General features: G+C 67.1%; 48 protein-coding genes (2 of these 48 running past the window's edge). 15 read left to right on the forward strand and 33 right to left on the reverse strand.

From position 1 onward, the window contains the following. Both ABRP28_RS08820 and galU read right to left on the reverse strand, forming a co-directional pair. Positions 1–216, reverse strand: the start of a protein-coding gene (locus tag ABRP28_RS08820; RefSeq protein WP_350001944.1) for a GNAT family protein. Its footprint begins 405 nt before the window's first position; the window shows 216 of its 621 coding nt (coding positions 1–216); it begins with the start codon at positions 214–216; the stop codon falls past the left edge of the window. Positions 217–220: 4 nt separating this feature from the next. Next, positions 221–1,126, reverse strand: coding sequence for a UTP--glucose-1-phosphate uridylyltransferase GalU (gene galU, locus ABRP28_RS08825; protein ID WP_350001945.1), 906 nt, complete (start codon positions 1,124–1,126; stop codon positions 221–223). Between the two features lie 122 nt (positions 1,127–1,248). Here galU and ABRP28_RS08830 point away from each other — a divergent pair, with 122 nt between their 5' ends. From ABRP28_RS08830 to ABRP28_RS08840, 3 genes are all read left to right on the forward strand, one after another. Beyond that, entirely contained in the window at positions 1,249–1,872 is a 624-nt protein-coding gene (locus ABRP28_RS08830) for a 5-formyltetrahydrofolate cyclo-ligase (RefSeq protein ID WP_350001947.1), read from the forward strand. 125 nt (positions 1,873–1,997) lie between these two features. Beyond that, the gene (locus tag ABRP28_RS08835) at positions 1,998–2,267 is read left to right on the forward strand and encodes an FmdB family zinc ribbon protein (protein ID WP_231457014.1); all 270 of its coding nucleotides are present in this window, start codon (positions 1,998–2,000) and stop codon (positions 2,265–2,267) included. 251 nt (positions 2,268–2,518) lie between these two features. Then, complete coding sequence (locus ABRP28_RS08840; protein WP_374152958.1) at positions 2,519–3,133, forward strand: Flp pilus assembly protein CpaB; 615 nt, start codon at positions 2,519–2,521, stop codon at positions 3,131–3,133. Positions 3,134–3,138: 5 nt separating this feature from the next. On the opposite strand, the gene ABRP28_RS08845 is transcribed toward ABRP28_RS08840, so the two are convergent. The 7 genes from ABRP28_RS08845 to ABRP28_RS08875 form a co-directional block, all read right to left on the reverse strand. Next, a complete protein-coding gene (locus ABRP28_RS08845) occupies positions 3,139–7,347 on the reverse strand; it encodes a DUF4011 domain-containing protein (RefSeq protein ID WP_350001951.1) in 4,209 nt (1,402 codons plus the stop codon). A gap of 130 nt (positions 7,348–7,477) precedes the next feature. After that, a complete protein-coding gene (gene guaA / locus ABRP28_RS08850; protein ID WP_350001954.1) occupies positions 7,478–9,067 on the reverse strand; it encodes a glutamine-hydrolyzing GMP synthase in 1,590 nt (529 codons plus the stop codon). A 97-nt stretch (positions 9,068–9,164) separates the two neighbouring features. Continuing rightward, positions 9,165–9,707, reverse strand: coding sequence for a DUF3817 domain-containing protein (locus ABRP28_RS08855; RefSeq protein WP_350001955.1), 543 nt, complete (start codon positions 9,705–9,707; stop codon positions 9,165–9,167). Then, positions 9,704–10,540 carry an SURF1 family protein gene (locus ABRP28_RS08860; protein WP_350001956.1) on the reverse strand — a complete coding sequence of 279 codons (837 nt, stop codon included), beginning with the start codon at positions 10,538–10,540 and terminating at the stop codon, positions 9,704–9,706. Before ABRP28_RS08860 ends, ABRP28_RS08855 begins: the two co-directional genes overlap by 4 nt. A gap of 89 nt (positions 10,541–10,629) precedes the next feature. Next, positions 10,630–11,118 (reverse strand): PTS sugar transporter subunit IIA, encoded by a 489-nt coding sequence (locus ABRP28_RS08865; RefSeq protein WP_066277659.1) that lies wholly within the window; start codon positions 11,116–11,118, stop codon positions 10,630–10,632. Between the two features lie 41 nt (positions 11,119–11,159). Next, complete coding sequence (locus tag ABRP28_RS08870; protein ID WP_350001958.1) at positions 11,160–12,899, reverse strand: glycerol-3-phosphate dehydrogenase/oxidase; 1,740 nt, start codon at positions 12,897–12,899, stop codon at positions 11,160–11,162. A gap of 120 nt (positions 12,900–13,019) precedes the next feature. After that, positions 13,020–14,156, reverse strand: a complete 1,137-nt coding sequence (locus ABRP28_RS08875; protein WP_066277663.1) for a GuaB3 family IMP dehydrogenase-related protein — start codon at positions 14,154–14,156, stop codon at positions 13,020–13,022. A gap of 188 nt (positions 14,157–14,344) precedes the next feature. Here ABRP28_RS08875 and ABRP28_RS08880 point away from each other — a divergent pair, with 188 nt between their 5' ends. Genes ABRP28_RS08880 through ABRP28_RS08895 form a run of 4 tightly spaced genes read left to right on the forward strand, consistent with a single transcriptional unit; the run spans position 14,345 to position 17,230 of the window. After that, a complete protein-coding gene (locus ABRP28_RS08880) occupies positions 14,345–15,250 on the forward strand; it encodes a hypothetical protein (protein ID WP_350001960.1) in 906 nt (301 codons plus the stop codon). A 52-nt stretch (positions 15,251–15,302) separates the two neighbouring features. Next, positions 15,303–15,935, forward strand: a complete 633-nt coding sequence (locus ABRP28_RS08885) for a hypothetical protein (protein ID WP_350001962.1) — start codon at positions 15,303–15,305, stop codon at positions 15,933–15,935. Then, positions 15,932–16,573, forward strand: coding sequence for a hypothetical protein (locus ABRP28_RS08890; protein ID WP_350001963.1), 642 nt, complete (start codon positions 15,932–15,934; stop codon positions 16,571–16,573). The genes ABRP28_RS08885 and ABRP28_RS08890 overlap by 4 nt, the downstream gene beginning before the upstream one ends. 9 nt (positions 16,574–16,582) lie before the next feature. Further along, positions 16,583–17,230 (forward strand): hypothetical protein, encoded by a 648-nt coding sequence (locus tag ABRP28_RS08895; protein WP_350001964.1) that lies wholly within the window; start codon positions 16,583–16,585, stop codon positions 17,228–17,230. Between the two features lie 21 nt (positions 17,231–17,251). On the opposite strand, the gene ABRP28_RS08900 is transcribed toward ABRP28_RS08895, so the two are convergent. From ABRP28_RS08900 to ABRP28_RS08930, 7 genes are all read right to left on the reverse strand, one after another. After that, a complete protein-coding gene (locus ABRP28_RS08900; protein ID WP_350001966.1) occupies positions 17,252–19,111 on the reverse strand; it encodes an ABC transporter ATP-binding protein in 1,860 nt (619 codons plus the stop codon). 82 nt (positions 19,112–19,193) lie between these two features. After that, positions 19,194–20,705 carry an IMP dehydrogenase gene (guaB, locus tag ABRP28_RS08905; protein ID WP_350001968.1) on the reverse strand — a complete coding sequence of 504 codons (1,512 nt, stop codon included), beginning with the start codon at positions 20,703–20,705 and terminating at the stop codon, positions 19,194–19,196. 233 nt (positions 20,706–20,938) lie between these two features. Then, the gene (locus tag ABRP28_RS08910) at positions 20,939–23,047 is read right to left on the reverse strand and encodes an acyltransferase family protein (protein WP_374152959.1); all 2,109 of its coding nucleotides are present in this window, start codon (positions 23,045–23,047) and stop codon (positions 20,939–20,941) included. Positions 23,048–23,152: 105 nt separating this feature from the next. Further along, complete coding sequence (locus ABRP28_RS08915) at positions 23,153–24,259, reverse strand: NAD(P)-binding domain-containing protein (RefSeq protein WP_350001970.1); 1,107 nt, start codon at positions 24,257–24,259, stop codon at positions 23,153–23,155. Continuing rightward, positions 24,256–24,621, reverse strand: a complete 366-nt coding sequence (locus ABRP28_RS08920) for a hypothetical protein (RefSeq protein ID WP_350001971.1) — start codon at positions 24,619–24,621, stop codon at positions 24,256–24,258. Before ABRP28_RS08920 ends, ABRP28_RS08915 begins: the two co-directional genes overlap by 4 nt. 80 nt (positions 24,622–24,701) lie before the next feature. Beyond that, on the reverse strand, positions 24,702–26,354 hold the full coding sequence (locus ABRP28_RS08925; protein WP_350001973.1) for a response regulator transcription factor: 1,653 nt from the start codon (positions 26,352–26,354) through the stop codon (positions 24,702–24,704). 105 nt (positions 26,355–26,459) lie between these two features. Continuing rightward, entirely contained in the window at positions 26,460–27,983 is a 1,524-nt protein-coding gene (locus ABRP28_RS08930) for an ATP-dependent DNA ligase (protein WP_350001975.1), read from the reverse strand. Between the two features lie 68 nt (positions 27,984–28,051). On the opposite strand from ABRP28_RS08930, the gene ABRP28_RS08935 reads away from it, so the two are divergent. Together ABRP28_RS08935 and ABRP28_RS08940 are read left to right on the forward strand one after the other, a co-directional pair. After that, positions 28,052–28,663 (forward strand): dihydrofolate reductase family protein, encoded by a 612-nt coding sequence (locus ABRP28_RS08935; RefSeq protein WP_350001976.1) that lies wholly within the window; start codon positions 28,052–28,054, stop codon positions 28,661–28,663. Then, the gene (locus tag ABRP28_RS08940; protein WP_350001978.1) at positions 28,663–29,262 is read left to right on the forward strand and encodes a dihydrofolate reductase family protein; all 600 of its coding nucleotides are present in this window, start codon (positions 28,663–28,665) and stop codon (positions 29,260–29,262) included. Before ABRP28_RS08935 ends, ABRP28_RS08940 begins: the two co-directional genes overlap by 1 nt. A 100-nt stretch (positions 29,263–29,362) precedes the next feature. Here ABRP28_RS08940 and groL read toward each other — a convergent pair whose 3' ends face one another. Together groL and groES are read right to left on the reverse strand one after the other, a co-directional pair. Beyond that, positions 29,363–30,973 (reverse strand): chaperonin GroEL, encoded by a 1,611-nt coding sequence (gene groL, locus ABRP28_RS08945; RefSeq protein WP_350001979.1) that lies wholly within the window; start codon positions 30,971–30,973, stop codon positions 29,363–29,365. Positions 30,974–31,050: 77 nt separating this feature from the next. Then, the gene (gene groES, locus ABRP28_RS08950; RefSeq protein WP_003805290.1) at positions 31,051–31,344 is read right to left on the reverse strand and encodes a co-chaperone GroES; all 294 of its coding nucleotides are present in this window, start codon (positions 31,342–31,344) and stop codon (positions 31,051–31,053) included. Positions 31,345–31,571: 227 nt separating this feature from the next. On the opposite strand from groES, the gene ABRP28_RS08955 reads away from it, so the two are divergent. After that, positions 31,572–32,510 (forward strand): DMT family transporter, encoded by a 939-nt coding sequence (locus ABRP28_RS08955; protein ID WP_350001982.1) that lies wholly within the window; start codon positions 31,572–31,574, stop codon positions 32,508–32,510. On the opposite strand, the gene ABRP28_RS08960 is transcribed toward ABRP28_RS08955, so the two are convergent. Next, positions 32,432–32,809 (reverse strand): hypothetical protein, encoded by a 378-nt coding sequence (locus ABRP28_RS08960; protein WP_350001984.1) that lies wholly within the window; start codon positions 32,807–32,809, stop codon positions 32,432–32,434. The genes ABRP28_RS08955 and ABRP28_RS08960 overlap by 79 nt on opposite strands. A gap of 53 nt (positions 32,810–32,862) precedes the next feature. Between ABRP28_RS08960 and ABRP28_RS08965 the strand changes: the two genes are divergently transcribed. Continuing rightward, positions 32,863–34,113: a class I SAM-dependent methyltransferase gene (locus ABRP28_RS08965; RefSeq protein ID WP_350001986.1), complete on the forward strand. Its 1,251-nt coding sequence runs from the start codon at positions 32,863–32,865 to the stop codon at positions 34,111–34,113. 2 nt (positions 34,114–34,115) lie between these two features. On the opposite strand, the gene ABRP28_RS08970 is transcribed toward ABRP28_RS08965, so the two are convergent. Both ABRP28_RS08970 and ABRP28_RS08975 read right to left on the reverse strand, forming a co-directional pair. Beyond that, positions 34,116–34,958: a shikimate 5-dehydrogenase gene (locus ABRP28_RS08970; protein WP_350001988.1), complete on the reverse strand. Its 843-nt coding sequence runs from the start codon at positions 34,956–34,958 to the stop codon at positions 34,116–34,118. 89 nt (positions 34,959–35,047) lie between these two features. Beyond that, on the reverse strand, positions 35,048–36,475 hold the full coding sequence (locus ABRP28_RS08975; RefSeq protein ID WP_350002139.1) for a glycoside hydrolase family 3 N-terminal domain-containing protein: 1,428 nt from the start codon (positions 36,473–36,475) through the stop codon (positions 35,048–35,050). A 383-nt stretch (positions 36,476–36,858) separates the two neighbouring features. On the opposite strand from ABRP28_RS08975, the gene ABRP28_RS08980 reads away from it, so the two are divergent. Then, positions 36,859–38,010, forward strand: coding sequence for a glutamate--cysteine ligase (locus tag ABRP28_RS08980; RefSeq protein ID WP_350001989.1), 1,152 nt, complete (start codon positions 36,859–36,861; stop codon positions 38,008–38,010). Between the two features lie 123 nt (positions 38,011–38,133). On the opposite strand, the gene tsaD is transcribed toward ABRP28_RS08980, so the two are convergent. Genes tsaD through ABRP28_RS09010 form a run of 6 tightly spaced genes read right to left on the reverse strand, consistent with a single transcriptional unit; the run spans position 38,134 to position 43,347 of the window. After that, the gene (gene tsaD, locus ABRP28_RS08985) at positions 38,134–39,225 is read right to left on the reverse strand and encodes a tRNA (adenosine(37)-N6)-threonylcarbamoyltransferase complex transferase subunit TsaD (RefSeq protein ID WP_350001990.1); all 1,092 of its coding nucleotides are present in this window, start codon (positions 39,223–39,225) and stop codon (positions 38,134–38,136) included. Then, on the reverse strand, positions 39,222–39,701 hold the full coding sequence (gene rimI / locus ABRP28_RS08990) for a ribosomal protein S18-alanine N-acetyltransferase (RefSeq protein ID WP_350002140.1): 480 nt from the start codon (positions 39,699–39,701) through the stop codon (positions 39,222–39,224). Before rimI ends, tsaD begins: the two co-directional genes overlap by 4 nt. A 44-nt stretch (positions 39,702–39,745) precedes the next feature. Next, positions 39,746–40,417, reverse strand: coding sequence for a tRNA (adenosine(37)-N6)-threonylcarbamoyltransferase complex dimerization subunit type 1 TsaB (gene tsaB / locus ABRP28_RS08995; protein ID WP_350001992.1), 672 nt, complete (start codon positions 40,415–40,417; stop codon positions 39,746–39,748). Beyond that, a complete protein-coding gene (gene tsaE / locus ABRP28_RS09000) occupies positions 40,417–40,998 on the reverse strand; it encodes a tRNA (adenosine(37)-N6)-threonylcarbamoyltransferase complex ATPase subunit type 1 TsaE (RefSeq protein ID WP_350001993.1) in 582 nt (193 codons plus the stop codon). The genes tsaB and tsaE overlap by 1 nt, the downstream gene beginning before the upstream one ends. After that, positions 40,995–42,215: an alanine racemase gene (gene alr, locus ABRP28_RS09005; protein ID WP_350001995.1), complete on the reverse strand. Its 1,221-nt coding sequence runs from the start codon at positions 42,213–42,215 to the stop codon at positions 40,995–40,997. Before alr ends, tsaE begins: the two co-directional genes overlap by 4 nt. A gap of 40 nt (positions 42,216–42,255) precedes the next feature. Beyond that, positions 42,256–43,347 carry a carbohydrate kinase family protein gene (locus tag ABRP28_RS09010; protein ID WP_350001997.1) on the reverse strand — a complete coding sequence of 364 codons (1,092 nt, stop codon included), beginning with the start codon at positions 43,345–43,347 and terminating at the stop codon, positions 42,256–42,258. Positions 43,348–43,416: 69 nt separating this feature from the next. Between ABRP28_RS09010 and ABRP28_RS09015 the strand changes: the two genes are divergently transcribed. The 3 genes from ABRP28_RS09015 to ABRP28_RS09025 all read left to right on the forward strand — a co-directional run bounded on the left by ABRP28_RS09015 (position 43,417) and on the right by ABRP28_RS09025 (position 47,895). Continuing rightward, on the forward strand, positions 43,417–44,832 hold the full coding sequence (locus ABRP28_RS09015; protein ID WP_350001999.1) for a 6-phospho-beta-glucosidase: 1,416 nt from the start codon (positions 43,417–43,419) through the stop codon (positions 44,830–44,832). 75 nt (positions 44,833–44,907) lie between these two features. Further along, positions 44,908–46,173, forward strand: a complete 1,266-nt coding sequence (gene mshA / locus ABRP28_RS09020; RefSeq protein ID WP_350002000.1) for a D-inositol-3-phosphate glycosyltransferase — start codon at positions 44,908–44,910, stop codon at positions 46,171–46,173. 45 nt (positions 46,174–46,218) lie between these two features. After that, positions 46,219–47,895, forward strand: a complete 1,677-nt coding sequence (locus ABRP28_RS09025) for a formate--tetrahydrofolate ligase (protein WP_350002002.1) — start codon at positions 46,219–46,221, stop codon at positions 47,893–47,895. A 555-nt stretch (positions 47,896–48,450) separates the two neighbouring features. On the opposite strand, the gene ABRP28_RS09030 is transcribed toward ABRP28_RS09025, so the two are convergent. The 6 genes from ABRP28_RS09030 to ABRP28_RS09055 all read right to left on the reverse strand — a co-directional run. Beyond that, positions 48,451–49,536 (reverse strand): inositol-3-phosphate synthase, encoded by a 1,086-nt coding sequence (locus ABRP28_RS09030; protein ID WP_174176614.1) that lies wholly within the window; start codon positions 49,534–49,536, stop codon positions 48,451–48,453. Positions 49,537–49,700: 164 nt separating this feature from the next. Next, positions 49,701–50,741: an L-glyceraldehyde 3-phosphate reductase gene (gene mgrA, locus ABRP28_RS09035; protein WP_190609765.1), complete on the reverse strand. Its 1,041-nt coding sequence runs from the start codon at positions 50,739–50,741 to the stop codon at positions 49,701–49,703. A gap of 100 nt (positions 50,742–50,841) precedes the next feature. Then, positions 50,842–52,611: a malto-oligosyltrehalose trehalohydrolase gene (gene treZ, locus ABRP28_RS09040; RefSeq protein ID WP_350002005.1), complete on the reverse strand. Its 1,770-nt coding sequence runs from the start codon at positions 52,609–52,611 to the stop codon at positions 50,842–50,844. Further along, positions 52,608–54,935, reverse strand: a complete 2,328-nt coding sequence (gene treY, locus ABRP28_RS09045) for a malto-oligosyltrehalose synthase (RefSeq protein WP_350002007.1) — start codon at positions 54,933–54,935, stop codon at positions 52,608–52,610. Before treY ends, treZ begins: the two co-directional genes overlap by 4 nt. Further along, positions 54,932–57,187, reverse strand: coding sequence for a glycogen debranching protein GlgX (gene glgX, locus ABRP28_RS09050; protein ID WP_231454733.1), 2,256 nt, complete (start codon positions 57,185–57,187; stop codon positions 54,932–54,934). Before glgX ends, treY begins: the two co-directional genes overlap by 4 nt. A 66-nt stretch (positions 57,188–57,253) precedes the next feature. Then, positions 57,254–57,671: the final stretch of an NAD(P)H-hydrate dehydratase gene (locus ABRP28_RS09055; RefSeq protein WP_350002009.1), read on the reverse strand. The gene runs 1,178 nt beyond the window's last position; only the last 418 of its 1,596 coding nucleotides appear in the window; the start codon falls outside the window, past its right edge; the stop codon is at positions 57,254–57,256.

Consider the following 57,671-nt stretch of genomic DNA (forward strand, 5'->3'; position numbering starts at 1 on the left):
CGTTGCCTGCGCTGCCTGCGACTTCAATGAGCGGACCATCTGCCGGTAGTCCGGGAGGCCGCCCGCAGGATCCGGGTTGGAAGCTTCCCAGGGCGCAAGCCATTGGCTGTTGCGGGACCTGACCTCGGTCCACTCCTTCTTGTCCCGGTACCGGATGGGCCGCAGGATCAAGTCCCCGCATTCCAGCGTTACGGGCCAAATGGGACCAGCGCGCACGGCGCTACTTGGACAGGCCGGCGGTGAAGCCCGGCAGCCACTCCCGCAGGCCCGGCCCAAGGTCCTCGCTGTCGATGGCCAGCTGGACGCAGGCCTTGAGGTAGCTGAGTTTGTCCCCGGTGTCATAGCGGCGCCCGCGGAACACAACGCCGTAGACCCCATATCCCTCGCCTTCGCCGGTTGCCAGCTCCTGCAGCGCATCCGTCAACTGGATTTCATCGCCGCGCCCTGGGGCGGTGCGTTCGAGGACTTCGAAGACGGCAGGGTGGAGGACATAGCGGCCAATCAGCGCGAGGTTGGAGGGCGCCTCGTCAACCTCAGGCTTCTCCACCAGCCGGTTAACGCGCACGTAGGACTCGCCTTCGATCGGCTGGACATCAGCACAGCCGTAGGAACTGATCTCGGACGGTTCCACCTCGATGAGCGCAATAACCGACCCTCCCGTTTCGGCCTGGACGTCGATCATGGTGCCCAGCAGCTCGTCGCGGGCATCGATGAGGTCATCGCCCAGCAGAACGGCAAAGGCTTCATGGCCAACGTGCTGCTTCGCGCGGAGCACGGCGTGGCCCAGTCCGTGCGGATCGCCCTGCCGGACGTAGTGGATATCGCCCAGCTTGCTGGCGGCCTGGACGGACGCGAGTTTTTCGGTGTCCCCCTTGCCCTCAAGGGTGGATTCGAGTGACGGCACCCGGTCAAAGTGGTCTTCCAGTGCCCGCTTGTTGCGCCCGGTAATCATGAGGAGGTCGTGGAGGCCAACGTTTACGGCTTCTTCAACCACGTACTGGATGGCAGGCTTGTCCACGACGGGGAGCATTTCCTTGGGCATCGCCTTTGTTGCCGGCAGGAACCTGGTACCGAGTCCGGCGGCAGGAATGACGGCTTTGCGAACTCTCGGGTTACTGGTAGTCACCGGACTAATCTAACGTCAGCGTCAAGCATTCAGTAACAACCGGGCCCGCGACACCCGCGGACGCCTGACGGATGGACTGCACGAACAACCGGCCGGACATACGGCAGTTATGGAGGAAGCACGTGACGCTTGAGGAAACGAAAGCAGCCAAAGACCAGATCCGCGCGGCCCACCGCCGCCGGCGGGCTGCGATGACATCCCGGGAACGGGAGGACGCCGGCACCGCCCTTGCAAAGCACGGCGCCGCGTGGGCGGCTTCGGTGATCCCCGCTGATGCGGCCACGGTGTGCGTGTACCTGGGCGTCGGAGTGGAACCGCCCACGCTGCCACTGATCGCAGCCCTTCACGACGGCGGCCACAGGATCCTTCTCCCCGTTTGCGAACCAGGGCGTGAGCTGGGATGGGTTTTCTGGACGCCGGGTATCGAGCTCGCACGCAGCAGGTTCGCGCCCATCCTGGAACCGGTAGGGACCCGCCAGGAAATTGAGGTTGCCGGTGAAGCAGCTGCGCTGTTCATCCCTGCCACGGCGGTGGACCTCGCAGGCAGCAGGGTTGGCCAGGGCGGCGGCTACTACGACAAGTTCCTGGGCCATCTTGCGTCCGCCGGGAAGGACATTCCCCTTGCCGCGGTTCTTTATGACGGGGAACTGCTGCCCGCCGGCGCCGTTCCGGTGGAGGAATTCGACCGCCCCGTCCCGGGCGTCGTGCTTCCCTCCGGTTTCCGGGGCCTGGCAAACGCTGCCTGACCGGAAAACCGGGCGCAGGAGAATGATAGAATTGGCACTCAGGCCCTGCGACTGCTAATGGACATCCAGCTGGATCACCAAGCAGCAGTCCGGGACCTCTCGTTTGCCCAAGAGGAGGAGCACCAGTGCCAACGTATGCGTACGCCTGCAAGGATTGCGGCCATGCCTTTGACATCGTCCAGTCGTTCTCGGACAGCTCTTTGACGTCCTGCCCCGAATGCCAGGGCGCCCTGCGCAAGAAGTTCAACAGCGTGGGCGTTGTCTTCAAGGGTTCCGGCTTCTACCGCACGGACTCCCGGGACTCCAAGGGCAGCACGGTTTCGGCCGCTCCCGCAGCAACGCCGGCACCGGCGGCCGCACCGGCCGCCTCGGCATCCGCCGCTGCTGCCAGCTGATCCAAGATCTTCAACTAAGGCTCCCTTTGGCGGCCGCGCAAGGTTTTCCACATACCCGCGAAGGTTACTGACGCAACACTTTGCGGCGACCTTAGCGTAGGCACATGCCTGCATCCCGCCAGTCCAGCCCAAGAACACCAAGCGCGCCGCGTACCGGACTCCTCCGGAAGCCGGTGCGACGCCGCGCCGGCAACCTCCGCGGACCGGAACGGAATGCACGCAGGCGTCCTCCTGCACGCTTCGCGGGCTGGTTGAGCCGGAACCGGCGACTCGCTGTCGCGCTGCTCCTCTGCGCCGCAGCCGCCATCACGGTGCACCAGCTCACCCCCGCCCCGGTGTACACGGTGACTGCGCTGGCCGCCGCAAGGGACATCCCCGCCGGCGCCGCACTCTCGGAGGCTGACCTAGCCGCCGCACAGGTTCCGCCCGGCATGCTGGCCAGCGGATTCCTCAGGGAACCGGGCGAGGCTGCAGGCAAGCAGCTCGCTGCGCCCCTGCGCAAGGGGCAGCTGCTCACGGATGCCCAGCTTCTTGGTCCGGGCCTCCTCACGGGCACCTCCCCGGGATCAGCAGCCGTCCCCCTGCGCATGGCAGACCCGTCATCCATCCAGCTTGTCTCCCCGGGGCAGCTGGTGAACGTGGTGCTCACCTCAGCCAACGGCTTCGACCAGCAGGAACCACCAGAGATTCTGGCCTCCGGCGTTCCCGTGCTGTGGACCTCAGGCCAGGGCGGCCAGACCGGACAGTGGCTGGGCACTGCCGAAACAGAAGGCCTGATAGTGGTGGCTGCCACGGCAGAGCAGGCAGCCCGGCTCGCCGGCGCCTCCACCCAAGGCAAGCTGTTCTTCGTCCTGGTGGGGCCGTAAGCCGCTCAGCCCCAGTGCGGCGGCTTCTGTTCCTTCAGCCAGGCGTCGTGGTCGTCGTCTTCCCGGTCGCCCCAGGCCCGGGGATCGTCCTCGGCCGCTTTGTTGGGCACGGCGGGCTCCGCAGGCAGGGCGGACGTACCGGAGTCAGTGCCGGGTTGGCCGTCCTGGTTGGGACCGCCTGCCGTGTCAGCGGGCTGCCCGGCGTCCGGAGCGTTGTCGTTTTCGTTTTCCTGGGCCATGCTGCCCTCCTCCTTGATGTCCTGGCCCCCGGCCGGCAGGTGGTCGTCGGTGGGCGCTGAAAGCAGGCTTTCAGGGGCCGGCACGAAGCCACCCTGGTCAGTGCCAGCCGCGGCCAGCCGCTCCCGCACGCCCTGGCTCTCGGCGTCGATTCCGTTGAGCGCCTGGTCCACATCGTCGTCCAGGAAGGCGACGGAAGTGGCCGTCCGTCCGGAAAGGGCCATCTTCTCCAGTCCCAGGTATCCGGCGATCCTGTCAGCGCAGGCAGAGGGGTCGGTAAACACTTCGATGGTCCACAGGGGCATGTAGCGCCATCCCAGGCGCTCCAGCAGCTGGGGACGCAACCGGCTCCGTTCCCGCACGCTCATGGTGCGGTACTGCTCCGTGCCGTCCGATTCGATGGCAACAGGCCACGGCAGGTCCCCGTGGTCCTGCCCCATGGTACTGAGGGGATCAGCGGCGGCAACGACGTCGATGGCTCCGTCGTACTGGTGCCACACCCGCGCGCCGCGGGCACGCAGGCGGTCGCCGAGGTCAGCCACCAAGGGATCGGCCCCCAGCGCCTGCTCGCTTGCCGCGGCCCGCGAAGCTGGTGTCCCGAGATCAGTATTTCCAGCAATTTCGCGGTCCAGCAGCGCGTACAGGTCCACGGCGCCGTGGCTCAGCCTGGTGTGGTCCAGGTCCTCCGGCCGGAAACAGGTGAGGACGTGCATGGAACGGCGTGCCCGCGTCATGGCCAGGGCGAATTTCTCCCTGCCGCCCTCGGCGGAAAGCGGCCCGAAGTTGTGCAGGGCGCGTCCGTGCGGGGTGCGGCCGAAACCGGGCGAGAAGATGACGTGGTCGCGCACCAGTCCCTGCGCCCGTTCCAGGTCGACCACCCGGAAGGACTCGGGGCCGGCCCCGAAGAAACCCGCCAGCCCGGGGTAGTTGGGCAGCTGAAGCCGGATGGATTCCCCGATCCGGGCCGCGTGCCGGAGGCTGGCCGTGACCACGGCCAGCGAGGTGCGCGGGCGGAGGCGTGCGTGCTCGAAGACCAGCTGGACAACGCGGTTGACTTCCGCCACCACTGATTCGACGCCCTCGTGGTCGGCGCTTGGCAGCCCGGTGCCGTCCGGAAGGTATTCAACCAGGAGGGACCGATCCAGCCCGGTGGCGGACTGGCCTTCCGGCAGCCGCCGCAGGCCGCCGTCGTAAAAGTTCTTGCTGAGCTGCAGCACAAGGTCCTCGTCCACCGCGCGGTAGACAAAGTTGAGCCGCCACACGGGAAGGACCTGCGACAGTGCCGTGAATGCACTGTCCACGCGGTGGTGCGCCGACTCGCCGGGGGCAAGCCGTTCCACGCCAACCGTGAAGGTCCGGGGGCTGGCGATCCGGGCGTCGCCGAACGCGATGACCTGCCTGGCGCGCGCGATGGACGGCAGCACAGCCTGGAGTGAGGTCGCCTCTGCGTCCAGGATTACCACAGCGTCGAAGTGCTGTTCCGCCGGCAGCAGGCCGGTCATCAGGTACGGGCTCACGGACCAGACCGGGACCAGCGTGCCGATCAATTCGGGCGCCTGGGCCGTCAGCGACGGCAGGGATACGCGTCCGTCCTTGAGCAGGCTCCGGAGGAGCTCCGCCTGCCGGGGATGCGCGGCGAGTGCGCTGCGCCAGCGCTCTGCGAGGTCCCAGCGGAGACGGGCGGCGCCGCTGGCGATGTGCGCGTTGTCCGCCAGGCGGTACTCGGCCTCCAGCCTGCGGAGGGCGTCGCCGTCGGACATTGCCAGGTAGTCGTCGCCGCTGATCATTGCCTCCAGCGCGGACTGCCACCAGGCAAGTTCAAGCTCGGCAGCAACCGAGCCGGCCGGAACTTCCCGCTCCGCGAGGTCGGCCAGGAGCTCGCCCAGGCCGTGCTCACGCATGTTCTCCACCAGCAGGGTGCGTTCCGGCAGCGTCTTCAGGGTGTCGGTGTCCGCCACCAGCCGTTCCAGCCGCTCCATGAGCTCCTCGTAGCGCACGGTAGTCAGCGAGCCGCCGGCCTCCGTGTGCCGGAGGGCGTCGCCAAGGCGGGCAAGGTCGCTGTCCAGCGACCTGTACATGGCGTTCATTTCGGCCAGCCCCGATGGAACGGCCGGATGCCGTTGCGTGGTGGCGTAGCCGGCCCACAGCGCACGCTGCTCCTGGACCAGCAGCAGCGACGTGTGGAGGTCGGCGATGTGGACCCCCGGCCTGACGTACTCCTTCGCCACCCTGCGCAGCCTTGAGCGCTGCATGGACGTCATGTCGATGCCGCGTTCCTTGCGCCAGGACGAGGGGGCCGTTGCGGAAATGAGGTCTGTGACCGGACGGTCGAAGATGTCCGGGGTGAACTTGTCCAGGCTTCCGCGGACCGCCACCAGGAGCTCCAACTGCTCGCCCCACTCGGCGAAGGAGGCACCAAGCCGGATCTCCGCATGCTCGGCAACCGCCTTCATGCGGTCGCGAAGGGCAGGGAGGCTCTTTTCCACGGACCGGACCAGCTCCTGGGCTTCCTCAGTTTCCTTCCGCGTAAGCAGCCGGGCGCCGTGCCAGGGGCTGGTGGTGGACGCCTTGCTGAAGCTGCCCAGTTCCGCTGCGCGGCGGAGCCTGCCTGCGAGCTCGTCACGGTCCCGGATGCTGTCCAGGACGCTCCGCTTCAGCCGCACCGTGGTGGCCGGCGCGGGATGGATGGAGGTCAGTTCGGCCAGGGACTGCATTGCCTGGTACGGCGAGCACCCCCACCGCTGGCGGACGTTATGCAGGGAGGCCACATGGTCCATCAGGGCGTGGCGGTGCTCGGTCAGCGTGTTGTGGAGGTTTCCGAGCTGGGGTTCGAGCGACTTTTCGTTGCGGACAATCGCACGGACCAGCTGGGCCTTCAGCTGCTGGGCGGTGACGTTTCCGGACAGCTGGAACAGGATGGATTCCAGGCCCAGGCCTTCCAGCTGGCCTGAGACTTCGTTCAGGCTTGCGCGGCGGTCCCCCACCACCAGGACGGTCTTTCCGGCATCCACCAGTGCCCCGATGGTGTTGATGGCCGTCTGCGTCTGCCCGGTACCCGGCGGGCTGCTGACTACCAGGGAGTCGCCGGCGCGGGCGGCATCAATGACGTACTGCTGGTCGGTGTCCGCGTCCAGGAGGAGCAGTTCGTCCTTGGGATGCCTGGCGTCCAGGGAAGGGAAGCGGGAAGGGTTGGGCTGCTCCACGTCCACCATTTCCCCACCGCCTGCTGTGGCCAGGGCGGAAATGATCGGGTTGGAGTCGTTGATCCAGGGGTCGTCCAGGTTGCCGGAGAGGTCTGCGAAGGTGGAGACCAGCAGGTTGTGCTGTGCCTCGGCGCCATGGATGGGCCTGATGAGGGTGCCCAGCCGGTCCAGGACGGGCTGCGGATCGAAACGGGCGGTGCTGTAGGCGAGCCGGGTGACGGCGTTGACATCGAAGACAATCCCGTGGATGTTCTTCAGATGCCGTACCAGCGCCGGGTTGATGTGCGCCTGCTCCGTCAGTTGGAGTTCGTAGTCGTCCTCGCCGGGCCGGACCGTCAGTGAGATGGCGGTGAGCATGACCGGGGCCGAGATGCGCTGCGGCTTGCCGCCCACGGCCGATGTCCACACGACCGTGCCGGCAGAGAGATAGCCGGCGTCAATGCCGCGGTCGTTTGCCAGCTCGAAGATCTTGGAACGGATGTTCCGCGAGGCCCTGGCTGCGACGACGTACTGTTGCCGGTCCCGGATCAGGGTGGAGAGGCGCGTCTTGCGGCCGGCCATCAGCTGGGCCAGGCCGGAAGGGTGCGCGTGCGTCAGGTCGATGGAACCTTCAGGCGTCTTGGTGAAGCGCAGCATTGTGTCTGCCCCGGTAACGGGTTTGAGCCCGGACAGCCATTTGCGGAGCTCCTCGGAGCCCTCCGGGTGGCCTTGACCAACTGACACTTCTGCCTTCTTTTCTGCGTTTGCACGTGACGTCCTGGACCATACCGGCATAGGTTCGAGCGTAGCCGCTAAGACGGCAGGACTGAGAGACCGCAACACGTGATGGGCCTAAATTGCGGAGGTTTTTGCCCCGGGAACACCAGTGGCCGGCCCCCTTGACGGAAGCCGGCCACTCAGGATGCTATTCCCACTCGATGGTTCCCGGCGGCTTGCTGGTGACGTCCAGCACCACGCGGTTCACGCCCTCCACCTCGTTGGTGATCCGGTTCGAGATCCTGGCGAGGAGCTCGTACGGGAGCCGTGACCAGTCCGCGGTCATGGCGTCCTCGGAGGAGACCGGACGGAGCACAATCGGGTGGCCGTAGGTGCGGCCGTCACCCATGACGCCCACGCTGCGGACATCCGCCAGCAGGACCACGGGCATCTGCCAGACTTCGTTGTCCAGGCCGGCTGCGGTGAGCTCGGCGCGGGCAATGGCGTCGGCCTTACGGAGCAGGTCCAGCCGCTCCCTGGTGACCTCGCCGACGATGCGGATGCCGAGGCCGGGCCCGGGGAAGGGCTGGCGGCCTACGATTTCCTGCGGCAGGCCAAGCTGGGCTCCGACAGCGCGGACCTCATCCTTGAAGAGTGCGCGCAGGGGTTCGACGAGTTCGAACTGCAGATCCTCGGGGAGGCCGCCCACGTTGTGGTGGCTCTTGATGTTCGCTGCACCCTCGCCGCCGCCGGATTCGACGACGTCCGGGTAGAGGGTGCCCTGGACCAGGAACTTGATTTTCTCGCCGTGGGCGGCAGCCTCGGCGATGATGGCCAGTTCTGCTTCCTCGAAGGCGCGGATGAACTCTCGGCCGATGATCTTGCGCTTGGTTTCGGGATCGCTGACCCCGGCCAGGGCGGACAGGAAGCGTTCCTGTTCGTTGGCGACATACAGCTTCACGCCGGTGGCTGCGACGAAGTCGCGTTCAACCTGCTCGGCTTCGCCCTCGCGCAGCAGGCCGTGGTCCACGAACACACAGGTCAGCTGGTCCCCGACGGCGCGCTGGACGAGCGCTGCCGCTACGGCGGAGTCCACGCCGCCGGAAAGGCCGCAGATGACGCGGGCGTCACCGACCTGCTTCCGGATCCGTTCCACCTGCTCTTCGAGGATGTTGCCCGTGGTCCAGTTGGGTTCGATTTTGGCGCCCTTGAACAGGAAGTTCTCCAGGACCTGCTGGCCATAGGCGGAGTGCTTCACTTCCGGGTGCCACTGCACGCCAAAGAGGCCTTTTTCCTCGTTGGCGAAGGCAGCCACCTCAGCGCCCGCCGTCGTCGCAAGGACTTCGAAGCCCTCCGGGGCCTCGTGGACGGAGTCGCCGTGGCTCATCCAGGTGTTCTGGTGCTGGGGCATGCCTTCGAGCACCGACCGGCCCTCGCCAATGATGGTGGTGGCAGTCGAGCCATACTCCCGCAGCCCGGTCTTGTCCACCTTGCCGCCGAGGGCGTTGGCCATCGCCTGGAAGCCGTAGCAGATGCCGAAGACGGGAACGCCGGCTTCGAAGAGGTCCGCACCGACGCTGGGGGCGCCGTCAGCGTAGACACTCGAGGGGCCGCCCGAAAGGATGATGGCGGCGGGGTCCTTAGCCAGGAGCTGCTCGGTTGTGTAGGTATGCGGAACCACTTCCGAATACACATTCGCTTCCCGGACGCGGCGGGCAATAAGCTGCGCGTACTGGGCACCGTAGTCAACAACCAGCACCGGCTTCTGGGAAGTCTGGGATGCAGTGGGAGTAGTCACCGTACTAGCCTACTGGGCGCCCTTGCACCGGCGCACCTTGAGAAGCAGGGCTGTGACGGAGCGAACTTCCGCCGCAGGCCCTGCCGCGCGCTGCTGGTCAGTAGCGCTGGGGCGCCTGCGGGTGTGCTGCGAGCTCGGCCTCTACTTCGGCGTGGAACTTCTTCTCCACGATGAAGGAAAGGAAAGGGACCACGCCGCCGAGGGCCAGAAGGATCAGCTTGAGGAAGGGCCAGCGCATGAGTGCCCACAGCCGGAAGTTGGACATCAGGTACACCACGTACATCCAGCCATGAACAATCAGCACTGTCACGGAGAGGTTGACACCGCCGAGGACTCCGGGAGGTTCGGCATCCGCGAAGCCGAACCCGAAGGGCTGGCCCGTGACCGCATTGGTTCCGCCGGCAAAGAGGTACTGCCCGAACCCGTAGCGGGCAACCAGCTCGGCGCACAGCAGCAGCAGCATCCCGCCGGTGAGGTAGGCCAGGACCTTGTAGAACTTCAGGGCCGAGCGGATCTGGGATTCGGTTCCGCCGAAACGGCGCTTCTTGCTGCCTGCGTTAGTGCCTGTGTTGGCGGCTGTGTTGGCGGCTGCGTTGGTGCCTGCGGCCGCGGCGGGGTTTGCCGGTTTAGGGTCAATCATGGCTGTACCTTTTGCTGGTTGTGTTCTGGGTGCTGGTTGTCTTCATCGCTGTCCTCAAGGCTTTCCTCAAGGTCGCGGTGGTAGTCGTCCTTGACGAGCCGCCACCAGATGAAGAGGGCAAAGCCGGCGAAGACCACCCACTCGAGGGAGTAGAAGAGGTTGAGCCAGTTGATCTGCTGGGCCGGCGGCTGGGGGCCGATGTCCAGGGCAAGGAGGTCGCCCGGCACCGCCGCGGCGCTGACGTCCACGCCGTCGGCCACTTCGGCGGTGGCAGCCACGAACCCGGGGTAGCTGCTGACCTCCCAGTAGTTGATCAGCTCGGCCACGGACACGGCGGTCGCCTCACCCGGCTTGGGTGCGGTCCCCGGCACGGGCGCCTCGGACGGCAGCAGCCGTCCGGTCAGTTCGAGGGTTCCCGACGGCGGTGCGGGGGCATCGCCGGGTTCCGCCACCCAGCCGCGGGCCACCGGGATCCAGGTCTGCGGCGATGCTGCTGCGCCGGTCAGGGCGGGGGCGCCGTTGACGGCGAAAGCGGACACCACCCAGTAGCCTGTGTTGCCGTCATGCAGCCGCCCCGGGACCAGGAGCTGTTTTGAGGGGTCGTAGGATCCCTGGGCCGAGACCATCTGGTCCGCGTCCGTACCGTGGAAGAACTCGCCCGGCTGGAGGGTCTCGGTCAACGGCTGGACCTGCTCGGTGGCAGGATTCGTGGGCACCTCCGGCTGGGTGGAGCGCCCGAACTGCCACTGACTCAGCAGCACGAAGACCCCGGAAACAGCGATCGCGAAGACAAAACCGGCGATCCATCGGGGCTTAAGGGCAGTTTTCCACACGTCTTAACCGTACTTCGTAGCGCTGTAGAACAACTAAACGCGAGGCCAGGGCCAGGCCCTGCCTCTGCGGGACCACGGCTGCGGTCCGGTCAGTGATCGAAGAACACCAGGCTGGAGTTGATGAGCTCGGCGATCATATCGGGATCGTAGGCCCGGCGCAGCGACTCGCGGAAGGACTCCTTGGACAAGGACCGGGCCAGCGTGGCGAGGACCTCAAGGTGGTCTGAGAAGGAGCTCGCCGGGGTGGCAATCAGCAGGATCACCGTGGCCGGACCATCGGCGGCACCGAAATCGAGGGCATGCCCGTACTTGGTAATCCCGACGGCGATGGAGGTGCGGGAGACAAACTCGCTGCGGGCGTGCGGCAGGCCGATGCCGCCCGGCAGTCCCGTAGCGAGCTGGTGTTCCCGGGCGTTCACATGCTTGAGGAACCCGTCCAGGTCCGAAATCCGCCCGGCGGCGTGCAGCCGCTTGGCAAGCTGGGTGGCGGCGTCGGCCTTGTCCTTAGCCTCCAGCTCCAAGATCACCATGTCGGGCGTGGTGAGCTCGGCGTCGTACCGGTCAAGTGGTTCCGCCAAGGCGTATCCCTTCAGTCAGCGTTGCTGGTGCCGTGAATCCCTCAGCGCAGGGGCACGATGTCTTCCACGCCCAGGCGGGCGGCGTCTGCGGATTCGTCGTCCGGCTGTTGCTGGCTGAGGCGTTCGGCCTCCACCCGTGCAATGTAGTGCCGCACCTCGTTTTCACGCTGGGCGTCACTCCAGCCAAGGACGTCACCCATTAGTTTAGCGACAACAGGCACGGCGGACACGCCGCGGTCCCAGGCCTCGATGGAAATCCGTGTCCTCCGCGTCAGCACGTCATGGACGTGGCGGGCACCCTCATGGGTTGCGGCGTAGACGGCTTCTGCCTGGAGGTAGTCGTCGGCGCCCGGCAGGGGTTCAGCGAGGGCTGGATTTTCCTCGATGATGGCCAGCACCTCGGAGGTCATGGAGCCGTAGCGGTTCAGCAGGTGCTCAATCCGGGCAACGTGCACCCCGGATTCCTCAGCGGTACGGTTGCGGCGGTTCCAGGCTGCCCTGAACCCGCTGGCACCGAGCAGGGGAATGGTTTCCGTGCAGCTGGGCGGAACCCGCTCATCCATGGTGCGGGTGGCTTCATCCACCGCGTCCTTGGCCATGACCCGGTAGGTGGTCCACTTGCCGCCGGCCACCACCACAAGGCCCGGAACGGGGTGGGCCACCACGTGTTCGCGGGACAGTTTGGCGGTGGAGTCGTTTTCCCCGGCCAGCAGCGGACGCAGGCCGGCGTAGACGCCCTCGACGTCCTCGCGGGTCAGCGGACGCTTGAGGACCTTGTTGACGTGTTCCAGGATGTAGTCGATGTCCTTGCTGGAGGCAGCCGGGTGGGCCTTGTCCAGGTTCCAGTCGGTGTCCGTGGTGCCGATGATCCAGTGCCGGCCCCACGGAATGACGAACAGCACCGACTTTTCGGTGCGCAGGATCAGGCCGACAGTGGACTGGAAACGGTCCCGCGGCACCACCAGGTGGATGCCCTTGGAGGCACGGACCTTCAACTGGCCGCGATCGGTCACCATGGCCTGGGTTTCGTCCGTCCACACCCCGGTGGCGTTGATGACCTGCTTGGCGCGGATGTTGAACTGCGTCCCGTCTTCGTGGTTGACCACCTTTGCCCCGACCACCCGCTCACCTTCGCGGAGGAAGTCCACCACCTTCATCTGGTTGACGGCGTGGGCACCGTAGTAGGCGGCGGTACGGACCAGGTTGGCGCAGTACTTCGCGTCATCCACCTGGCCGTCGTAGTACCGGATGGAGCCCACGAACGCATCGTTCTTGAGGCTGGGGGCAGCGCGCAGGGTGCCCCTGCGGCTGAGATGCTTGTGGAACGGCACTCCCCTGCTGTGCCCGCTGGAGACGGACATGGCGTCGTACAGTGCGATGCCGGCTCCCACATACGGCCGCTCGATGAAGGGTTTCGTCAGCGGGTACAGGAAGGGCACGGGCCGGGCCAAGTGGGGCGCGAGTTCGGAGAGCAGCAGCCCGCGCTCCTGCAGCGCCTCCTTCACGAGGCCGAAATCGAGCATCTCCAGGTAGCGGAGGCCGCCGTGGATGAGCTTCGAGGACCGGGAGGACGTGCCGGCAGCCCAGTCGTTCGCTTCGACGATGCCGACGCTGAGGCCGCGGGTGACAGCGTCCAGTGCTGCCCCGGTGCCGACGATGCCGCCGCCAACGATGAGGATGTCCAGTTCCTGGCCGGGGTCCGCCGTGGCGCGGAGCCGTTGGATGGATGCTTCCCTGGCTTCCGGGCCGAGGGCCCCGCCGTTAACAGGAAAATTCTTCATTGAACGCCTCCAGTGCCTCAAGTGCCGGTAGTAAAACCACCCTACTTGCTTGCGGCACGCTTGGGCAGGAGGGCAGCGGCGGGATACCGCCGCCACCCTCCCGGTTCCAAGGGGAGTGCGTCAGTTTCCGGAGTACGGGGAAACCACGACGTCGACCCGCTGGAATTCCTTCAGGTCCGAGTATCCGGTGGTCGCCATGGAGCGGCGCAGCGCGCCAATGAGGTTGGAGGTTCCGTTGGTGTGGTGGCCCGGCCCGAACAGGACTTCCTCCAGCGGTCCCACGGTGCCGACGTTGGCCCGGTCTCCGCGGGGAAGCTCCAGGTGGTGGGCCTCCTGGCCCCAGTGCCAGCCCTTGCCCGGTGCCTCTTCGGCCCGCGCCAGTGCGCTGCCGAGCATGACGGCGTCGGCTCCCATGGCGATCGCCTTGACGATGTCGCCCGAGGTGCCCATGCCGCCGTCGGCAATGACATGCACGTACCGCCCGCCGGACTCGTCCATGTAGTCCCGCCGCGCGGCAGCGACGTCGGAAATTGCGGACGCCATGGGCGAATGGATGCCCAAGGCGCGGCGGGTGGTGGTGGTGGCGCCCCCGCCGAAGCCCACCAGCACGCCGGCGGCGCCGGTGCGCATGAGGTGCAGCGCGGGCGTGTAGCCGGCCGCGCCGCCCACGATGACGGGAACGTCCAGTTCGTAGATGAACTGCTTGAGGTTCAGCGGTTCATGGTCCTTGGAGACGTGCTCGGCGGACACGGTGGTGCCGCGGATCACAAAGATGTCGACGCCGGCGGCCACCACGGTCTTGTAGTGCTCCTGCGTGCGCTGCGGGGTCAGCGATCCTGCCACCGTCACTCCGGCCTCGCGGATCTCGGCCAGGCGGGAGGTGATCAGCTCAGGCTGGATGGGCGCCTTGTACAGCTCCTGCATCCGTCCGGTCACGGCCGGGCTGTTGGTTTCATCCTCCAGGGCGCCGATTTCGTCCAGGATGGGCTGCGGGTCCTCGTACCGGGTCCACAGGCCCTCGAGGTCCAGCACGCCGAGGCCGCCGAGCCGGCCCAGCGCGATAGCCGTCTGTGGGGACATGGCTGAGTCCATGGGCGCCGCAATGACCGGCATGTCGAACTTGTAGGCGTCAATCTGCCAGGAGACGGAGACGTCCTTGGGGTCGCGGGTACGACGGTTAGGGACGATTGCAATGTCATCCAGGGAGTAGGCACGACGCCCACGCTTGCCACGGCCAATCTCGATCTCGTAAGTCACTGCTCTAGGTTATCCCAGCCACGGCACCGTCCAGCGGACCTGCACGGGTCGCTGCCCGCCCCGGCCTCCGGAACAGGTCCGGCAGCAGAATGGGCAGCGGTACCCATGGCAGCGGCCCGCAGAAGCCCGTAGCCTAGGGCCGGGGGGCTTCGGTGACGCTCCCGTGCCCGATCCCAAGGAGAACAACCATGGCCCCTGGCCTTTACGGTGCCGACATTGAGCAGCTGCGGTCCTTGTCCAAATCCATGGGGCAGTCCGGGCAGCACCTGCTGAACACGGAGCGACAGGTCAGCAGCCTGATCTCAAACAGCGCTTGGAAAGGCAACGACGCGGGACAGTTCCGCCGCGAGTGGAGCAGCAACCTGCGCCCGATGCTGAACAAGGCGTCCCAGTCGCTGATCGACGCCTCACGGACCCTCCTGACTCAGGCGGATGAACAAGAGACTGCCAGCACAAGCGGGGGCAGGGCCGGTTCCGGACCGGGAGGCACCACCAGTCCGGCAGGGCCGGGAGCTCCGGAGGCAGCCTCAAATACCGGGCTTGAAGGCATCCTCTCCGTTGCCGGCAGCCCGGAGTGGTGGGCTGCCAACGCCGCCGTAACCGGGGCAGGCCTATATACGGACAGTCTCCTGGCCACGATGGCCAAAGGCGACCTCCTCACGAAACTGACCAACTGGCCCTGGCTGACCGCGCAGTACGCCCAGGTCCCCGGAGTTGGGTATGTCCGTGGAACACAGCTCCTGAACGGCACTTCCATGCTGGGACGCCTTTCCGGTGGCTTGGGCATCGCGACCGGCGCACTCCAAATCGTGCAAGGCGCTGCCACCGGCAACACCGGGATGGCGATTGATGGCGGGATCTCCACGGTCCTGGCGGCGGGAAGCTTCATCCCGGGGGCCGGCCCATTCTTCGCTGTCGCTGGCATCGCCTGGGGCGGTATGGGCCTCCTTGCTTCGAAGCTTGGCTATGGCTCAGCCTCCGAGATGGTCGCAGATGCAGCCAGGAATACCGTCGACGCTGTGTCCGACGCCGCCAGGGAGACCGTCGATGCCGTGGCTGACGGTGCCAAGAAGGTCTGGGGCTGGATCACATGACACCCCGGCTTCCCTAGAATAAAAACCGAGACCTGTCGACCCAAAGGCTGCTGTGACCAATCAAGAAGACGCACCACTGCCCATCACCGAACACGAACTCATCGCCCTGATCGCCCTGGCAGGAACCACCGGGGCGATCAAATGCCAGAGCCTGTTCAGGCTTGACCACGCTGCCGGCGCACCCCTCGAACAGGCCGGTGTGGCGACCCTCCTGGAACGGGGGCTCATGAAAGTTGAAGGGGAATCCCTCCTGCCGGTGGGTCCTGCCGCCGGCGTTGCAGCCGTCCTGGCGGACTCGGATGCCTGGCTGGAGGTCGCCCTGGTGACGCCGAAGGCCGAGCATGTCTACTTCCTGTTCGGATCGGGCAACGGCGCCCTGCTCCTCAGCCTCAGCAAATACGGCGTCCACGAACTGCGTCCCCTGACCGATGCTGACGGCATGTTCACCACCGCCGTCGCGATGGTGGGCTTCTACCTGGATACCGCGCCTGATGGGCGGCCCGCGGCGGGCACGCTGCGGCGGCACGTTGCGGACGGCACCTTCCACTCCGTCCACATCAAGGCCGAAGCGGATGGTTCCCTGGAAATCGTCAACGGCGACAACGACCGGCCTGTCCCTGCTGCGCTGCGGCCGGAGGAGCTGGAAGAGCGCCTGCGCCAGGGTTTGGGCCTCCAGACGGCATGACACATTCCGTTCCTTTCCCCGCGAACCTGCCCGCGTACTCCCTTGAGCACTGGCTTTCCCCGGACCTGGCCCGGGTGAGCCCTCCAAACGCGCCATCCCGGTTACGGCAACTGGCCGATGCCCAGGGCACCTTGGCGGCAGGCTGGAGCAGCGCGATCGCCGGCGGACCCGTCCTGGTCCTGACGGGTTCGTTCTTCTCAGCCGTGTCAGGAAACCCTGCCGCTGTGCTGGTGCTCGGCCCACTGGGTACCGCCCTCATGGTGCTGGGCCTGACCTCGTGGAAGCGGGTCCGCAGCAGGCTTCCCAACACGAACAAGCTGCTTGTCACACGAGGCCCTGGTAACGCCCGGGGCGGCATCGCCATGGTGGCCGGACTGGCCGGCCTCATTGGCGCGGCCATGGTTATGGTACTTCCGACGGCCGCGGAACAAGGCACAACCGTTTCCCTTGTTGGTGTCTACCTGCTTGTTGTGGCTCTCCTGGTGGCCTGCATCGTGGTCCCGTCGGCAGTGCTGGGACGCGCCCGGGAGTCATTCCGGCTGCGGGTCCAGTCCAACCCGGAACTCCGCAGGGCTGTGGAACAGGACCTGGCCGTCTGGCGCGATCCCCACGGCAACGCCGGCTACGGGCCGCTGTGAGGTGACCTGATGGGCAGGCAGTGGATTTTCGACGGGCACATTGCCGGCATCGGCACAGCCTCTGGCCTTCGCGCCGTGGTGGGCATCTGGCAGGAGTCGCCCTTCGGGCCCTTTGCCGACGTCATGGTCCAGCACGCCTCCGGGCACCGGCAGCTCCTGGCCCCGAACCGGGAAGTGGCGGACTTCATCGCCGCCACCTACGCCTTCGACGACGTCACGGAGGTTGAGCTGTCGGCGCGGCTGGGCCACAGGACACTGGAGGTCGACGCCGGTCCCCTGACGATCAGCGCCCGTCTAGGCGGACGGGCCCTCCTGGGCAGGATGCTCAGGGCAGTCCCCCGGCGCGTCGCCGTGCACCCCGGCTGGCTGCATGCCATCAGCCCGGTTGCCGGGGTCCTGAGCAGCGGGTCCCGGACCTCCGGCACCGCGGGCAGCGGCCGGCGCGAATATTACGGGGTGAGCGACCTGCACAACATCACCTCTGCCGTCGTCAGCTGGGACGAGGTCGACGCCGGGGCCTTGGCCCCCATCCGGCCGGCGGTGACATTTGGATTCAGCAGCGTCCCGCCCCGGCCAAGCCTGGCCCGGGTCCGCACCACCGTGGTGGAAAGTGGCGGTGCCGGGGACAAGTCCCCATCGCGGGGGCAGGGAAAGTGAGATGGTTTCAGCAGCAGCTGCCTATACCGGCCCGGCCTCGTCCACGCTGAGCTGGGATTCGAACATCCTGAAGTACCGGCCGCGGAGTGCCACCAGTTCTTTGTGGGTCCCCTGTTCCACGATCCTGCCGTCCTCCAGCATGTACACGATGTCCGCCTTTTCGATGGTGGCGAGCCGGTGGCTGATAGCGATGATGGTGCTGCTGCGGTCGGCGAAGAGGCGGGTGAAGATGCGGTGCTCGGCGAGGGCATCGATGGCCGACGTTGGTTCGTCCATCACCATGAAGGACGCGTCGCGGTAAAAGTTGCGGGCCATGGCCAGCCGCTGCCACTGGCCGCCCGAGAGTCCGCTGCCCTTGCGGCCCCGGGGGTCCTCCATCCAGTTGCTGACGTGGTTGTCCAGGCCGTTGGGGAGTTTGTTGATGAAGTCCAGGGCCTCGGCATCTGCTGCGGCCCTTCGGATCCGTGCGTCGTCACGGGGTGAGTCAACGTCGCCAAAATAGATGTTCTCTGCCGCAGTGGCGAATTCGTATTTCAGGAACTCCTGGCTCAGAACCGCCAGGTGCCGGTGCCAGGAGGTGACGTCCACGGCGGCGAGGTCCACGCCGTCGAGCATTACCTGTCCCGAGTCCGGACGGTACAGCCCGGCGAGGATCCTGATCAGCGTGGACTTGCCGGCGCCGTTCTCCCCCACGATGGCGATGTGCTGGCCTTCACGGATAGTCAGGCTGATCCCCCGGATGACTTCCACGTCGCTGCCCGTGTAGCTGAACCGGATGTCCTGCAGTTCAACGGTTTTTGGCGACTGCAGCAACGGCGGGGCGTGCATTGAATGCACGGGCATGGCCATGAACAGCTCATAGTCCTTGAGGTTGGCCAGGTCCTCGTCGATGGAGCTGAGGGAGGAAACCAGGTTGTTCGCCGTAGACAGTGCCCGGCTGACAATCTGCTGCACGTAGAGGAACTGCCCCACCGGCTGAGCGCGGGCGATGATCTGGCCCACCACCCAGATCAGCGAGACCACTTCCGCACCGTACTGGAGGGCATCCGCGGCAAGCTGTTTGGGGATGTACCGCCGCTGGTAATCAAGGCGGCGGCGCTCGTCCGCGTCACGGAGGCGGGAGCGGAGGTCCATCAGGAAACCCACGATGCCGTAGAGCCGCATCTCGGCGATGTGCTGCGGCCGCAGGAGGTTGGTCTCGATCATCCGGCGCTGGCGGCGTGAATCCACTTGCGTGTTCCAGTGCGCTATCTGCTCCCGGGACAGTTTGAACTGCAGGTAGACGCTCGGCACGATGGCCACCAGGACGATCACCGCAATCCACCAGCTGACCAGCAACAGGGCGCCCACGGCCAGGATCACCGAGACGAGCTGGGTGAAGATCGCAGCGATCCGGTCAAGCACCCGCGCGTAGGAGTCGGAGAACCGCTTGGCGCGGTCATACAGGTCCACGGTTTCTTTGTCGTCGTACCGCCAGAATTCCAGGGCCAGGAACCGCTCGTACATCTGGTCCCCCACGATGGCTCCCACCTTGAAGCTCATCAGCTGCTGGATGTACCTGTCCACGCTGGTGAAGGCGCCCCAGAAGAGTCCTAAAGCGGCGGTGATGATGACATAGACAATGGCTACCTGCCCGGCCGCAGTATCACCTGCGTAGGCTGCAGCCAGCGCCGTGGTGGTGAGGGCAGCAAAGTACGTGGTCACCAGCGGAAGCACGGCCGAGATCAACGAACCGAGGACCTTCATGACCACGGCCCCCGGCGATGCCCGGAAGCTGACCCGCAGGACCTGCGCCACAGCGCGGGTGTAGGGCCGGAGGGCCAGGCGGCGCTGGGGTTCCCTTTTGGGGCTTAATTCGGCCGGATGGCCTGGTGGGGGCATGATTTCAGCCTAGTGGTGAGTACAGACACCGCAGGCCATGGAGCGTGGACTCCATGGCCTGCGGGACTGGCTTGATTTTCGTTTAGCGGGAACCGTAGTTCGGCGCCTCGACGGTCATCTGGATATCGTGCGGGTGCGATTCCTTCAGGCCGGCCGGGGTGATCCGGACGAACTTGCCGCGAGCCTTCAGCTCGGCCACGGTGGGCGCTCCGGTGTAGAACATGGTCTGGCGCAGGCCGCCCACCAGCTGATAGGCCACGGAGGACAGCGGACCGCGGTAGGCCACCCGGCCCTCGATGCCTTCGGGGATGAGCTTGTCATCGCCGGAGACGTCGGCCTGGAAGTAGCGGTCCTTCGAGTAGGACGTGTTCTTGCCGCGGGACTGCATGGCACCCAGGGAGCCCATGCCGCGGTAGGACTTGAACTGCTTGCCGTTGACGAAAATCAGCTCACCCGGCGATTCGTCGCAGCCGGCCAGCAGGGAGCCGAGCATCACGGTGTCGGCACCCGCCACGAGCGCCTTGCCGATGTCGCCGGAGTACTGCAGGCCGCCGTCGGCAATGAGGGGAACACCGGCGGGGATCGCTGCCTTGGCGGATTCGTAGATGGCGGTGATCTGCGGGACGCCCACGCCGGCCACTACACGGGTGGTGCAGATGGAGCCCGGTCCCACGCCCACCTTGATGCCGTCGGCACCGGCGTCGATCAGGGCCTGGGCGCCTTCGCGGGTGGCGGCCTGGCCGCCGATGATGTCCACGTGTGCGGCCACGGGATCGGATTTGAGGCGGCGGATCATGTCCAGCACGCCCTGCGAGTGGCCGTTGGCGGTGTCCACGAACAGGGCGTCGACGCCGGCGTCCACCAGTGCCATGGCGCGGTCCCAGCCGTCCCCGAAGAAGCCGATGGCAGCGCCCACGCGGAGGCGGCCTTCATCGTCCTTGGTTGCCAGCGGGTACTGCTCAGCCTTGGTGAAGTCCTTGGTGGTGATCAGACCCTTGAGCCGGCCCTGCTCGTCCACCAGGGGAAGCTTCTCGATCTTGTTGGTGGCGAGCTTGTGCGAGGCTTCCTCACGGCTGATCCCCACATGTCCCGTGACCAGGGGCATCTTGGTCATGACGTCGCTGACCAGCCGCAGCGGGAAGTCGGACTCGGGGACGAAGCGGGTGTCGCGGTTGGTGACGATGCCGAGCAGGCGCATGTCCTCATCTACCACGGGCAGGCCGGAGACGCGGTACTGCGAGCAGATCTCATCCAGCTCAGCGAGCGTGGCCTGCGGGCCGATGGTCAGCGGGTTGGTGATCATTCCGGACTCGCTGCGCTTGACCCGGTCCACCTGGTCCGCCTGGTCCTGGATGGACAGGTTGCGGTGGATGACGCCCAGGCCGCCCTGGCGTGCCATGGCGATTGCCATCCGGGATTCGGTGACAGTGTCCATGGCGGCGGACAGCAGCGGCGTGTGGACCGAAATACGCTTGGAAATCCGCGAGGACGTGTCGGCGTCGGACGGGATAACGTCCGTGTGGCCCGGCAGGAGCAGCACGTCGTCGTAGGTCAGGCCGATGAAGCCAAAGGGGTTGTGTTCGGGCTCGGTCATGAGTGCGCCTCTTACCTTGGTAGCTGGACGGGTAGGGGTTGCAGCTGATGACCAGCCCGTCATTACGGGACTGGCCTGTGCAGGAAATGTTCCGGGACCGCCGCGGCAGGCGGGGACCCGGAGGCCGGAAGTATTGAGTAAATATTAGAACCTCAGCGCCGATCCCCCTATTCCACGCGTGCAATGTGAGCAACCGCACGCCCGCAGCGCGGGCGGTGCATGGTTCGAGGCTGTCAGCTCCAGCCGGTGGCGGCCAGCAGGCGCTGTTCGAACATGGGAATCATGCTTTCCACGTAGGTCCGCGTGAGGTGGTTGTCGTCCTTGTAGACGTACACGTTGCCCACCACACCGGGACATTTCCCCCGCGCGCAGATGAAGTCGCTGAGGTCCATCAGGTGCAGGCCGGCCAGTTTGCCCCGGTAGCTTTCCAGCGGGGATGGTTCCACCAGGGACTCCGCCAAGGACACGCTGCACTCCGGGGCGTCCGGCCCGTTGCGCTGGATGCATTCAGGCATGTTGAACGTAAAGCGGGGGTTGTCCCGGATGCCGATGATCTCGATTCCGGCATCAGCAAAGGGCCGGACCCCTTCCAGGTACCCCGGGACCTCGGTTTCGAACGGGGCTTCCTCATGGGTCAGTGAGGCCACCGTGAACACTGCGTCCGGCTGGTGCTCCAGGACGTAGGCGGCGCTGGCCCGGTTGTAGGCGTTGCATTCGGCATTCCGTGCTGCCGACTCCGCCCCGAAGCGGCACGCCGGCATCAACAGCGTCACCAGTTCCCAGCCGCGCCCGGCGGCTATCGGCGCCAGCGCACCCAGGTACTGCTGGGAGTGGGAGTCCCCCAGGACCACAATGCGCTTGGTCACCCCACCCTCCGGAACCTCCTGCCGGCACCCTTCGAGGATGGGGTTGCTGGTGGCGTTGGCGCCGGTGCAGGGTGCGTGGATTCCGGCCCAGTCGTTGTCCAGTGCCGAGGGGCCGGGGATGATCCTTGCATCCGGGGCCGGCACCGGGGCGTTCTCCGGGCTGAGGGCGGCGGCCCCCGGCGTGAGTTCCCGCGGCTGTGCCGCCGTCGCGCTTTCCTCTGCGGTGAGCGTGGTCTGCCAGATGGCCACGGGTCCGGCAAGGAGTGCGCCGCAGGCGGCAACAACGACGGCGGTGCGCCAGGCCCGCCGCTGCGGCCAGTGCCAGTCACGCAGGGGTCTTTCAACGAAGCGCGTGGTGAGGACGGCAAGCACGATGGAGGCGCCCACGACACCCAGGCCCTGGGCCAGGTTGGGTGCCTCCACACCGGTGGCCGCAAGGGCGAATACCAGGACCGGCCAGTGCCAGAGGTACAGGGCATAGGAATTGTCTCCCAGCGCCACCAGGGGCCTGCTGCTGAGGAGCCTGTCCACGCCGAAGCGGCTGCCGGATTGTCCCGCGACGATGATGGCCGCGGCCGCCAGCGTGGGCCACAGCGCCACGAAGCCGGGGAACGAGCGGTCCACCGTGAGCAGCAGGCCGCAGGAGACCATTGCCGCCAGGCCTGCCCAGCCCAGCACCACCCGGAGTACCCGGCCGGGCTTGAGGCAGGGCAGGACCAGCGCCAGCAGCGAGCCCAGCGCGAACTCCCAGAGCCGGGTCCTGGTGTCAAAGTAGGCATACGCCTGGTTGCCGGCCGTCTGCTCCACGGAATAGGCCAGCGACACTGCGAAGACCGTACCGAAAACCAGTGCCAGCAGGCCGCGGTAGCTGACCCGGTTGAGCGCGGGGGCCCGGTGCAGCAGCGCCAGCAGCGCGGCGGTGCCCGCGAAGATGAGGGGCCACAGGATGAACACCTGTCCCTGGATGGACAGCGACCAGAAGTGCTGCAGCGGGCTGGCTCCGGCGTGGTCCTGGGCATAGTAGTCAACGGCGGTGTCGGCGAGCAGCCAGTTCTGGCTGTACAGCAGTGACGCCCAGGCCTGGTCCAGCACCTGCGGCCAGCGGCTTTGCGGCAGGATCAGCCACGTCCCTGCGAGGACCCCAAGGATGACCACGACGGCGGCGGGCAGCAGCCGCTTGAACAGGTGCAGCCAATGCGCCAGCAGGCCGAAGGGCCGCCCTGCCTCGGCTTTCCGGACAAAGGAAAGGGTCAGCAGGAACGCGGAGATCAGCAGGAAGATGTCCACTCCCCCGGACACCCGGCCCAGCCACACGTGGTACGCCACGACCATCAGCACGGCGAGCGCGCGGAGCCCCTGGACCTCCGGCCGGAAGGTCGGTTTCCGGCTTTTGGCGGCTGCTTCGGGCACCGGGCGGGACGCAGCCGCGGTTCTCGCTATCGACACAAAAAGACCTTCCAGCGGCGGGCAAAACATCAATCCTACCGAGGCCTGGGGGATTTTCCGGGAAAGGTAACGGGCATCACGGCGCTGTCCGGGCGGCAAAGGAGGCGCCAGCTCAGGCGGCGGCGCCGGCGCGGCTCAGGCGGCTGCCACCGCGGCTCCGTGAGCGGCGGGAGCCGGAATCCTGGCCGCCAGGTAGCGTGCGTCGCGGCCGAGGCCCGGGAGGGTGTCCGATACCTCCGCGTAAAGGAACCGCTGCCCCAGGAAGAACAGCCCTGGCGAATCCAGAGCCACACCGCGCCACTGCCGGGGCATTGCGCCGGCGTCGAGCAAGGCCGGATCGATCCAGCTGAATTCCTCACGGAATCCGGTGCACCAGATCACGGTGGAGACTTCAAGGCGCGTTCCGTCCGCCAGTACAGGCATCCCGTCAGCAACCCCGGTGACCCTCGGCACGACGTGCACGCCGGCGGCCGCGAGGTCCTTCGTCTTCGTCCTGATCAGCGGTTCGGCGTGCGCTTTCATTGCCGGCGCCACCTTGCGGCCAATCGGTGAACCAAGCGTCAACACGTGCAGGCCAAGGAAGCGCACCACCGGGAATGCGTAACGTGCCGCGGCTTCGCCGTGCTTCACCGGGATTTCGCCTGTGGGCTTGCCGGCCACCAGCGCCGGCCGGGTCCTGGAAACCTCGAGGCCGATCTCAGCCCCCGAGTTCCCCAGCCCCACAACCAGGACCGGACCTTCCTTGAGTTGCTGCGGGTTCTTGTACTGGCTGGAATGCAATTGCCGTACGGAAGGCGCCAGTTCAGCCGCAAAGCCTGGCACCTCGGGCGCCTGGGTGGAGCCTGTCGCAACCACAACGTTGCGCGCTTCCCACCGGTGGCCGTTGGCCGCGGCCACGTAGTGGTCTCCTTCCCGCCAAAGGCGCTCCACGCGGACGCCGTGGCTCACGGGCAATTCAAATTTTGCGGCATACCATTCGAGGTAATCCGCCACTTCATCCTTGGTGGGAAAGGACAGCAGGTCCGCCGGGAACGGAGCGCCGGGCAGTCCGTCGTACTTGGCGGGAGTGAACACCCGGAGCGAATCCCACCGCTGCCGCCAGGAATCGCCAGTCCTTTGGCAGGCGTCCAGAATCAGGAACTTCCGTTTGTGGCCTTTCATGAAATAGCCCAGGGCCAGCCCGGCCTGCCCGCCGCCGATGATGATGGTGTCAAGCGTGCCGGCCGCATTGTTGTTGCTCATGACCGTGCTCCTTTTATAGCAAGTGGATTCCTGAGGCTGGACCCTCCAGCTGGGCTGCCGGCCGACGCACTTTCTGTTGGGGTGCTGGCTGCTGTTTCGTGTCCCGTTTCCCTGTAGAGCAGCCACCATGCCAGCATCAGGGCGGATGCCAGGACGTAGGCCAGGTGGAGGACCCAAATGGGACCTGCGGGAAGATTGAAAACGTAGATCGAGTGCACCGCGTTGGCCACGTTGCTCAGCACCAGGTTGCCCAGGCTGTACGACGCAAGGTCCTTGGTGCGTGCAGCCTTCAGAAGCATCGGGAGCATACCGACGGCGAAGAGCACTGTCGACACGGTTCCGGCGAGCACTGGAAGGTTCATGTTTTGAGGCTACGGGCGCGGCCCTCCCCTCCGCGTCGACGGAATCATGTAAACCCTCGCCGCGGGGCAGATGGGTATTTCTATGCAGGCGGCTGCCCGGCCAACCCGTGCTCATAGGCGTAGCTGGTGGCCGCCGCCCTGGAGGACAGGCCAAGCTTGAGGAAGATATTGCTGATGTGGCGTGCCACGGTCTTTTCACTGAGGTAGAGCTCTGCCGCGATGGCGCGGTTCCCTTTCCCCGACGCCACTTGCCGGAGCACTTCGGTTTCCCGGGGGGTCAGCGGTCCGGCGCCTGCTGCTTCGTCGGCGGCTGCGCGCATCAAGGACGCTGCCCAGGCTGCGGCGGGTGCTGCCCCCAGCTCCAGGAATTCCTCATGTGCGGCCTCGAAGTCCATCAGCGCCGAAGGCTCATCCCCAAGCGAGCGGCACGTACAGCCGATCAGGGCTCTGCAGCGGGCAGCCTCGTATGGAACGCCCAGCTTCTGCCACAGTCTCCACGCCCGCCGCAGGGATTGCGACGCTCCGGCAGCGTCGCCTTCGGCGATCCGGACCCCGCCGTCAGCCTGGCTGGCGAAAGCTTGGAGCATGGCTTTGGGCTGCTCCCTGGCAATGATTCCCAGCTCGTCGGCAGCCTGCCGCGCGGCCTCGGGATCGCCCGCAGCCAGTTCGATGTCCACCAGCGCTGGCAGCAGGTGGCAGCGGGTGGCAGCATCGGCAATCCCGGCCGCCCGGCGAATCATTGACTGTGCCTGCCGCGCCTGTCCGCGGGCCAGCAAGAGGAGTGCAAGGCCAGGCTGCGGTTCCCACCCACTTCGTGCGGCCTGCCGGTAGCATTCTTCAGCGGTGTCCAGCTTCCCGGCGAGGCGCTCCACTTCGCCCTGCTGGTAGAAACCGCCGTACAGCGCTTGGGGATCACCCCTGCCGGCAAGACCTTGAGCCACAGCAGCGGCCTTGCGCGCCTCGGCCCATGCGCCGTGCAGCCGGAAGAGCTCGGCACGGTGGGACTGGCATTGACCGCTGAAGGCCACCATGTCGGGCCGGGCACGGCACCAGCGGTCCAGTGCCACTGTCCACTGCAGCGCCCTCTCCAAATCGAACACCAGGTGGCAATTGCCAATTACCGCACAATAGATTATTCCCGAAGGCACCGGTGACAGCTCCCCCGCTGTTACCGCCACCATGACTTCATCGAACTTTCCCAGGCCCTCGTCTGTGCGCCCCAGCATCAGCGTTGCTTGTCCGGTTCCCAGAAGGGCCAGCGCCGTCAGGTCCCTGTCCTGGAACGTCCGCGCAAAAGAGCCCGCTTCGGTGAAAAGCTGCAGCGCGCCTGCGGCGTCGCCGCCGTAGAGTTTGCCCAGCGCGACGGGGAACAGCAGCAAGCCCGCCACCGGACCCGGTTCATCAAGCTCGTCCACCAACGCTTTACCCCTCGCAAACCAGCCCGCACTCCGGGCGGTTTCGCCAAGGTTCAGCAGGTGCATGCCCAGCCACACCGCGCACCGCATCGCGCCTGCGATGTCGCCGATAATCAGGTATTCCTCGTGCGCGCGGGTGAGGGTGTCCAGGCCTGTTGTGATGTCGCCGGTCAGGATTTCGGCCGTTGCCAGACGCTCAAGGTCGGCTGCGGGTAGTCCGCCGCGCCTGTCCGCGTCCGCGTAGCTCCTGGAAGCGTCTGTCCAGCGGTGTTCCCGGAACGCTGACCGCCCTTCGTCAATGCCCGTTTCAGTTGACACTCCGGCCTCCTCGGACACCACCCGTCCAGCCGCACTGATGGGGCCGTGCGCTGGACGCTGAGGTACTTAAGCGCCACGGTACGCCCGCCCTCGAACCGGCACAACCTACGGGCGAAGCAACGCGCGGAGGGTCTGGATGGTGTCCGCTTCCCCAGCGGGCTTGTCATCGCGGTAGCGCTTGACCCGGGCGAACCGGAGCGCAATGCCACCGGGATACCGCGGGGACTGCTGCACGCCGTCAATCGCGATCTCGACGACGGTCACGGGCTCCACCCAGACGGTGCCCGCCGTGCGCCGCACCTCGAGCTCCTGGAAACGTTCGGTCTGCCACTGCAGCAGCGCGTCGGTGAGGCCCTTGAAGGTTTTGCCCACCATGACGTAGCCGCCGGGTTCACCGAACTCCCCGTGCGGGTCCAATGCTCCAAGATGCAGGTTGGAGAGCAGCCCGGTGCGCCGTCCCGACCCCCATTCGCAGGCGAGGACCACCAGGTCGTAGGTAAGCACGGGCTTCACCTTGATCCAGTTGGAGCCGCGGCGGCCGGCGGCGTAGGCAGATTCCACCGCCTTCACCACCACGCCCTCGTGGCCGGCGGCGAGCGCATCGCGGGAGACCCTTTCGGCAACACTTGGGTCTGCCGTGATCTGGCCGGGAATCCGGTGGTCCGGGGCGATGCCCTCAAGAACGCCTATGCGCGTGGACAGCGGCTCGTCCAGGAGGTCGCGCCCGTCGATGTGCAGCACGTCGAAGAACCAGGGATGCAGGAGGGTGGTGCGCGCCGCGTCCGCGCCGAACCGGGACATGGTCTCCTGGAACGGCCGGGGGCCGCCGTCCTCATCGAGGGCCAGGGTCTCGCCGTCAAGGATCACATCCCGCACTGGCAGTGCGCGCACCACCTCCACCACCTCGGGCAGGCGGTGGGTCACCTCGGCCAGGGTGCGTGTGTAGATACGCACGTCTTTGCCGGCGCGGTGCACCTGGATGCGGGCGCCGTCGAGCTTGTATTCCACGGACGCCTCGCCGGTAACCTCCAGGGCGGCGCCGGCGCTGGCCGCCGTGGAAGCGAGCATCGGCTGCACGGGGCGGCCGACGACGAGGCCGACGGCGTCCAGCTGCGCCTCCGTGCCCGTGATGGCCAGCAGGGCGGTTTCGCCGAGGTCGCCGGAGAGCATGACCGCGCGCCGTACGGCGGCGACGGGCCGGTCCGAGGCACGGGCAACGGCATCCGTCAGCACCCCCTCAAGCGCACCGGTGCGCAGCTCCCCCAGCAGCACGCCGGAGATGAAGGCCTGCTCCCTTTCCGTAGCCGCCGCCGTGAGCGTCCGAAGCGTCGCGGCGCGCTCCGCCGCAGACCCGGCCCCCGCGGTGGCGAGCAACCGGTCTAAGGCGGCGTCGAGGTCGGCGAGGGTGAGGGCCGGTTCCTGGGCCGGCTCCCCCATGGCTGCAGACATGCCGCGCCATCCCACCCCCACCCGGCCCTGGCGCGGCCTGGCGGTCAGCAAGCCCACCGCCGTCGCGATTTCCGCTGGTTCCAGCCGGCGCAGCAGGTCCGCCAACGCGTCCACCTTCGCGAGCCGGGAGCGCGTGGCTGCGACCGTATCCGTAGTTTTCACGAGCTCGTCGAGCAGCATGGCATCAGTCTGCCACGCCCGGCCCGTCCACTATGGACAGCTCCGGACGGGAGTTCCAGACTGGACGCATGGGAATCATCGTCGCGAACCTGTTCATAACCCTCGACGGCGTGTACCAGGCGCCCGGCGGCCGCGAAGAGGACACCGAGGGCGGCTTTGCCCACGGGGGCTGGCAGGCTCCCGTGTCCGACGACGAGGCGGAAGCGGCCATCGAGGCCGGCATCAGCAGCATGGACGCCCTGCTTCTGGGCCGCAGGACCTATGACATCTTCGCGGCCTACTGGCCCCACCAGTCCGGCGACATTGGCGCCGCGCTCAACCGGGTGCCAAAGTTCGTAGTCTCCAGCACCCTGTCCGATCCCTGTTGGGCGGGAACGACAGTCCTGCCCAATGCCACGGCCGCGGGCCGGCTGCGTGAAGAGTACGAACAGGTCCACATGTTCGGCAGCGGCGTCCTGATCCGTTCACTGCTGGCGGCAGAGGTGCTTGACCGCCTCCACCTCTGGCTCTATCCCGTTACTTTGGGCCAGGGCAAGCGCCTCTTCGACGCCGGGACCGTTCCCGCCACCTACCGCCTCGCGGAGCCTGCGCGCACCTTTCCGAAGGGGGCGGTGTCGCTGGCCTACGAGCGTGCGGGCGTTGTGGAGACGCAGGATATGCCGGCCACGCAGGGCACGTAATGGCCAAGGTCATCGCAGCAATCACAACGTCGGTTGACGGGTACATCACCGGCCCCGGCGACGGTCCCAGGTACGGCCTGGGCCGGGGCGGAGAACGGCTGCACTACTGGGTGATGGGCGGCCCGTGGACCTACGACGGCGGCCACGACTTTGCGATGCACGGCCCGGACAGGGAATTCTACGAGGAACTCGTTGCGGGGTTGGGTGCGGGGATCGTTGGGCGGGGGATGTATGACGCGGCGGGAGCGTGGGGAGGTACCAACCCGTTCCCCGGGCCGCTGATCGTGCTCACCCACCGTGTAGCGGACCAGCCCGCGGCTTCGTCCGGGTTCACGTTCGTGTCCGGGCTGGAGGAAGCCCTTGCACAGGCCAGCAAAGCGGCCGGCGGCCTGGACGTATCGATTGGCGGCGGCGCGGACGTGATCCGGCAGGCACTGGCCGCCGGGCTGGTGGACGAACTGGCGCTGTCAACGGCACCGGTGGTCCTGGGCGCCGGCAAGCGCCTGTTCGACGGCTTCGAGCATGACATCGACCTGGAGATCCTGAAGGCTGTCAGTTCACCGTTCGCCACCCACGTCCGTTACGCCGTGAAGAAGTAGGCGACTGCGTTTCCCGCACCAAAAAACCGGCCCAGCGGATGCTGGACCGGTTTCTTGTGCGTGCAGGACTGGACCCACGCCGTCAGGGAGACGGTAGGGATCAGTGGCTGTGGCCTGCGTGCTCGTCTTCTTCGGCCGGCTTTTCGACGACAAGGGTCTCGGTGGTGAGAACCAGGGCAGCGATGGAGGCCGCGTTGCGGAGGGCCGCACGGGTGACCTTGACGGGGTCGATCACGCCGGCAGCGATCAGGTCCTCGTACTCGCCCGACTTGGCGTTGAAGCCGTTGTTGGTTTCCAGGTCGGCAACCTTGGAGGTCACAACGTAGCCGTCGAAGCCCGCGTTCTGGGCGATCCAGCGCAGCGGCTGGACCAGGGCGCGGCGGACGATGCCCACAGCAGCGGCGGCGTCCCCTTCGAGTGCCTTGACGGCGGGGTCCTCATCCAGTGCCTTCAGGGCGTGGATCAGGGCCGAACCGCCACCGGCAACGATGCCTTCTTCAAGGGCAGCGCGGGTGGAGGACACAGCGTCCTCGATGCGGTGCTTCTTTTCCTTGAGCTCAACCTCGGTGGCGGCGCCAACCTTGATGACACCGATGCCGCCGGCCAGCTTGGCCAGGCGCTCCTGGAGCTTTTCACGGTCCCAGTCGGAATCGGTGCGGGTCAGCTCGGCGCGGAGCTGGGCTACGCGTGCTGCCACGTCTTCGGCCGAGCCTGCGCCGTCAACGATGGTGGTGTTGTCCTTGGTGACCGTGATGCGGCGGGCGGTACCCAGCACCTCAAGGCCAACGGTGTCCAGGCTCAGGCCCAGTTCCGGGGAAACAACCTGTGCACCGGTGAGGGTGGCGATGTCCTGCAGCATGGCCTTGCGGCGGTCACCGAAGCCCGGAGCCTTGACGGCAACAACGTTCAGGGTGCCGCGGATGCGGTTGACGATCAGCGTGGACAGGGCCTCGCCGTCAACGTCTTCGGCGATGATGAAGAGCGGCTTGGAGCTCTGCAGCGCCTTCTCCAGCAGCGGCAGGAATTCCTGGATGCTGGAGATCTTGCCCTGGTTGATCAGAATGAGGGCGTCCTCGAGGACTGCTTCCTGGCGTTCCGCGTCGGTGACGAAGTACGGGGAAAGGTAGCCCTTGTCGAACTGCATGCCCTCGGTGAGGACCAGTTCGGTCTGCGTGGTGGAGGATTCCTCGATGGTGATCACACCATCCTTGCCAACCTTGCCGAAGGCCTCGGCGAGGAGTTCGCCAACCTCGTCGCTCTGGGCGGAGATCGCTGCAACGTTGGCCACCTGGGTGCCTTCAACGGGGCGGGCGTTCTCGAGCAGGCGGGCGGCAACGGCTTCAACGGAAACCTCGATGCCGCGCTTGATCTGGCCGGGGGCGGCACCTGCCGCTACGTTGCGCAGGCCTTCCTTGACCAGCGCCTGCGCCAGGACGGTTGCCGTGGTGGTGCCGTCACCGGCAACATCGTTGGTCTTGGTGGCTACTTCCTTGGCCAGCTGCGCGCCAAGGTTCTCGTAGGGGTCGTCAAGTTCCACTTCGCGGGCGATGGTGACGCCGTCGTTCGTGATGGTGGGAGCGCCCCACTTCTTGTCCAGGACGACGTTGCGGCCGCGGGGGCCGAGCGTCACCTTGACGGTGTTGGCGAGCTTATCGATGCCGGCTTCAAGAGACCGGCGGGCAGCGTCGTTAAACGCAAGCTGCTTTGCCATGGTTTTGTCCTTTCAAGACAGAACCCCGCGCAGCTGACCAGCAGAAAGCATGACCAGCGGCACGGGGATCCGGAGAGTTACTTTACGACGATCGCCAGGACGTCGCGGGCGGAGAGCACGAGGTACTCGGTGCCGCCGGTCTTGACTTCGGTTCCGCCGTACTTGGAGTAGATAACGACGTCGCCGACGGCTACGTCGACAGGAACGCGGTTGCCGTCTTCAAAGCGGCCGGGGCCAACTGCAACAACTTCGCCTTCCTGCGGCTTCTCCTGTGCGGAGTCCGGGATCACCAGGCCGGAAGCCGTGGTCTGCTCGGCTTCGAGCGGGCGGACAACAATACGATCCTCAAGAGGCTTAATAGAGACCGACACTCGGACCTCTCCTTCTTCGTCAGCAAATTCGTGGACTGGAAAGCTTTCCGCCGTGGCTGGCAAACCGTCGTCGCGGTGCCGGCGGCAGCCTGGCTGGCAGCTCTTCATGTGTTAGCACCCTCCGAGGGAGAGTGCTAATAGAGACTGTATGCAAGGGTTAGCACTCGGTCAAGGCGAGTGCCAGAGTTTCGTCATGGGCGGAACGTGACTGCGTGTAAATTGGCCGGGTGCGAGCCGCCATTTACCTGACTCTTGCCACCCTCTTCTGGGCGGGCAACTTCGTTGTTGGCCAGGCTGCCATGAAAACCATGGAGCCCCTCCAGCTGACGTTCTGGCGGTGGGCCCTGGCCGCCGCGCCGCTGCTGGTCCTGGCGCAGCTGGTGGAAAAGCCGGACTGGCGCGCTGTCCTGCGCCACTGGCCGGCCCTCCTGCTCCTGAGCTGCCTGGGGATGAGCGCTTACACCCTGCTGCTTTACAGCGCCCTGGGCCACACCTCGGCCCTGAACGCTTCCCTTGTAACCGCCGCGAACCCCGCCCTCATCATGGTCCTGGCAGTGGTCCTGCTCCGGGACAGGCCGCGCCCCCTGGGCTGGGCGGGGATTGCGCTGGGCCTGTGCGGCGTCCTTTTGGTCCTCACCGGCGGCGAGCTGGAGCGGCTGCTGACCTTTTCGATCGATGCCGGCGAGTTGCTGATTGTCGCGGCCATCACCGTGTGGGGCTTCTACACGATCACCGCCCGCAGGCTGTCCGTCCCGGCAATCACGTCCACCGCGCTGCAAGTGGCCGTGGCGGCGGTCTTCCTGGTCCCCTTCGCCGCAGCCACGGGGGCGGGGCTGCCGGCAACGGCCGCGGAGGGCTGGTCCTTGGCCTACATCGTCCTGTTCCCCTCGCTGGGTTCCTACCTGCTGTGGAACCTGGCGCTGAAGCGCACCACTGCGGCGAATGCCGGAAACTACCTCAACCTCATTGCCGTGTTTACCGCGGTCATCACGGTGGCGCTGGGCCAGCCCGTCACGGTCCCCCAGGTCCTGGGCGGCATCCTGGTCATCTCAGGGGTCCTGCTGACCAGTGCCGGAGGAAAAGCACCTCAGCGGCCCAGGTCCTCGAAGTCGACGTCCTCCCCGCCGTCGCCCTCATCCTCGCCCGCTGAGTTCCGTCCGCGGTAAAGCAGCACCGCGGCGGCCGCGGCCACCATGAGCGAGGCAACCAGGAAGAAGATGCTTCCAGCGCGGGCTCCGGCGTACAGCCCGCGGATGTCCTGCGCCTCCTGGGTGTCATCCTGGATGCTGTTGCCGCCCACGGAATACACAGTGGCATTGAAAGCGTCCAGGAAGAAGATGATCACAAGCAGCGCGATGCACACCACGGCCACCACTGCACTGGCAATCAGTGCCGGGCGGGCGAACCGCGCCAGGCCCCCCGGGTGGTGCTGATGGGACTGCGGGGAACCTGCACTGTCGTTCATGGCTTCAACACTATCGGCCGCCGGCATGCCGCTCCTCCACTAGGCTGGAACCCATGGCTCAAGCTCCCCAGGACCAGATCGCACCACTGCTCACCCCTGAAGGCTGGGAGCTTCTGGCGTCCCTGGGCCCCTACCAGGAGGAGAAGTCCTTCGAGCTGAACTCGGCCCTGCGCAAGGCCGGCCACTCCCCCGAACTGGTTTCCGCCGTCCTGACCCAGTCCAGGCTCCGCACCAGGGCTGCCGCCAAGTTCGGTGAGTTTGCCCGGAGCATGCTGTTCACCCAGGCCGGACTGGAACAGGCAACCCGGCTCAACGTTGCAGCACGCCACGCCCAGCGGTTCGCGGAGGCAGGAATCCGTCACGTTGCCGACCTTGGCTGCGGGCTGGCCGCTGACTCCCTGGCACTGGCCTCCATGGACATCACTGTCACCGCCGTGGAGATGGATGAGACCACCGCCGCGTGCGCCACCGTCAACCTGATCCCCTTCCCCAACGCCACCGTGGTCCATGCGGATGCCACGGCAGTGCCGCTGGACGGGATCGACGGCGTCTGGCTGGACCCGGCGCGCCGCGTCACCTCCACGTCCGGCACCAAGCGGATCTGGGACCCCGAGGCCTTTTCCCCGCCACTGTCCTTCGTTGAGAACCTGGCGGCCTCCGGCCTGGCCGTGGGCGTCAAGATGGGGCCGGGCATGCCGCACGATTCCGTCCCGGCCGGCTGCGAAGCGCAGTGGGTCTCCGTGGCCGGGGATGTGACGGAGGTTGCGCTGTGGTTCAACGCCGTGCGGCGCCCCGGTGTCCGCCGGGCCGCGCTGGTCCTCGGTGCCCAGGGCGCGGCGGAGCTGACCAGCGGCGAAGACTTCGGCGCCGGCCCCACGGCTTCGGTGGGTCCGGTGGAGGGCTACCTGTACGAACCCGACGGCGCGGTGATCCGCGCCGGGCTGGTGGCCGATGTTGCGCTGCAGCTCGGCGGACACCTGGTGGATGAGCACATCGCCTATGTGTGTGCGCCGGAACTGGTGGACACACCTTTTGCCCGCGCCTATAAGGTCCTGGACGTGATGCCGTACAACGTCAAGGCGCTCAAGGCCTGGGTGAAGGACAACGGCATCGGCGTGCTGGACATCAAGAAGCGCGGCACCGCCGTCACGCCCGAGGAACTCCGCAAGCAGCTCCTCCCAAGCGGGAAGAACACGGGCGGGAAGAACACAGCCGGCAGGAAGTCCGGAAACAAGACAGCCACCCTGGTCCTGACCCGTATTGGGGAGGACCGGGTGGCCATCGTGGTGGAGCCCGTCCAGTAAGGCTACTGTGCGCGCATGAACTCCTCCGCAGCGCGGACCTGCTCCGCGGCGGGCCGCACGCCGGTGTAAAGCACAAACTGTTCAAGGGCCTGGATGGTTGCCACCTCCGCCCCAGTGATCACCGGCTTTCCCGCGGCCCGCGCCGCCCTGACCAGCGGGGTTTCGGCCGGCAGCGCCACAACGTCGAAAACCGTCCGGGCGGCGTCAATGGTTTCCTGGGGGAAGGCGAGCGCGTCGGCTTCCGCCCCGCCCGCCATGCCTCCTGCCATACCTCCTGCCATACCGATGGGCGTGACGTTAATGATCAAGTCCGCCGTCCCGCCGTCGAGCGCTGCCTGCCACCGGAACCCGTACTGCTCTGCCAGCGCGCGGCCGGTCGTTTCGTTCCGGGCGATGACCGTGACATCCGTGAAGCCGGCGTCCCGGAGCGCCGCGACGGTGGCCTTGGCCATGCCGCCCGCTCCCTGGACCAGGACCGAATAGCTGGTGGGCACCTTGTTGGTGGCCAGGAGCTGCTCGATGGCGGTGTAGTCCGTGTTGTAGGCCTTCAAGTGCCCGTCCGTGTTCACGATGGTGTTGACGGAGTCGATGGCCTTCGCGGAAGGATCCATCTCGTCCACCAGCGCGATCACGTCCTCCTTGTAGGGCATGGAGATGGCGCAACCGCGGATGCCCAGGCCGCGGACCCCGGCGATGGCCTGTTCAAGGCTGGTGGGGGCGAAGGCCTTATAGATCCAGTTGAGGTCCAGCTGTTCGTAAAGGTGGTTGTGGAAGCGGGTCCCGTTGTTGCTGGGCCGGGCCGAGAGCGAGATGCAGAGGGTCATGTCTTTATTCAGAATGGGCACCTGACCATTAAACGCGTTCCCTCCCAACTAAGTAGCAGCAGATGTCGGTATCGGGCCCCAAAAGGACATCTGCTGCTACTTAGTTGGGGTCAGGGGCAGCCGGTTCCCGCCGGGAAGTTTCCGACGGCGGCCGGCAGCTTTCCCGGCGCGCCCGCCTTCCCGGCCAGCACAGCGGCGAGGGCATCGAAGGCGCCGTCGCTCCGGCCGTAGAGGGCCACCTTCACCGGCGCGGTGGAGTCCCGCAGCGGCCAGGGGGCGTCCAGGGCCACGGCAATGTCCCCTCCCGCGCCGCGGCCGCCGTAGCCGATGAGGCTGACCAGCGGCCCGGAGCCCAGTGCGAGTCCTGCCCTGGCCGCGGCTGCCTCGAAGCGTGCCCTGTCCGCCGGCGAGCCGCCGTCAACCCGCACCGCACCGGAAACCAGCGGCCCGCTGCAGGGTCCGGAGAGCACGGTGACAGCTGACGCGGAGACGTGGCCGGACAGGGCTCCGCCGCTTCCCGCCGGTGCGCCGGCCGCCGTGGCTGTGCGGCCATGCCAGGCCATCATGGTGGCCACCCGGCGGGCTGCCTCGTCCAGCCGCTCCGGGGGCAGGGTGCCCGAGGCCACGGCCTGGACAATGGCGGCGTGTGCCTGCGCCACGTCGGCGGGCATCAGCAGAAGGTCCGCGCCGGCAGCGAGCGCCATCACCGCGGCGGTGCCGCCCGGGTACTGCTTGGTCACGGCGCCCATGTTCAGGGCGTCCGTTACCGCCACGCCCTTGAAGCCGAGTCCCCGCAGCGCGGCGTAGGAGGGGCCGGAGAGCGACGCCGGGACGCCGGGTTCCAGCGCCGGGACCGCGATGTGCCCGGTCATCACCATCGGCGATCCGGCGTCGATGGCGGCCTTGAAGGGCTTCCAGTCGCGGCCGCTGAGCTCGGCGAGCGTTGAGGGCTGCGCCGGGAGGCTGTGGTGGGAATCGACCGTCACGGAGCCGTGCCCCGGGAAGTGCTTCACGGCCGGCAGTACTCCGGCGGCGAGCATCCCCTGCGAGAAGGCGACGCCGAGGGAGGCGGCAGCATCAGGGTCCGCGGACATGGACCGGGCGCCAATGGTGGGATCGCCGGGCCCGATGGTGACGTCCGTGCCGGGGGCGAAATCGAGGTTGAACCCGAGCGGCACCAGTTCCGCGGCCAGGCCCTGCCCCGCTTCCCTGGCCAGCGGCACGCTGCCCGCGGCGCCGTAACTCATGGGCGTTGGCCATTCGGTCAGGGGCAGGCCGAGCCGGGCAACCTGGCCGCCTTCCTGGTCCACGGCGATGATCCCGGGCCACGGCCGTCCCCCGGCTGCCGCCGCCAGCCGCTGGTTGATGGCCGCCATGCCGTGCACGTCCATCCTGCCCTGGGGATCCAACGGAACGTTGTCGCCCATGATGATGGACCCGGCAAGGTGCAGCCTCTCGATGACGGCTGCGTGGGCCTCCACCTCCTTGCCCTTGAAGAACGGAAGGAGGACCTGCCCGGCCTTCTCCTCGGTGCTCATCGCTGCCACCGCCGCAGCGGCCGCATCCTGGTCGCGCTGTTCGGGCCCCCAGCCCAGCGGCCGGGTACCGGGATCAGGTGACGGGGAGGGCGTGGCGGGGGCCGCCGTCGTGCTTGGCGTGGCAGTGGCGGAGGCGGCGGGCAGGGTGGTCGGGGCCGGCGACGGGACAGGGCCCGGCGCTGCGGTGCAGGACGCCAGGGCCAGGGCGGCGGAGGCTGCCGCGATGAAGGGAAGGGATTTGTGAAGACTGTCACGCAGGGGTCGGAACAAGGCCATCAATACGATGCTACCCCTGCACTAGACTTGAACCACCCGTTCGCCTGCCGGCAGCAGCCTGTCAGTGACGGCGTGAGCCAGCGGCAAACAGGACAGTTAGGACATGCGTGAAGATCGACTTCGCTACATCAAGGCAGTCAACCCTTGGTGTTGAATGGGAACTCGCGCTGGTGGACGGCCGGACGGGCGAACTCGCCTCCGTGGCCAACGAGGTGCTCCGCGGCGTCGCTTCCCGCCACCCCGAACTGAACGAAGACGACGAGCATCCGCACATCAAGCAGGAACTCCTGCTGAACACCGTGGAACTGGTGACCGGTATCTGCGAAACCGCGGCCGAAGCCAAGGAAGACCTTAGCCGTTCGCTGACCGCGGTGCGCGAGATCACCGACCCCATGGGCGTTGAACTGTTTTGCGCCGGAAGCCACCCGTTCAGCCCGCCGCAGCTGCAGCCGGTCACGGACAAGGCACGCTACGCGAAACTCATTGACCGCACCCAGTGGTGGGGCCGGCAGATGGTCATCTACGGCGTGCACGTCCACGTGGGGCTGGACCGCAGGGACAAGGTGCTGCCCGTGCTGGACGGGCTGGTCAACTACTTCCCGCACTTCCAGGCGCTGTCAGCATCCAGCCCGTTCTGGGGCGGCGAGGACACCGGCTACGCGTCCCAGCGTGCCCTGATGTTCCAGCAGCTCCCCACCGCCGGCCTGCCCTTCCAGTTCCAAACCTGGGAGGAATACGAGTCCTATGTGCAGGACATGTTCACCACCGGCGTGATCGACACCCTCTCCGAGATCCGCTGGGACATCAGGCCGGTGCCGAACCTCGGCACCATCGAGATGCGGATCTGCGACGGCCTGGCCACCCTGGAGGAAGTGGGCGCCATCGCAGCCCTCACCCAGTGCCTGGTGGACGAGTTCTCCACCACCCTGGACAACGGCGGGACCATTGCCACCATGCCGCCCTGGCACGTCCAGGAAAACAAGTGGCGCGCTGCCCGCTACGGCATGGACGCCATCATTATCCTGGACGCAGCGGGCAAGGAGCAGCTGGTCACCGAGCACCTGCTGGAAACCCTCAACCGGCTCGAGCCCGTGGCCGCCAAGCTGCGCTGCACGAACGAACTGGCGGACGTCGAGAAGATCATCCGCCGCGGCGCCGGTTACCAGCGCCAGCGCCGGGTGGCGGCTGAACACGGCGGGGACCTCCAGGCTGTGGTGCTGGACCTGGTCAAGCAGATGCGCAACGGCCCCACCGCCTGACCCGGCCCGCCCGAAACGGGGCACTTCGACACGGGACACGCCGGCCGCCGTCGTGATGTACGACGGCGAGGCCCCCAAAGTGCCCCGCGACGGTTCACCGGGTGTCCGGGAGTCCGGCCTTCCTCAGGCGGGCAGGGACACCGACGTGACCGGCATCGAGGAATCCGGCGCGAAGCGGATGCCGCTGGGTTCCACTCCGGCCATCACCAGCTGGGCGCCCAGGGCCGCCACCATGGCGCCGTTGTCCGTGCACAGGTCCAGCGGCGGCACGTGCAGCCTGATCCCGGCGGAGGCGCAGCGCTGGCCGGTCAGCTCGCGGAGGCGTGAGTTTGCCGCCACCCCGCCGCCCAGGAGCACGTCCTTGATGCCCTGTTCCCGGCAGGCCAGCACGGCCTTGGAGGAAATGATGTCCACCACGGCTTCCTGGAAGGCCGCAGCGATGTCAGCCACCGGAATGTCCTCCCCGCGCGCCTCGAACTGCTCCACGCACCGGGCCACCGCGGTCTTGAGGCCGCTGAAGGACCAGTCGTACCGGTGCTTGCCGGGCTCCTCGGCGGTGCCCATGTACTTGGGCTGGCTGAGACCCCGGGGGAAGCGGATGGACTTCGGGTTGCCGGTGCGGGCCACCTTGTCGATGGCCGGACCTCCCGGATAGCCGAGGCCCAGGATGCGGGCCACCTTGTCGTAGGCTTCGCCGGCGGCGTCGTCGATGGTGGAACCCAGCAGCTCCACGTCGTCGGTGATGCTGTTGATCCGCAGGATTTCGGTGTGGCCGCCGGAGACCAGCAGGGCGCCGAGGTTCTCCGGGAGGACCTGCTTTTTGCCCGTTTTCCGGTCGTCCAGCAGCCCCACCCCGACGTGGGCCACGAGGTGGTTGATGGCGTACAGGGGCTTGCCCGTGGCCACGGCCAGGGCCTTGGCGGCGCAGACTCCCACCATGAGCGCGCCGGCCAGGCCGGGCCCGGAGGTGACCGCGATCGCGTCCACGTCGTCGAGGGCCACGCCGGCTTCGGCAAGCGCCTGCTCCAGGGTGGGAACAAAGGCGTCAAGATGGGCCCGCGAGGCGATTTCAGGGATGACGCCGCCGAAACGGACGTGTTCGTCCATCGAGGAGGAGACGGTGTTGGTCAGCAGCGTGGTTCCGCGCACGATGCCCACCCCGGTCTCGTCGCAGGACGACTCAATGCCCAGCACCAGCGGCTGCGAGCGGTTCATGGCCGGGGTCCTTCCGTGGTTGTTCCGTGTGCCGTTCCCCCGCCGGGTGCATCCGCGAGCTGAAGGCGCATGATCAGGGCGTCGACGCCGTCGCGGTAGTACCGGGGGCGGATGTGGATCTGCTCAAAGCCGAACCGGACGTACAACTGCTGCGCCCGCGGGTTGTCCGCGCGGACTTCCAGGAGGACGTCCGCCGCCCGCCTGCGCCGGGCCTCCTCGATGAGGGTGGTGAGCAGCGTGGTGCCGATGCCCCGGCCCTCATATTCGGGGACGACGGCGATGGTCTGGACGTCCGCGATGGGCTCGATGCACATCAGGCCGGCGTAGCCCACGATGCCGTCGCTGCCCTGCGCCACCAGGTAGCGGCGGGTTTCCGGCTGGGACAGCTCGTCGCGGAACATCTGGAGGGGCCAGGCATCCACCGGGAAGAGCCGCTGTTCCAGGGCGCTGACCGCGGGGACATCGTCCAGCGTCATGTCCCGGACCGTCACGTCCGCGCCGGGGCGGCCGGATGCGTGCTTCACAGCGCCCTCTTCCGTGGTCCGGGGACCTGCGCGTCGGACTCCCGGAGGTACAGCGGCGTGGAGTCGGGAAGCCCGTTTCCAGCCGAGAGCCGCGCCAGCGCGAACTGGCCCAGGTACAGGGCATCCGGCTGTTCCTGCGCGAAGTCGGGGTGGGCGTCCAGCGCATCCGAGTAAAGGCCGGCGCCGGCACCGAAGGCGGGCAGGTTTGGCAGGTCGGCGGCGAAGCTGACATGCGGGCCGTCCTCCAGGACGGGAAGCCTGCCTTCGGCCAGGCTGTAGCGCGCCCAGTAGACCTCTTTGCGCCGCGCGTCCGTGGCCACCAGGAACTCGGGGACGGCTGCGCCGGATTCCGCCACTTCCAGGGCCATGGCGTCCAGGCTGACCAGTCCGTACAACGGTTTGCCCCAGACGAAAGCCAGGGTCCGTGCGGTGGCGATTCCGGACCGCAGTCCGGTGAACGGCCCGGGGCCGACCCCCACCACCAGGGCGTCGATGTGCTTGCCGGTCACGCCTGCTTCTGCGAGCATCTCCTCGATCCCCGGGGCAAGCACCTCGGCATGGCTCCGGGTGTCCTCGGTGGAGAAGCTGGCGAGCACGCTTTCCGGCACGGCATCCGAAACCAGGGCGGCACTGGCAACGGCGGAGGTATCGATGGCCAGGATCAGCATCAGCGGGCCTCTTCCCTGGCAGCACCGAGTTCCGGGGACTGGGGCCACCGCGGGCCATACCCGCGCATCACGATGGTGCGGGGCTCGTCCGCATCCTCAGTGTCGAAGTCCAGGCTGGCGGAAGGCCGCCCGTCGTCGAGTCCAAATGCGCGGTGCAAATCGATTTCCAGCCTGCTTTCGCTGAGGTGCTCCACCCGGTCCCGGCCCCACTCCACTACCGTAACGGAGGAGTCCATGGTGTTTTCCAGGTCGATGTCGTCAATTTCCGCGGCTGAGTCCAGCCGGTAGGCATCCACGTGAACCAGGTCCGGGCCGCCGGGCCGCGGCCCGTGCGGCAGGTTGGGATGGATGCGCACCAGGACAAAGGTGGGGGAAATGATGCCCTCCCGCACGCCCAGGCCCTCCCCCAGTCCCTGAGTGAACGTGGTTTTCCCGGCACCCAGCTCGCCGCTGAGCACCAGCAGGTCCCCGGCTTCCAGGACCGCCGCGAGACGGAGGGCGAGCGCATGGGTCTGCTCTGCCGTCGTCGCTGTTAATGTCGTTTCCCAGTTGGGCCGCGGGGACCCGCCGTTGGTGGTCACGAAAGTTTCTCCTGACTGGCCTTGGGGCTTCGGTCCTCTTCGTTGATGAAGCGGCGCGGCACCCTGGGGCTGATCCTGGTGACGATCTCGTAATTGATGGTTCCGGCGGCGCGCGCCCAGTCATCGGCGGTGGGGCCGCCGTCGGCTCCGTCCCCGAACAGCTCCGCCTCGGCACCCAGCAGGTCCGCACCCGCCAGTCCGGTGGGGCCGAGGTCGATGACCATCTGGTCCATGGCAATACGGCCCACCACGGGGTAGGTCATGCCGGCCACCCGGACGGGCCCGCCGGTTGCGGACCGCGGCACCCCGTCCGCATAACCCACCGGGATCAGGCCCAGCGTGCTGTCTCCCCTGGTGCGGTAGTGCAGGCCGTAGGAGACGCCCTGCCCGTCCGGCACTTCCTTGCACTGGGACACCAGGGTCCGCAGCGTCATGGCGGGGCGGAGCCCCAGTTCGGCGGAACTCTGCCCGGCGAACGGGGACAGCCCGTAGACGCCCAGGCCAACGCGGACCAGGTCAAAGTGGGTATCGGGCCGGGACAAAGTTGCGGGGGTGTTGGCCAGGTGGCGGACCTCAGGGTCCACGCCAGCGTCCTCCGCAACGGCCAGGACTTCCCGGAAGGTGGCCAGCTGCTGGTCGGTCTCGGGGCGCTCCGGCTCGTCGGCCACGGCAAGGTGGGAGAAGATGCCCACCACGCGGAGCAGGCCCTGGTCCTGGTAATCCATCGCCTCGCCCACCAGCTGGTCCCAGCTGTCCACGGCGGCTCCGTTGCGTCCCAGCCCGGTGTCCACTTTCAGGTGGATGCGGGCCGGCCGCTCCTGTTCCCGCGCTGCGGCCACTATGCGGTCCAGTTCCCAGCCGGAGCAGCCAATATCCACGCCGGCAGCCACGGCAGCGCCGAAGTTGCTTTCCGTGGTGTGCAGCCAGGCGAGCAGCGGTGCATCAATGCCGGCGGCCCGGAGCGCCAGGGCCTCCGAGATGTGGGCCACGCCCAGCCAGGACGCCCCTGCCTCCAGGGCCGCCCGCGCCACCGGCACGGCGCCGTGCCCGTACGCATCTGCCTTGACGACGGCCATGACTTTCGCCGGGGATGCGGCATCGGCAAGGCGGCGGACATTGTGCCTGATGGCGTCGAGGTCAATCACGGCGGACCGTTCATAACGGGAGCCGTCTCCCGGGGCAGCACTGAATTCGCCGGTTGTTGCGGGGTAAGTCACCCTAGTGATTCTAGTGCTGGCGCTTCGGGCCGAATAATCGTCAGGCGTCCGAGAGGTGGGCGATGGTGGCTGCGGCCCTCCGCTGGGCTGCGAGCGGGACATCCTGGATGATGTCGGCCAGGAAGCCGAACCGGCGCAGCCATTGGCTCATTTGCCGCTCCGGCCGTGCGTTGGCGCGCTTCCACCAGTCAGCAATGTCCCCCCAGCCGGGGGCGGCCAGGGATCCGCCCACTTCCTGCACCGCCAGCGAGGCGCAGAGGTTGGCGAAACGCAGCCTATCCCCCAGCGGCCAGCCGGCCAGGCTGCCAACAATGAACGCGGCGTCGAAACAGTCTCCCGCCCCGGTGGGGTCGAAGGCCTTGACCGGAAGCGAGGGCACCCATTCTTCTTCCCCTGTTTCGGAGTCCACCGCCATGGCACCCTGCGCGCCGAGCGTCACCACGGCCACCGGAACCCGGTCCGCGAGCGCATACAGCGCAGCCCAGGGATCGTCCTTCCCGGTGAACGCCATGGCCTCGCGCTGGTTGGGCAGGAACGCGTGGAAGTACTGCAGGTTGTCCAGCCGGACCGGTGCCCATTCGCCGCTGGGGTCCCAGCCGACGTCGCCGAACAGCTTGACCCCGGCCTGGTGCGCCGCCTTGGCCCAGGGCTCGATCTCGGTGCCTACTTCCGCGATGCCGGCGAGCGCGGCCGGCGGTTCGCCAATGAGTTCCGAGGAAGTGACGGGCGCCGCGTGCCCGTGCGTGACCATGGAGCGGTCCTTCTCCACGCAGAGCGAGACGGTGACGGGTGAGTGCCAGCCGGGCACCTTTTGCGAGAGCGTAAGGTCCACGTGCTCCTGGCCGGACAGGATCTTCCAGTTGAAATCCCCGTAGCCGTCGTCGCCAAACGCCGCGGCCAGCCCGGTCCGCAGCCCAAGCCGTGCCGCCGCGATGGCCTGGTTGGCCACCCCTCCGGGGCAACTGCCCATGCCGTCGCTCCAGATTTCGGTGCCGGGCTCGGGAGCATGCGGGAGCCCGGTAAAAATGATGTCCTGGAAAACCGTTCCGGCCAGCAGCAGGTCAAACCCGGGAGCGGAGTGCGGCCGGACCGCCGCCAGGGGGTCGAAAGGGCGGGCTGGGATCGCGTCCATGTCCGCACACTACGCCCTGCCGCCGACATCCGGTAGGGGCCTGCCGGGCACGGGCCTAGACTGCTGGTTATGCGGCTTTTGATTGCCGGCGGCGGGGGTTTCCGGGTGCCGCTGATATACCGGGCGCTGGTCTCCGGCCGCTTCGCGGGGCTGGTCACCGGTCTGGTGCTGCACGACGTCGACCCCGCCCGGCTGAAGGCTGTCACCGCCGTCCTGCACAGCATGCCGGCCGGCTCCGGCGCGCGGGTTCCGGTCCACGCCACCACAGACCTGCCGCAGGCGTTGGCGGGTGCCGGGATGGTGTTCGCGGCCATCCGGCCCGGGGGCACGGCAGGACGGGTGGCGGACGAAAAAGTGGCGCAAGGACTCGGCCTGCTGGGGCAGGAAACAACCGGCCCCGGGGGAATCTCCTACGCCCTGAGGACAATCCCACACATGCTCAACCTGGCACGCCTGATGAAGGAGCACTGCCCGGGCGCCTGGCTGATCAACTTCACCAACCCCGCAGGCATGGTCACCGAGGCGCTGCTCCCCGTGCTGGGCAGGAAGGTCCTCGGGATCTGCGACTCGGCAGGCGGCCTGGTGCAGCGGGCGGCGCGGGCGGCCGGCGTGCCGCTGCCGGAGGGAAGGCTCGACGGCGTGGGCTACTACGGCCTGAACCATCTGGGCTGGCTCTACCGGCTGGAGTCCGGGGGGCAGGATGTGCTGCCGCGGCTGCTCGCGGACCCCGCCGCCCTGGCCTCGTTCGAGGAGGGGCGGCTCTTCCCCCAGCCGTTCCTGGCCGGCCTCGGCGCCCTGCCGAACGAATACCTCTATTACTACTACCGGCAGGACGCAGCCCGCGAGGCCATGCGCGCCATGGCACGGACCCGCGGCGAAACCATCCACAGCCAGCAGGAAGAGCTGTATCCGCGGCTGGCCGCCGCCGGCGCCGGTGCGTTCCGGCTCTGGGAAGAAGCGCGCCGGTCCCGCGAGGAGGGCTACCTGGCCGAAGCACGCAACCGGGGCGAGGAACGGGACGAGGCCGATTTGGCCGGCGGAGGCTACGAGCGGGTGGCCCTCGCCGCCATGCGTGCCCTGTCGGGGACCGGTGACACACAACTGATCCTGAACACCCGCAACTCCCCCGTGCCCGGGACGGACGCCGCCGGCCCAACCACGGCCCGGCCGGCCGCCGCTGAACCGGCCCTTCCGGGGCTGCCGGCGGACGCCGTCGTCGAAGTTCCCTGCACGGTGACGGCCGACGGCACGCTGCCGCTGCCACAGCAGGCTCCCCCGGGACCGCAGCTGGGACTGCTCCGCCAAGTCAAGCAAGTGGAGCGGCTCACCGTGCGGGCCGCCGTCGAAGGTGACCGCGGTGCCGCCCTCGCGGCGTTCGCCGGGCACCCGCTGGTGGCTTCGGAGGACCTGGCCCAGGCCTTGCTGGAGGGCTACGAACGGGAGTTCCCCGCGCTCCGGCGCCTCTGGCGCCCGGCTGGACCGTGAGGGAGGAGTAGTGTTTTATCGGATGCGCACTCTACCGGCGCTGCCCGTCCATGCCGGTAGCCGGAAGGAGGTCCCGTGGCACTGATCCGCAGGGTTGCTTTGCTCTCCCTCCACACCTCGCCCATGGAGCAGCCCGGGTCCGGGGACGCCGGCGGCATGAACGTGTACATCCGCGAACTGGCCTCGGCGCTGGCTGAAGCCGGTGTCGAGGTGGAAATCTTCACCCGCTCCACCTCGGCCAACCAGCCCGCCGTTGAGCACCCCGATCCCGGCGTCTGCGTGCACAACGTCCTGGCCGGGCCGCTCAAGAAGATCCCCAAGGAAGAGCTACCGGGCCTGCTGCACAGCATGGTGGCCGAGATCGAACAGATCCGGCGCCGGCAGCCCCACGGGCGCTACGACGTAATCCATTCCCACTACTGGGTCTCCGGGATTGCGGGGCTGGAACTGTCGGAACTGTGGGGTGTCCCGCTGGTGCACACCATGCACACCATGGCCAAGGTCAAGAACCTGCTGCTGGAATCCGGTGAGCAGCCGGAGCCGCGGCGGCGGGAACTGGGCGAGCACAACATCGTGGACGGTGCTGCCCGGCTCATCGCCAACACCAGTGCCGAGGCCGCCGAACTTGTCTCGCACTACGGCGCCACCTATGACCGGATCGACATTGCCCCGCCCGGGGTGGACCTGGGCACCTTCACGCCTGCCTTCCGGGCGCGGTCCAGGACCGAACGGGGCATCAACCCCGGGACGTTCCACCTGGTCTTCGCCGGGCGCATCCAGCGGCTGAAGGGGCCCCAGGTCCTGGTCAAGGCCGCCGCGCTGCTGCGGAAGCGCCGCCCGGACATCGACCTCCGGGTCACCATCCTGGGGTCCTTGAGCGGCAACAAGGAGTTCAACCTCCGGCGGCTGGTTTCGGAAGCGGACATGGACGACGTCGTCACGCAGCTTCCACCGGTGAAGGCACCTGAGCTTGCGGCCTGGTTCCGGGCCGCGGATGTGGTGGTGATGCCCTCCTTCAGCGAATCCTTCGGGCTGGTGGCACTCGAGGCGCAGGCCTGCGGCACACCGGTGGTGGCCACCCGGGTTGGCGGGCTGTCGCGGGCCATCTTCCACGGCAGGACCGGTTTGCTGGTTGACGGCCACCATGCCGCCGACTGGGCTGACGCCCTCGAGGCCCTCTCTGACGATCCGGCCACCCGCGAGGACATGGGCCGGGCCGCTGCCATCAGGGCCCAGAACTCAGGGTGGGCCCGCACAGCCGCCATCACGCTGGAAAGCTACCATGCCGCCGTCGACAACCACGTGGGGGGCCGGCTGGTGCAGGCCTTTCCCGCGTCCTGACTGTCCCCTCCACGGAAACCCCGCCCCGCCAAGCAAAGGACAATGATGTCTTCCACCCCCAGTGACCTTGAGATTGCCAGGGCAGCCCGGATCCGGCCCATCGAGGACATTGCGGCGGCCGCAGGCATCAATGCGGAGGCCCTGGAGCATTACGGGCGGTACAAGGCCAAGATCGATCCCGCCCGGCTGCAGGCTCCCGCGCCCGCCGGGAAGGTGGTGCTGGTCTCGGCGATGTCCCCCACGCCGGCCGGTGAGGGGAAGTCCACCACCACCGTTGGCCTCGCCGATTCGCTGGCACGGGCGGGCCACAAGGTGATGATCGCCCTGCGCGAGCCGTCGCTGGGCCCGGTTCTGGGCATGAAGGGCGGCGCCACCGGCGGCGGCTACTCCCAGGTGCTGCCCATGGACGAGATCAACCTCCACTTCACCGGCGACTTCCATGCCATCACGGCCGCCAACAATGCGCTCATGGCCCTGGTGGACAACCACATCTATCAGGGCAACGCCTTGAATATTGACCCCCGGCGCATGACGTTCAAGCGGGTCCTGGACATGAACGACCGCGCCCTGCGGGAGGTGGTTATAGGTTTGGGCGGGCCCACCCAGGGCGTCCCGCGCCAGGACGGGTTCGACATCACCGTGGCGTCCGAGATCATGGCGGTCTTCTGCCTGGCCACCGACCTGGCGGACCTTCGCTCCCGGCTGGGCCGGATCACTTTCGGCTACACCTTTGACCGCTCGCCGGTGACCGTGGCGGATCTTAGTGTGCAGGGTGCGCTGGCGCTGCTGCTGAAGGAGGCCGTCAAGCCCAACCTGGTGCAGACCATCGCCGGCACTCCTGCCCTGGTCCACGGCGGACCGTTCGCCAATATCGCCCACGGCTGCAATTCGCTGATTGCCACCCAGACGGCACGGCGGCTGGCGGACATTGTTGTGACGGAGGCGGGCTTCGGCGCCGACCTGGGTGCGGAAAAGTTTATGGACATCAAAGCGCGGACCGGCGGCCTGGCGCCCTCGGCGGTGGTGGTGGTGGCAACGGTGCGGGCCCTCAAGATGCAGGGCGGGGTAGCGAAGAACCAGCTCACCGAACCGAACATCGCTGCCCTCGAGGCGGGGGTGGCAAACCTGCACCGGCACGTCCGGAATGTGGAGAAATTCGGTGTGCCTCCCGTGGTGGCCATTAACAGGTTCTCCTCCGACTCCGCCGAGGAACTCGACTGGCTGCTGGCGTGGTGCGCGGCAGAGGGAGTCCCGGCCGCCGTCGCCGATGTGTGGGGACGCGGCGGCGGCGGTGACGGCGGGGATGAACTTGCGGCCCTGGTGGCCAAGACGGTGGCGGGGCCCAACAACTTCCGGCACCTGTACGCGCTGGGACTGCCGGTGGAGGACAAGATCCGGACCATCGCCCAGGAAATCTACGGGGCGGACGGGGTGGATTTCTCCGTGCCGGCCCTGAAACGGCTGGCCGACATCGAGCGGAACGGCTGGGGCGGCCTCCCGGTATGCATGGCCAAGACCCAGTACTCGTTCACGGATGATGCCTCCCGGCTGGGCGCCCCGAAAGGATTCACCATCCACGTCCGCGACCTCCTGCCCAAGACCGGTGCCGGCTTCATCGTTGCGCTGACCGGAGCGGTGATGACCATGCCCGGGCTGCCCGTAGCGCCGGCGGCGATGCGCATGGACGTGGACGACGCCGGCAACCCGGTGGGCCTCGCCTGACCCCTGCACCCTCTCTCACTTGATGTCGGCTTTCCGCAGACGCCCTCTCACTTGATGTCGGTTTTTTGCAGACGCTCTCTCACTTGATGCGCGTTTTCCGGCGACGCTCCTGCACTTCCCGTGGGTCGCGTACCCGTGCGGCAGCCGCTTTTGCGGTAGCAGCGGTCCGCGTCGCCACGTCTGGAAGCCCTCCGCGCTTCAGCGAAACAAAGATCAGCACCGGGCTCAGCACCACAAGCCCACTGACCTCCGTGACGGAGGAGGGGTCGGTGGCGAGCATCTCGGGAATGGCCCGGCCCGGCGCAGTCGCGGCAAAGACGCAGGCCACGTCGATGCCGGCTCAATGTAGCGCCCGGCCTGCCCGCCCAACGCAAACGCTTCCCCACCGAGGTGGACTGCTCCCCGGATGTTGGACTGAAAATTCAGTTCCGACTTCCGGGAAGCAGTTCAGCAGTGAGAGAGCGTTGCGTGAAAACCCACATCAAGTGAGAGAGGATCGTCAGAAACCGACGTCAAGTGCGAGAGGGTTTCAGGGTGGACAGGCTGACGGGCGGGTTAGCGCTCCAGGTCGCCGCGGATGAAGGCTTCCACCTTTTCGCGGGCGAGGTCGTCGTTGAACTGCTCCGGCGGCGACTTCATGAAGTAGCTCGATGCGGAGAGCAGCGGACCGCCGATGCCACGGTCCAGGCCGATTTTCGCGGCACGGATGGCGTCGATGATCACGCCGGCGGAGTTGGGGGAATCCCAGACTTCCAGCTTGTACTCGAGTGACACAGGGGCGTCGCCGAAGTTGCGGCCTTCGAGGCGGACAAAGGCCCACTTGCGGTCATCCAGCCACTGGACGTAGTCGGACGGGCCGATGTGGACGTCCTTGGCGGCCAGTTCGGCTTCCACGTTGGAGGTGACGGCCTGGGTCTTGGAGATCTTCTTGGACTCCAGGCGGTCGCGCTCCAGCATGTTCTTGAAGTCCATGTTGCCGCCGACGTTCAGCTGGTACGTGCGGTCCAGGGTGACACCGCGGTCTTCGAAGAGCTTGGCCATGACGCGGTGGGTGATGGTGGCGCCGATCTGGCTCTTGATGTCGTCGCCCACGATCGGGACGCCGGCGGCGGTGAACTTGTCAGCCCACTCCTTGGTGCCGGCGATGAAGACGGGCAGGGCGTTGACGAAGGCCACGCCGGCGTCAATAGCGGCCTGGGCGTAGAACTCGGCAGCTTCCTGCGAACCAACGGGCAGGTAGCAGACCATCACGTCGACCTTGGCATCCTTGAGCGCCTGCACAACGTCCACCGGCTCTTCGGTGGACTGCTCGATGGTCTCGAGGTAGTACTTGCCGAGGCCGTCGAGGGTGTGGCCGCGCTGGACGGTGACGCCGGTGGGCGGCACGTCGGCGATCTTGATGGTGTTGTTTTCGCTCGCCAGGATGGCATCGGAAAGGTCAACGCCGACCTTTTTGCCATCAACGTCAAACGCGGCGACGAACTCAACGTCACCCACGTGGTACTGGCCGAACTCAACGTGCATCAGGCCCGGGATCGTGGCCTTGGGGTCGGCATCCTTGTAGTAGTGGACGCCCTGGACCAGCGAAGCGGCACAGTTTCCTACGCCGACGATTGCAACACGAATCGGATGTGAAGACACGGAACTCCTTTGAGGAAAAACGTCAGCCCGCCGGTGCCGCGTCCGGGAGGGGACGACGGCGGTGCGGCAGGCTCTGCGCCAAAACGGCGCCTTTTCATAGTAACCAACAGAGTGGGACGCGGGGTTGTTCCCCTGTCCCACTCTGCGGATTCACCGTAATGGAATCAGGCCGGCTGCTTCCACAGGTTGATGTCCGACTCCACCGCGAACTCGTCGATGGCGTTCAGTTCGTCGGCGGTGAACGCGAGGTTGTTGATGGCGGACAGCGTGTCCTCCAGCTGGCGCACACTTGAGGCGCCCACCAGGGCCGAGGTGACAGGCGAACCCTTGGGCTGGTCACGCAGGATCCAGGCGACGGCCATCTGGGCGAGGGACTGTCCGCGGCCTTCGGCGATCCTGTTGAGCCCGCGGATGCGGTCCAGCTTCTCCTCGGTGATGGCGTTTTCGGAGAGGAAACGGTCCTTGGCTGCCCGGGAATCGGCGGGGATGCCGTTCAGGTAGCGGTCGGTGAGCATGCCCTGGGCGAGCGGAGAGAAGGCGATGGAGCCTGCACCCACCTGGTCCAGCGCTTCATAGAGGTTGGGCGAACCGTTCTCGGTCCACCGGTTGAGCATCGAGTAGCTGGGCTGGTGGATGAGCAGCGGCGTCCCGAGGTCCTTCAGGATGCGTGCTGCCTCAAGGGTCTGCTCGGGGGTGTAGGAGGAGATGCCTGCGTACAGGGCCTTGCCTGAACGGACGGCATAATCCAGCGCACCCATGGTCTCTTCCATGGGAGTTTCCGGGTCCGGCCGGTGGCTGTAGAAGATGTCCACGTAGTCCAGGCCCATGCGCTGCAGCGACTGGTCCAGGCTGGAGATCAGGTATTTGCGGGAGCCCCACTCGCCGTACGGGCCGGGCCACATGTAGTAGCCGGCCTTGGTGGAGATGACCAGCTCGTCCCGGTAGGGCTTGAAGTCGTCCTGGAGGTGCCGGCCGAAGTTCGTTTCGGCTGATCCGTCCGGCGGGCCGTAGTTGTTGGCGAGGTCAAAGTGGTTGACGCCCAGGTCGAACGCGCGGCGCAGGATGGCCCGCTGCTCGTCGAAGCGCTTGTCATCGCCGAAGTTGTGCCACAGGCCAAGCGAGATGGCGGGCAGTTTGAGTCCGCTGCGGCCGACGCGGCGGTAGGGCATGGATTCGTAGCGGTCTTCCGCCGCGGAATAAGTCATGTCTTCCATCCTGCCAGCTGTGACCCGCACAACAGGCCACGGCAGGAAAGTTACGCCGCGGGCTGACACCAGCCCGCGGCGTAACGCTGCCTGCATGGCGTCAGGACTTGACGATCACCGCGCTCCAGGGCGCCAGGGCGAGGGCGTCGCCCTCAAGGCCGCTGCCCTCATCCGTGGCCAACAGGACGGTCCCGGCAACGTCCTCCAGCCGGACCTTGGCGTCCGAGAGGTTCAGCAGTACCTCAACGCTTCCGCGGCGGAACCGCAGCCAGCCGGCGTCGTCGTCGAACGTCACCTCTGTCTCGGTGAAGCCGAGACCGGCAAGCTCCGGGTGCTCGCGGCGCAGCGCCGTGAGGGCACGGTAGAGCTCCAGCAGCCGGGCGTGGTCCCCGGCGGAGGCTTCGTCCCAGTTCAGCTTGGACCGGCGGAAGGTTTCCGGATCCTGGGGGTCGGGCACGACGGCGGGATCCCACCCCATGCGCTCGAACTCCTTGATCCGGCCTTCCGCGGTGGCCTTGCCCAGCTCGGGTTCCGGGTGCGAGGTGAAGAACTGCCAGGGGGTGCTCGCCGCGAACTCCTCGCCCATGAACAGCATGGGCGTGAACGGGGACGTCAGCGTGAGCACGGCTGCCATGGCAAGCTGCCCGTGGGAGAGCGACTGCGAGAGCCTGTCCCCCGTGGCGCGGTTGCCGATCTGGTCGTGGTTCTGGTTGCAGACCACCAGCGCCGCCGGGTGCACCAGCGAAGCGTCGATGGGCCGGCCGTGGTGCCGTCCGCGGAAGCTGGAGTAGCTGCCGTCGTGCAGGAAGCCGTCCTTCAGGACCTTCGCCAGGACCGCCAGGGACTGGAAGTCGCCGTAATACCCGGTGGTCTCGCCGCTGACGCTGACGTGGACCGCGTGGTGGAAGTCGTCGCTCCACTGCCCGGCCAGCCCGTACCCGTTGGCGTCCCGCGGGTAGATCAGGCGGGGGTTGTTCAGGTCCGACTCGGCAATCAGGGTCTTCGGCAGCCCGGTCTCCGCCGCGACGGCGTCGCCCAGGGCACCGAACTCCTCGAGGATGTGCACGGCGCGCTCGTCCTTCAGCGCGTGCACGGCGTCCAGGCGGAGGCCGTCCACGTGGTAGTCCCGGAGCCAGAGGGCGAGATTGTCCAGGATGTACTCCCGCACCACGTCCGAGCCGGGGCCGTCCAGGTTCACCGAGTCGCCCCAGGTGTTGGCGTCCCCCTGCTTGAGGTAGGGGCCGAACCTGGACAGGTAGTTCCCGCTCGGGCCGAGGTGGTTGTACACCACGTCCTGGATAACACCCAGGCCGGCGGCGTGGGCAGCATCCACAAAGCGCTGGTAGGCAGCAGGCCCGCCGTACCCTTCATGGACCGCGTACCACTGGACGCCGTCGTAGCCCCAGTTATGGGTTCCGTTGAACCCATTGACCGGGAGCAGCTCCACGAAGTCGATTCCCAGGTCCGCGAGGTACCCGAGCTTCCCGGCCGCCGCGTCCAGGGTCCCCTCAGGGGTGAACGTGCCGACGTGGAGTTCGTAGATCACCGAACCCTTCAGATCCTTGCCCTTCCAGCCGGAGTCCTGCCAGGCATGGGCTGCGGGGTCGAAGGTCCTGGAAAGTTCATGGACGCCGGCGGGCAGGCGGCGGGAGCGCGGGTCCGGAATGGGATGGGTGTCCCCGTCCAGCAGGTAGCCGTAGTCCACCTCGCCGTCAGCCGGGGCATCCGGGGCTGTCCACCACCCTTCAGAGCCCGGAGCCGTGTCCTTTTCCGTCATGGGGTACTGCCGGCCGCCGGCCAGCAGGACCACGGACGTGGCCTCCGGAGCCCAGACATCGAAGCGCCCGGGGCCGCCATTCACAAGGGTCATGCCTTCTCTCCATCCGCCGGTACGAGCAAAGCCACGGGGTAGGTACCCAGGACGTCGGCCACCGAAACGGGCCCGGGGCCGTAGCTGTTGCCGGTGAGTTCGTCGCGCAGCGTCGTGGGAAGTTCGACGGCGGTGTCCCGCCATCCGCCGTCGGCTGCCAGTCCGGCGGGAAGCCGGGTGGCCAGGGTTAGGGCCCCAGTGGAGCCGTCACCTCCGCGGTGGAACGCGACCAGATGCTCTGCCGCTGGACCGGTGGCTGTCACGGGGCTGTAGCCCTGGAACAGTTCGGGCCGGTCGCGGCGGAGCCGGAGCGCGCGGGAGGTGACCAGGAGCTTGCTGGTTTCCGTGCCCGCCGCGGGCAGGGTGCCGGCTTCGAGCTTTGCAAGCTCCTGCCGGCGGACCTCGAAGTCCACCGGGCGGCGGTTGTCGGGGTCGGTCAGGGACCGTTCCCAGAATTCGCTGCCCTGGTAGACGTCCGGGACGCCGGGCATGGTCAGCTGGACCAGCTTGGCGGACACAGAGTTGGACGCGGCGTAGGAATCAATGCGTGCCACGAAGCCCTCCACCACCTTGGTGACCCGGCCGTCGTCGAACGCTGCATCCACTGCAGCCTTCACAGCCGATTCGAAGTCCTCGTCGGGGCTGGTCCAGGTGGTGGAGTTGCCGGCTTCCCGGGCAGCCTTCTCGGCGTAACCCTGCAGCCGCTCCCGGCTGGCGGGCCAAGCCCCCACCACAGCCTGCCAGAGCAGGTTCTCGTAAGGGCCGTCCGGGATCGGGGCCAGTTCACGGAGGGTGTTCAGCGTTGCCGTCCACTCCTGCGGCAATTCGGCGATCACCGAGATCCGCGCCCGGGCGTCCTCGCTGCGCTTGGTGTCGTGCGTGGACATCGTGGTCATGGACAGGGGCAGTTCCTGCTGGCGCCGGGCCATCCGCTGGTGGAACTCGTCAGGCGAAACAGAGAATTCCGTCGGTTCGGCTCCCACTTCGGTCAGGGTGCCCAGCCGGGTGTAGCGGTAGAACGCCGTATCCTCAACGCCCTTGGCCATCACCATGCCCGAGGTCTGCTGGAAGCGGACCGCGATGGGGTTGGCGGGATCAAGGAGCAGCGGCAGCAGCGTGCCCACGGCAACCTCGAGGTCGGGCCGCTGGGCCGCCGCTGATTCGCACGCTTCCTTGAGGATCCCGGCACCGGTGGGCAGGTACGTCCGGTACACGGGGAACGCAGCGATGATCTCGGCAATGGCATCGGCTGCCTGGTCCACCGCAAGCCCGTAGGACTCCGGAACCAGACGGGCCAGGCGCAGGACCTCGGACCGCAGGATCCCGTCCGCGATCATGCGCTTGGTGCCCCGGATCATCTCCGCGTAGTCCGCGGGGGTGTCGGAGCCGCGGAGCTTCGCATCCAGCTCGTCCAGCGCCTGCCGGCCTGCGGGATCCACGAACACCCGGTCCACGTCCGCGAGGGCGTCGTAGCCGGTGGTTCCCTCGGTGGCGAAGTCCTGGGGCAGGGTTTCGCCCGGCTCCAGGATCTTTTCCACCAGGACGTACGCTCCGCCGCTGAGGTCCTTCAGCCAGCGCAGGTAGCCGGCGGGATCGGCCAGGCCGTCCGGGTGGTCCACCCGGAGGCCGTCCACCAGCCCCTCCTTGAACCAGCGGCCCACCTCGGCATGTGCTTCCTCAAAGACCCTGGGCGTTTCCACCCGGATCCCGGCCAATGTGGTGACCGCGAAGAAACGCCGGTAGTTCAGCTCCGCATCCGCCCGGCGCCAGTCCATCAGCTCATAATGCTGGCGGCTGTGCACCTCCTGGGGTGAATCGCCGTCGGAGTAGCTTCCGGAAGCCAGCGGGAACCGGTGGTCGTAGTACCGGAGCTCGCCGTCCTTGATTTCCAGCTTGTCCAGGTCATCGTCGGAGCCGAGCATGGGCAGCCGGATCTTCCCGCCGGCCAGGTCCCAGTCGACGTCGAAGGCTTCGGCGTAGGGCGAGCCCTGGCCCTCCTTCAGCAGGGACCACCACCAGGGGTTCTGCACGGGCGTGGCGACGCCCACGTGGTTGGGCACGATGTCCACCAGTACACCCATGCCGTGTTCGCGGGCAGCCTTGGACAGGGCGAGCAGGCCCTCGGGGCCGCCACGCTCCGGGTCCACCGCGGAGGGGTCGGTCACGTCATAGCCGTGGTCCGAGCCCTGCTCCGCGGTCAGGATGGGCGAGAGGTACACCCAGTCAGCGCCGAGGTCCTTCAGGTAGGGGACCTTTTCGGCGGCATCGAACAGGGTGAAGCTGCGGCGGATCTGCAGGCGGTAGGTGGATGCCGGGACCCTCACTTCGCCGTAGCCTTCCGCTCCCCGATCTTGGTGGTTTTTCCGGGCTCGGCCACCATGGGGGTGGTGAGCGATTCAGTCTCGCTGGTGGAGGTCTGGGTCAATGCCGCCAGGGAGGCCGCCACGGAGTGGTCGGGTTCCACTTCCTCGACGGTGTGCGCACGGAGGACCACCAGGGACTTTGCTTCCACCGGCAGCGGCTGCCCGGCGGCCACCGGTTCCGTGTCCGCGTTCTGCCCGGCGGTGTCGATGATGACGTCCCAGGCCGGAGCGTACTCGTCCGAGGGCAGGGTGAACTTCACGGTGTCATCGTGGGCGTTGAAGTACAGCAGGAAGTTCACGTCGGTGATCCTCCGGCCGCGGCTGTCCTTGCCCTGGATGCCGTGCCCGTTCAGGAAGACGCCCACGGACCGGCCAAAGCCGCTGTCCCAGGCTTCGGGCTTCATGTTCTCGCCCTCCGGGTCCAGCCATACGATGTCCGGCAGCCGTTCGCCCTCGCCCCGCAGGACCGGGCGTCCGTCGAAGAAGCGGCTGCGGCGGAAGGTGGGGTGCTTGGCGCGGAGCGCGTTGACGGCCGCCGTGAACTCGATCAGCGGCTGGTCCACGGTGTCCCAGTTGATCCAGGTCAGCTCGGAGTCCTGGCAGTAGCCGTTGTTGTTGCCCTGCTGGGTGCGCCCCATTTCGTCGCCGTGCAGGAGCATGGGGACGCCCTGGGACAGCAGCAGCGAGGCGATGAAGTTCCGCTGCTGGCGGGCGCGGAGGCCAAGGACTTCGGGATCGTCCGTGGGACCTTCGACGCCGCAGTTCCAGGACCGGTTGTGGGATTCGCCGTCGTTGTTGTCCTCGCCGTTGGCGTCGTTGTGCTTCTCGTTGTAGGACACCAGGTCCGCGAGGGTGAAGCCGTCGTGCGCGGTGACGAAGTTGATGGATGCCACGGGGCGGCGGCCGGAGTGCTCGTACAGGTCCGCGGAGCCGGTGATGCGGGAAGCAAACTCGCCCAGGGTGGCGGGCTCGCCGCGCCAGAAGTCGCGGACGGTGTCGCGGTACTTGCCGTTCCATTCCGTCCACTGCGGCGGGAAGTTGCCCACCTGGTAGCCGCCGGGTCCAACGTCCCACGGCTCGGCGATGAGCTTGACCTGGGACACTACCGGGTCCTGCTGGATGAGTTCGAAGAAGGTGGACAGCTTGTCCACGTCATAGAACTCGCGGGCCAGGGTGGAGGCGAGGTCGAACCGGAAGCCGTCAACGTGCATCTCGGACACCCAGTAGCGCAGCGAGTCCATGAGCAGCTGCAGGGAGTGCGGCTGGCGGACGTTCAGGGAGTTGCCCGTGCCGGTGTAGTCCATGTAGTGCTTCTCGTCGCCCTCCATCAACCGGTAATAGGCGGCGTTGTCGATTCCCTTGAAGGACAGGGTGGGGCCCAGGTGGTTGCCTTCCGCGGTGTGGTTGTACACCACGTCCAGGATGACCTCGATGCCGGCCTTGTGCAGGGACCGGACCATGGCCTTGAAGTCCTGGACCTGCTGGCCGGTGTCCCCGGTGGAGCTGTAGGTGTTCTGCGGCGCGAAGAAGCCGATGGTGTTGTAGCCCCAGTAGTTGTTCAGGCCCTTGTCCTGCAGGGTGCCGTCATTGACGAACTGGTGCACGGGCATCAGTTCGATGGCGGTGACGCCGAGCTTCTGCAGGTGGGAGATGACGGCGGGGTGCGCCACGCCGGCGTAGGTGCCGCGCTGTTCCTCGGGGATTTCCGGGTGCAGCTGGGTGAGGCCCTTGACGTGCGCTTCGTAGATGACGGACTGGTGGTACGGGATCCGCAGGTTCTGGTCGCCGTCCCAGTCGAAGAACGGGTTGATGACCACACCCATCATCATGTGGCTCGCGGAGTCCTCGTTGTTGATGGAGTCCGGTTCGCCCAGGTTGTAGGTGAACAGCGAGGGATCCCAGTCGACCTGGCCGTGGACGGCCTTGGCGTAGGGGTCCAGCAGGAGCTTGTTGGGGTTGAAGCGGTTGCCGGAGGCAGGATCGTACGGGCCATGGACCCGGTAGCCGTACTTCTGTCCGGGCTGGACCTGCGGGATGTAGCAGTGCCAGACGTAACCGTCCACTTCGTCCAGCTCGATGCGGGTTTCCTTGCCGTCCTCATCGAAAAGGCAAAGTTCGACTTTTTCTGCTCGTTCGCTGAACAGGGCAAAGTTGGTGCCGGTTCCGTTATAGGTGGCGCCAAGGGGATAAGCCGATCCGGGCCAGACTTCCATAATGCTCCTCTTTGTGATTCGGCAGCAGTAGAGCAGGCGCGCCCTGCTGCCGGTGCGAACTAATGCCTACCGTAACGGTTGGGTGTGACTATTACGTTTCCGCGCCTCTGGGTTACTAAGCGTGCTTACTTTACCCCAAGTCTGGGGTAAGGAGTCTGCGATGCCTCCCGAAGTGACCGGTCCCCCGGCGCTGGCGTCCGACGCCGTCCGTCCCGCTTTGCCGTGCAGGGCGGCTCCCAGCGCGGCAATCGCTGCCCAGCGCACGTCCGGTTCCACGCCCGCTTTCCTGAAGCGCCCGACGTCGGACCCCGCCTGGGCGAGCAGGGCACCAATGACGCCGGCCAGGACGTCGCCGCTGCCGGCCGTTGCCAGCCAGGGCGTGCCGTCCGCCTGGCTGAAGATATCGCCTGATGGTGCGGCCACCAGGGTGGTGGCGCCTTTGAGCAGTACGGTGCCACCGGTCTGTTCCGAGGCTCGGCGTACC

This window comes from Pseudarthrobacter sp. WHRI 8279, from assembly GCF_040224115.2.
Lineage (GTDB): Bacteria > Actinomycetota > Actinomycetes > Actinomycetales > Micrococcaceae > Arthrobacter.

Bases quoted from the DNA above. Each gene is read 5' to 3' on its own strand.
- ABRP28_RS08845 (WP_350001951.1), bottom strand. From the start codon at position 7,347: ATGCCGGTATGGTCCAGGACGTCACGTGCAAACGCAGAAAAGAAGGCA.
- ABRP28_RS08855 (WP_350001955.1), bottom strand. From the start codon at position 9,707: ATGATTGACCCTAAACCGGCAAACCCCGCCGCGGCCGCAGGCACCAAC.
- ABRP28_RS08870 (WP_350001958.1), bottom strand. From the start codon at position 12,899: ATGAAGAATTTTCCTGTTAACGGCGGGGCCCTCGGCCCGGAAGCCAGG.
- ABRP28_RS08880 (WP_350001960.1), top strand. From the start codon at position 14,345: ATGGCCCCTGGCCTTTACGGTGCCGACATTGAGCAGCTGCGGTCCTTG.
- ABRP28_RS08890 (WP_350001963.1), top strand. From the start codon at position 15,932: ATGACACATTCCGTTCCTTTCCCCGCGAACCTGCCCGCGTACTCCCTT.
- ABRP28_RS08895 (WP_350001964.1), top strand. From the start codon at position 16,583: ATGGGCAGGCAGTGGATTTTCGACGGGCACATTGCCGGCATCGGCACA.
- ABRP28_RS08900 (WP_350001966.1), bottom strand. From the start codon at position 19,111: ATGCCCCCACCAGGCCATCCGGCCGAATTAAGCCCCAAAAGGGAACCC.
- guaB (WP_350001968.1), bottom strand. From the start codon at position 20,705: ATGACCGAGCCCGAACACAACCCCTTTGGCTTCATCGGCCTGACCTAC.
- ABRP28_RS08910 (WP_374152959.1), bottom strand. From the start codon at position 23,047: ATGTTTTGCCCGCCGCTGGAAGGTCTTTTTGTGTCGATAGCGAGAACC.
- ABRP28_RS08915 (WP_350001970.1), bottom strand. From the start codon at position 24,259: ATGAGCAACAACAATGCGGCCGGCACGCTTGACACCATCATCATCGGC.
- ABRP28_RS08920 (WP_350001971.1), bottom strand. From the start codon at position 24,621: ATGAACCTTCCAGTGCTCGCCGGAACCGTGTCGACAGTGCTCTTCGCC.
- ABRP28_RS08930 (WP_350001975.1), bottom strand. From the start codon at position 27,983: ATGCTGCTCGACGAGCTCGTGAAAACTACGGATACGGTCGCAGCCACG.
- ABRP28_RS08935 (WP_350001976.1), top strand. From the start codon at position 28,052: ATGGGAATCATCGTCGCGAACCTGTTCATAACCCTCGACGGCGTGTAC.
- ABRP28_RS08940 (WP_350001978.1), top strand. From the start codon at position 28,663: ATGGCCAAGGTCATCGCAGCAATCACAACGTCGGTTGACGGGTACATC.
- groL (WP_350001979.1), bottom strand. From the start codon at position 30,973: ATGGCAAAGCAGCTTGCGTTTAACGACGCTGCCCGCCGGTCTCTTGAA.
- ABRP28_RS08960 (WP_350001984.1), bottom strand. From the start codon at position 32,809: ATGAACGACAGTGCAGGTTCCCCGCAGTCCCATCAGCACCACCCGGGG.
- ABRP28_RS08965 (WP_350001986.1), top strand. From the start codon at position 32,863: ATGGCTCAAGCTCCCCAGGACCAGATCGCACCACTGCTCACCCCTGAA.
- ABRP28_RS08975 (WP_350002139.1), bottom strand. From the start codon at position 36,475: ATGAGCACCGAGGAGAAGGCCGGGCAGGTCCTCCTTCCGTTCTTCAAG.
- tsaD (WP_350001990.1), bottom strand. From the start codon at position 39,225: ATGAACCGCTCGCAGCCGCTGGTGCTGGGCATTGAGTCGTCCTGCGAC.
- rimI (WP_350002140.1), bottom strand. From the start codon at position 39,701: ATGACGCTGGACGATGTCCCCGCGGTCAGCGCCCTGGAACAGCGGCTC.
- tsaB (WP_350001992.1), bottom strand. From the start codon at position 40,417: ATGCTGATCCTGGCCATCGATACCTCCGCCGTTGCCAGTGCCGCCCTG.
- ABRP28_RS09010 (WP_350001997.1), bottom strand. From the start codon at position 43,347: ATGGACGCGATCCCAGCCCGCCCTTTCGACCCCCTGGCGGCGGTCCGG.
- ABRP28_RS09015 (WP_350001999.1), top strand. From the start codon at position 43,417: ATGCGGCTTTTGATTGCCGGCGGCGGGGGTTTCCGGGTGCCGCTGATA.
- ABRP28_RS09025 (WP_350002002.1), top strand. From the start codon at position 46,219: ATGTCTTCCACCCCCAGTGACCTTGAGATTGCCAGGGCAGCCCGGATC.
- mgrA (WP_190609765.1), bottom strand. From the start codon at position 50,741: ATGACTTATTCCGCGGCGGAAGACCGCTACGAATCCATGCCCTACCGC.
- treZ (WP_350002005.1), bottom strand. From the start codon at position 52,611: ATGACCCTTGTGAATGGCGGCCCCGGGCGCTTCGATGTCTGGGCTCCG.
- glgX (WP_231454733.1), bottom strand. From the start codon at position 57,187: ATGGAAGTCTGGCCCGGATCGGCTTATCCCCTTGGCGCCACCTATAAC.